Origin of the sequence: Flectobacillus longus (assembly GCF_030056705.1) — a bacterium.
Lineage (GTDB): Bacteria > Bacteroidota > Bacteroidia > Cytophagales > Spirosomataceae > Flectobacillus > Flectobacillus longus.
This window is the reverse complement of sequence record NZ_JASHIC010000037.1, coordinates 1-57,671: the sequence shown is the minus strand read 5'-3', so window position 1 is coordinate 57,671 and position 57,671 is coordinate 1. Positions and strand designations below refer to the sequence as shown.

General features: G+C 37.0%; 30 protein-coding genes and 1 pseudogene (1 of these 31 running past the window's edge). 18 read left to right on the top strand and 13 right to left on the bottom strand.

What is annotated here, in order from left to right; all coding sequences use genetic code 11:
* Both QM491_RS23055 and QM491_RS23050 read left to right on the top strand, forming a co-directional pair.
* On the top strand, window positions 1–1,322 hold the 3' portion of the coding sequence (locus tag QM491_RS23055) for a tetratricopeptide repeat-containing sensor histidine kinase (RefSeq protein ID WP_283329888.1). The gene continues 943 nt to the left of window position 1, outside the view; 1,322 of the gene's 2,265 nt are visible here — the last part of the coding sequence; its start codon lies off the left edge, out of view; its stop codon occupies window positions 1,320–1,322.
* The gene (locus QM491_RS23050; RefSeq protein ID WP_283329887.1) at window positions 1,315–2,685 is read left to right on the top strand and encodes a sigma-54-dependent transcriptional regulator; all 1,371 of its coding nucleotides are present in this window, start codon (window positions 1,315–1,317) and stop codon (window positions 2,683–2,685) included. The genes QM491_RS23055 and QM491_RS23050 overlap by 8 nt, the downstream gene beginning before the upstream one ends.
* Before the next feature lie 191 nt (window positions 2,686–2,876).
* Here the strand turns inward: QM491_RS23050 and QM491_RS23045 are convergent, their stop codons facing one another.
* Window positions 2,877–4,328 (bottom strand): sigma-54 interaction domain-containing protein, encoded by a 1,452-nt coding sequence (locus QM491_RS23045; protein WP_283329886.1) that lies wholly within the window; start codon window positions 4,326–4,328, stop codon window positions 2,877–2,879.
* Window positions 4,329–4,888: 560 nt separating this feature from the next.
* Between QM491_RS23045 and QM491_RS23040 the strand changes: the two genes are divergently transcribed.
* From QM491_RS23040 to QM491_RS23015, 6 genes are all read left to right on the top strand, one after another.
* On the top strand, window positions 4,889–5,794 hold the full coding sequence (locus QM491_RS23040) for an AraC family transcriptional regulator (RefSeq protein ID WP_283329885.1): 906 nt from the start codon (window positions 4,889–4,891) through the stop codon (window positions 5,792–5,794).
* A 192-nt stretch (window positions 5,795–5,986) separates the two neighbouring features.
* The gene (locus QM491_RS23035) at window positions 5,987–6,976 is read left to right on the top strand and encodes an efflux RND transporter periplasmic adaptor subunit (RefSeq protein WP_283329884.1); all 990 of its coding nucleotides are present in this window, start codon (window positions 5,987–5,989) and stop codon (window positions 6,974–6,976) included.
* A gap of 232 nt (window positions 6,977–7,208) precedes the next feature.
* A complete protein-coding gene (locus QM491_RS23030) occupies window positions 7,209–10,331 on the top strand; it encodes an efflux RND transporter permease subunit (protein WP_283329883.1) in 3,123 nt (1,040 codons plus the stop codon).
* 147 nt (window positions 10,332–10,478) lie between these two features.
* Complete coding sequence (locus tag QM491_RS23025) at window positions 10,479–11,756, top strand: TolC family protein (protein WP_283329882.1); 1,278 nt, start codon at window positions 10,479–10,481, stop codon at window positions 11,754–11,756.
* 4 nt (window positions 11,757–11,760) lie between these two features.
* Window positions 11,761–12,354 (top strand): TetR/AcrR family transcriptional regulator, encoded by a 594-nt coding sequence (locus tag QM491_RS23020; RefSeq protein WP_283329881.1) that lies wholly within the window; start codon window positions 11,761–11,763, stop codon window positions 12,352–12,354.
* Window positions 12,355–12,511: 157 nt separating this feature from the next.
* The gene (locus tag QM491_RS23015) at window positions 12,512–14,398 is read left to right on the top strand and encodes an LTA synthase family protein (RefSeq protein WP_283329880.1); all 1,887 of its coding nucleotides are present in this window, start codon (window positions 12,512–12,514) and stop codon (window positions 14,396–14,398) included.
* Window positions 14,399–15,089: 691 nt separating this feature from the next.
* Here QM491_RS23015 and QM491_RS23010 read toward each other — a convergent pair.
* On the bottom strand, window positions 15,090–16,055 hold the full coding sequence (locus tag QM491_RS23010; protein WP_283329879.1) for a ParB N-terminal domain-containing protein: 966 nt from the start codon (window positions 16,053–16,055) through the stop codon (window positions 15,090–15,092).
* 12 nt (window positions 16,056–16,067) lie between these two features.
* Window positions 16,068–17,009, bottom strand: coding sequence for a ParA family protein (locus QM491_RS23005; protein ID WP_283329878.1), 942 nt, complete (start codon window positions 17,007–17,009; stop codon window positions 16,068–16,070).
* An 872-nt stretch (window positions 17,010–17,881) separates the two neighbouring features.
* On the opposite strand from QM491_RS23005, the gene QM491_RS23000 reads away from it, so the two are divergent.
* The gene (locus tag QM491_RS23000) at window positions 17,882–18,904 is read left to right on the top strand and encodes a replication initiation protein (protein WP_283329877.1); all 1,023 of its coding nucleotides are present in this window, start codon (window positions 17,882–17,884) and stop codon (window positions 18,902–18,904) included.
* A gap of 294 nt (window positions 18,905–19,198) precedes the next feature.
* Here the strand turns inward: QM491_RS23000 and QM491_RS22995 are convergent, their stop codons facing one another.
* From QM491_RS22995 to QM491_RS22960, 8 genes are all read right to left on the bottom strand, one after another.
* The gene (locus QM491_RS22995; protein WP_283329876.1) at window positions 19,199–20,380 is read right to left on the bottom strand and encodes an ATP-binding protein; all 1,182 of its coding nucleotides are present in this window, start codon (window positions 20,378–20,380) and stop codon (window positions 19,199–19,201) included.
* A 56-nt stretch (window positions 20,381–20,436) separates the two neighbouring features.
* Window positions 20,437–21,972, bottom strand: coding sequence for a solute:sodium symporter family transporter (locus tag QM491_RS22990; protein WP_283329875.1), 1,536 nt, complete (start codon window positions 21,970–21,972; stop codon window positions 20,437–20,439).
* Window positions 21,973–22,006: 34 nt separating this feature from the next.
* Window positions 22,007–23,119 carry a GntR family transcriptional regulator gene (locus tag QM491_RS22985; RefSeq protein WP_283329874.1) on the bottom strand — a complete coding sequence of 371 codons (1,113 nt, stop codon included), beginning with the start codon at window positions 23,117–23,119 and terminating at the stop codon, window positions 22,007–22,009.
* The gene (locus tag QM491_RS22980) at window positions 23,106–25,307 is read right to left on the bottom strand and encodes an alpha-galactosidase (RefSeq protein ID WP_283329873.1); all 2,202 of its coding nucleotides are present in this window, start codon (window positions 25,305–25,307) and stop codon (window positions 23,106–23,108) included. Before QM491_RS22980 ends, QM491_RS22985 begins: the two co-directional genes overlap by 14 nt.
* A gap of 184 nt (window positions 25,308–25,491) precedes the next feature.
* A complete protein-coding gene (locus tag QM491_RS22975; RefSeq protein ID WP_283329872.1) occupies window positions 25,492–28,794 on the bottom strand; it encodes a VCBS repeat-containing protein in 3,303 nt (1,100 codons plus the stop codon).
* Between the two features lie 41 nt (window positions 28,795–28,835).
* Window positions 28,836–32,327 carry a VCBS repeat-containing protein gene (locus tag QM491_RS22970; protein ID WP_283329871.1) on the bottom strand — a complete coding sequence of 1,164 codons (3,492 nt, stop codon included), beginning with the start codon at window positions 32,325–32,327 and terminating at the stop codon, window positions 28,836–28,838.
* A gap of 148 nt (window positions 32,328–32,475) precedes the next feature.
* The gene (locus QM491_RS22965) at window positions 32,476–34,047 is read right to left on the bottom strand and encodes a RagB/SusD family nutrient uptake outer membrane protein (RefSeq protein WP_283329870.1); all 1,572 of its coding nucleotides are present in this window, start codon (window positions 34,045–34,047) and stop codon (window positions 32,476–32,478) included.
* Window positions 34,048–34,102: 55 nt separating this feature from the next.
* On the bottom strand, window positions 34,103–37,234 hold the full coding sequence (locus tag QM491_RS22960; RefSeq protein WP_283329869.1) for a SusC/RagA family TonB-linked outer membrane protein: 3,132 nt from the start codon (window positions 37,232–37,234) through the stop codon (window positions 34,103–34,105).
* A gap of 876 nt (window positions 37,235–38,110) precedes the next feature.
* On the opposite strand from QM491_RS22960, the gene QM491_RS22955 reads away from it, so the two are divergent.
* From QM491_RS22955 to QM491_RS22915, 9 genes are all read left to right on the top strand, one after another.
* A complete protein-coding gene (locus QM491_RS22955; protein WP_283329868.1) occupies window positions 38,111–42,187 on the top strand; it encodes a hybrid sensor histidine kinase/response regulator transcription factor in 4,077 nt (1,358 codons plus the stop codon).
* Between the two features lie 237 nt (window positions 42,188–42,424).
* Window positions 42,425–45,574: a SusC/RagA family TonB-linked outer membrane protein gene (locus tag QM491_RS22950; RefSeq protein ID WP_283329867.1), complete on the top strand. Its 3,150-nt coding sequence runs from the start codon at window positions 42,425–42,427 to the stop codon at window positions 45,572–45,574.
* Window positions 45,575–45,585: 11 nt separating this feature from the next.
* Window positions 45,586–47,397, top strand: a complete 1,812-nt coding sequence (locus QM491_RS22945; protein ID WP_283329866.1) for a RagB/SusD family nutrient uptake outer membrane protein — start codon at window positions 45,586–45,588, stop codon at window positions 47,395–47,397.
* Between the two features lie 456 nt (window positions 47,398–47,853).
* Window positions 47,854–48,981: an endo-1,4-beta-xylanase gene (locus QM491_RS22940; RefSeq protein WP_283329865.1), complete on the top strand. Its 1,128-nt coding sequence runs from the start codon at window positions 47,854–47,856 to the stop codon at window positions 48,979–48,981.
* 77 nt (window positions 48,982–49,058) lie between these two features.
* Window positions 49,059–51,518 carry a glycoside hydrolase family 95 protein gene (locus QM491_RS22935; protein WP_283329864.1) on the top strand — a complete coding sequence of 820 codons (2,460 nt, stop codon included), beginning with the start codon at window positions 49,059–49,061 and terminating at the stop codon, window positions 51,516–51,518.
* Window positions 51,519–51,543: 25 nt separating this feature from the next.
* Window positions 51,544–53,211 carry a glycoside hydrolase family 43 protein gene (locus tag QM491_RS22930; RefSeq protein ID WP_283329863.1) on the top strand — a complete coding sequence of 556 codons (1,668 nt, stop codon included), beginning with the start codon at window positions 51,544–51,546 and terminating at the stop codon, window positions 53,209–53,211.
* Window positions 53,212–53,232: 21 nt separating this feature from the next.
* A complete protein-coding gene (locus QM491_RS22925) occupies window positions 53,233–53,781 on the top strand; it encodes a hypothetical protein (RefSeq protein WP_283329862.1) in 549 nt (182 codons plus the stop codon).
* A 98-nt stretch (window positions 53,782–53,879) separates the two neighbouring features.
* On the top strand, window positions 53,880–54,758 hold the full coding sequence (locus QM491_RS22920) for an alpha/beta hydrolase (protein ID WP_283329861.1): 879 nt from the start codon (window positions 53,880–53,882) through the stop codon (window positions 54,756–54,758).
* Between the two features lie 107 nt (window positions 54,759–54,865).
* Entirely contained in the window at window positions 54,866–55,978 is a 1,113-nt protein-coding gene (locus QM491_RS22915; protein ID WP_283329860.1) for an alpha/beta hydrolase-fold protein, read from the top strand.
* A gap of 680 nt (window positions 55,979–56,658) precedes the next feature.
* On the opposite strand, the gene QM491_RS22910 is transcribed toward QM491_RS22915, so the two are convergent.
* Together QM491_RS22910 and QM491_RS22905 are read right to left on the bottom strand one after the other, a co-directional pair.
* Window positions 56,659–56,925 carry a hypothetical protein gene (locus QM491_RS22910; RefSeq protein WP_283329859.1) on the bottom strand — a complete coding sequence of 89 codons (267 nt, stop codon included), beginning with the start codon at window positions 56,923–56,925 and terminating at the stop codon, window positions 56,659–56,661.
* Between the two features lie 137 nt (window positions 56,926–57,062).
* Window positions 57,063–57,671 (bottom strand): annotated as a pseudogene (locus QM491_RS22905) (IS3 family transposase); the annotation flags it as partial.

Below are 57,671 nucleotides of genomic sequence, written 5' to 3'. Positions count from 1 at the left end.
AAGGTGCCCTAAAAGATTTAATTTTTTTCGAAAAAAAATATGCCAAAGATTTAAGTGCAGAAATGATAGGGCGGATTCCTTATCTCTATTTGAATATCTATATTGGACTTCGAGAGTTTGATAAAGCTCAACAGCATTATCAAAAGGTGTGGGATATATTTTCAACACTCACACCAGAACAGGCTTATTACAAGTTTTATCTCAATAGTATCACACGATATTTAGTCGAAACACATCAATATAAAAAGGCCTATCCACTACTTTTAGATTACGAAAAAATAGCTATTCAAGAAAAAAACTACCTTTATCTTTCTTTAGCCTATCAAAATATTTACAAAGCTGATTCTGCCTTGGGAAGGCTTCAAGAGGCAATTGAACACCTAAAACTATACAAGGTAGCTTCTGATTCTTTACTCAATATCGAAAAAGCCAAACAGCTTATCAATCTTCAGGTAAAGTTTGAAACCGAACAAAAAGATAAGAATATCCAAATTTTACAACAAAAGACAGAAATTCAGAATAGCATTATCCAAAATGAAAGAGTTTTAAAAGTCAACATTATCGCTGGAGCCGTAATTTTATTGCTCTTATTAGTAATTTCTGTTAGTCGATATAGATTAAAGCAAAAAGTCAATTTACAACTTGAGAAAAAGCAAGCTGAAATCAATCAACAAAACGATTTACTCAAAAAACTTCTGAATGAAAAAGAATGGCTTCTTAGAGAGATACATCATCGGGTTAAAAACAACTTACAAGTAGTCATTAGCCTGCTCAATGCACAATCGGCTCATCTTAATAATCAAGATGCCATAGTGGCTATCCAGAAAAGCCAGCAACGTATGCAAGCCATTTCGCTGATACATCAAAAACTGTATCAAACGGATGGGCTATCAACTATCGATATGCGGTGGTATATAGCTGAGTTGATTTCGTATGTGAAAGAGTACTCCAATTTTAAGCAAAAGATTACCATGGATTATGTCCTCGACGATGTTACTCTTGATGTTTCTCAGGCAGTTCCAGTAGGTTTAATACTCAATGAAGTGATTAATAATGCCATTAAATACGCTTTTCCTAACCAAAGTAATGGTGTGATTCGTATTTGTCTCCAACTCGATGAGCAGAACTTTGTACATTTGGGGGTACGTGACAATGGTATTGGGCTTCCAGATGATTTTTTACAACATACCTCCGAGTCATTAGGAGTCAATTTGATTTATGGTTTAGCGGAGCAAATCGACGGAAATGTTGAAATCACAAGTGATCATGGCGTGAAGGTGAAAATTGTTTTTCCTCTACATAAAGAGTTAGTGAATGTCTAAAAAAGATAAAATATTAATTGTTGAAGATGAGTTTATTGTCGCCTATGACCTTAAGCTCATGCTTACCAAAGGAGGCTATTTGGTAACTGGAATAGCATCTTCTGTAGAAAGAGCCTTACAATATATTGAAGAAAAGAAACCCGATTGGGTGCTCATTGATATTATTCTAAAAGGTAACCTGACAGGCATAGATTTGGCTCAAATACTGCATAAAAGAAATATTCCATTTCTTTTCATTTCGGCTAACACCAATCATTCAAGTCTGGAATCAGCCAAAAAAACGCAGCCGTATGGCTTTTTGGTAAAACCTTTTCGAGACAAAGATTTGTTTGTCATGCTCGATATTGCTCGCCATAGATATGGCATTGAAAGAGGTTTGATTAAGACTGAAACACAAGTAGAGCTTACCTCAGAAGTCACTGGGTTAATTGGTAAAAGTCCTTTTATAAAAGAGTTAAGCCATAAAATCCAAATAGTAGCTCCCACTCCTACCTCCGTGTTAATTTTGGGTGAAAGTGGAACGGGTAAAGAAAAAGTAGCCAAGGCTATTTACACTTTATCGCATCGCAATAAACAGCCTTTTATTACCGTCAACTGTGCTGCTTTACCCATCAATCTTATTGAATCTGAGTTATTTGGTCATGAAAAGGGAGCCTTTACAGGTGCCAACCAGCGACGTATAGGAAAATTCGAGCAAGCACATGGTGGAACGATTTTTTTGGATGAAATTGGAGAAATGCCGCTCGAAGCACAAGTAAAGCTCTTAAGAGTTTTGCAAGAAAAAGAATTTGAGCGAATAGGAAGCGATACAACCCTAAAAGTTGATATTCGAGTTATTGCAGCAACGAATCGTAATCTAGAAAAAGAAGTATCGGAGGGTCGTTTTCGACTAGACCTATATTACCGCCTCAACGTCTTTCCCTTAGAACTTTTGCCATTGCACGAACGAAAAGAAGATATTGAAGATTTGGCAAGTTATTTCCTTGAAAAATATGGACTATTGCTGGGTAAAAAAATCACCAGTTTATCTGTTTCAGCACAAGAAAAACTTCAAAGCTACGCTTGGCCAGGTAATATTAGAGAATTGGAACACTGTATCGAAAGAGCAGTCCTTATGGCAAATGATACTGAAATAAACACAATCCCAATACCAGAATTAAAGACTACACATCAGGTAGAAACTGATAAACCAAGTGCTATTTTGACAATGGAAGAGATGGAAAAAGAGCATATTATCAATACACTAAAAGCAAGTAATGGAAAAGTCTCTGGAACGGGAGGTGCCGCCGAACTATTAGGAATATCGGCTCAAACCCTTTACTCCAAGATGAAAAAACATGGTATTAAGCTGGTTTATAAGTAGTTTAAGTAAAAGTAAGTTATTAGTTAACAGTATATCAGTTAATGTGTAGCCTAGCTATATTATTAATTTATTCTTTTCTGTTACTAATAAGTTTTGCTTGAGGTATTCAAAATCAAACAAAAGTTAAAATACTAGCTCAAGACTTAGTCTTGGACTAGGTAGGAAATAATGTAATCTTATTTTGTGCTTACCTAGCCTATCTGTTTTTGGATATGCAGTTTTTTCATTTTCGACAGCAGGGTTGTCGGTGGTAAACCCAAAAGTTGGGCTGCACCTTTTTCTCCAAATACTTTTCCTTGGCAATGCTGGAGTACCTGAATAATATAACTACGTTCGATTTCTTGTAATGGTTTTACTTCAAAATGATTAGTTTCATCTTGTATAGTACTGGTATTCTGATAGATATAAGTTTTATTAATATATTTCCCTTTTGATAAAATACAGGCTCGTTCGATGACATGTTGTAATTCTCTGACATTTCCCTGCCAAGTATTTTGCATCAAACAGCTCAATACTTGTTGATTAACCCCAAGCAAATGCTTGTTGAGCGTTCTGGCAAAGTGATTTACGAAATGTTCAACCAATACAGGAATGTCTTCTACTCTTTCTCTCAAAGCAGGTATTTGGATAGGAAACACATTTAGCCTGTAGTACAAATCCTGTCGGAAAGTACCAGCTTCTATCAATTTTTCTAAGTCACAATGCGTGGCAGTAATAATCCGTACATTGGCGTTGACTGTCTTATTTCCTCCTACACGTTCAAAGGATTTTTCTTGTAAGACCCTCAGAATTTTTGCTTGAAGCTCATGTGGCATATCTCCAATCTCATCCAGAAATAACGTACCATTATTTGCTAATTCGAACTTTCCAATTTTGCGTTCTACAGCACCTGTAAATGCTCCTTTCTCATGACCAAACAACTCACTTTCAAGCAAATGAAATGGGATAGCTGCACAATTGATTTTTACAAAGGCACTATCTTTTCTATTCGATTGCTTATGAATAGCTTTGGCGACTAACTCTTTCCCAGTACCTGTTTCTCCCAAAATAATAACCGTTGAGTCTGTTGGAGCAACACGTAAAATTAAATCTCGAACCGTATTTATGCCCTCACTAATACCAATAAGTCCAAGGTTATTTTGTAATTCGTGCAAAGGAGATACGTGAGAAGGTAAATTCAATTGGTTTTTTAAGCCATAATATCCTACTTGATAAGCTACTGCCTCTGAAAACTGTAAAATTTGAGTATGGATTTCGGTCGTTAATTCACGGTTTTCTAAAGCGTGAAATCCCAACACTACCTTATAATCATGATCTAATGCCCTTTGCACAAACCATGTTTTCTCAATCATTACATATTCTTGCCAAGGCTTTTCAAACGAAAGATGCCTTTTGAGTGTAATTACCTTATCAAAAGTATATTGAGCAAAGGATTGTCTTGTTACCGAAGTTGGTAAGCCTTCAACAACTGTATTGGGAAGATTACTAAGATAACATTCTAGTTCCTCTCCTCTATATACGCAAGCACTAAAAAACTCTATTTCAAGTACATATTGAGCAAATGCTGCCATCTTATCCATAATCATTTGGGATAAAGTCTGGCTATAGCTGGTAGCCTTTGAGTGCGATAACGTAAAATTCATAAGATTAATAATGTTATAAGACAATTTAAGTCAAGAGATAAATCAGATACATAAAAGTTTTTTAATCGTTTTTTGAACGACTAAAATTCTTTCTATCAGGCGATTCTATGATTAAGGGAGAGTGGTTATGAAACTGTGTGTTATTTTTCCTTTCTTAATTATATACAAATCTACAAGATTTATAGAGAAGGTCAATAAATTCATCAATAATAAACTGAAATATAAAGCTAATTTAGGGTGATAAACATGACTTTATCTTTGTAATCGTATAGTTTAAATTTGCCCCCTTGGAACTATTCCTTAACCTTGTTTAGTTGTCAGTTTATTATCTAGATAATGGACTATATATTATAAGTAACCAAAAAGATTAAACTAAAAATTTATCTATGTCCTCATTATTGGACAATCTTGAAACTTTATCAGATAGTATCTTAACTTTTGACTCGCATTTATCAGTTTTGTTCATTGATAAAATTCATGACATACTTTGACCCTACCCTCATGGTTATGAGCAAGTTCAAATAATGGGTACACTATTAACGCATAACATCTTCTTAATTATGGCAAATAAATTAAAAGATATTCCTGTATTCAATCTCCTTGACTTTGTTCAGGAGCACTCAATTGATGTTGAGTCTTTTTCAAACGACTTCGTGGTGAAGATAGATACCGAGGTTTATGAAAACGAAAAGCTTGATTATCTCTATAGAACAGAATTTTTCTTCGTAATATTAGTGCTTCGGGGCGAGATGGTCGTCAGTATCAATAACCAAGAATATAAAGTTCATGAGCATCAACTTGTGGTAACGGCTCCAAACGACATCAAGCGCTCGTTATGTGCCTCAGAAGGTTCGATTGTGACGGGAGTTGCTTTTACACCCAACTTTTTAGCACAAATTGCTGAGTTCAAAAACCTTCCTGAGGTTTTTAATTATATTTCATACCAAGGCTCACCCCTATGGAGTCCTGAAATTACAGATTTTATGAGAATGAAAGAGGTGACAGAACAGCTATCATTTCGCTATTATGGTCAAAAGGAGCATCCTTTTGGAAAAGAAATTCTTAAAAATGTGTTCAATATCTTCCTTTACGAGCTTGGGGGCATAGCGCAAAAGTACGCACCAGTCAAAAATACAACCTTCACCAGAAAGGAACATCTTGTCATGCAATTTGTCAATATGCTTCAAAAGCGATTTAAAGAACAAAGAAATGTCCAATATTATGCCAATGAACTCAATGTTAATCCTAAATACCTGACTCAAACAGTGAAAGAAGTCTCAGGAAAGAGCGCTGGTGAACTAATCGATGATTTTGTCATTCAAGAGGCCAAATTATTATTAACCGACGCCAGCTTGAGTATTTCAGAAGTAGGAGATATTTTGCATTTCAGTGATCAATCTTTTTTTGGAAAATTTTTTAAAAGACATACAGGATTTTCACCCTCAGAATTTAGAAAAGTAGAATAATTGGTTGATTTTTCTCGTAAAAATTACTTAAAAAAAACAAAACTTACTTTTAGACCAATCTTGGAGATATTCAGACCTTTTGATTAGCCATGATTATGCGGAATTTTGTTGCATAAATTCATAACAAGTCAATAATAAATCTCTATGATCAAGCCAAGTTTGACACAGGTACTCCCATTAGCGGTGTGCACTGTGATACTATCCTCTTGTGGTAAAAAACAACCAGAGCAACAACAAACCAGAAATATAGTACGTGTAAGTGCTCAAGAGGTTCAGCAGATAAATCGTATACAAAGTTTGTCGTACACAGGAAGTATCGAGCCCGACAATACTAGTAAAATTGGTTTTGCAGTACCAGGGGTTATCAACCAAGTGGTAGCAAAGGAAGGGCAATTTGTACGTCAAGGACAGCTTTTGGCTAGTATCGATGCCACCGAATATGAAAACGCTCTGATTATTGCAAAAGCAGGTCTCGAACAAGCCGAAGATATGTATCAGCGCCTCAATGATTTGTATCAAAAAGGAAGTCTTCCTGCCAAAGATTTTATCGATATAAAAACCAAAGTTGCCCAAGCGCAGGCCAACAAAAATATCAACACCAAACATATTGCGGATAGCAAACTTCATGCGCCTATTTCAGGAATTATTACAGAGAAGCTTGTCGAAAAAGGTAGTATGGCAGCCCCAGGAGTTCCAGCTTTTAGTATTATCAAAACAGATAAAGTGTTTGCCAAAATTACAGTTCCAGAGGCTGAAATTGGTAATTTCAAACAAGGTATGACTGCCTCGGTTTTTATCCCAACACTCAATGAATCTATCAAGGGGACTATATCCATTATCAATCCTCAAGCGGATGCTATTTCAAAGACTTATATCGTTAAGATTCAATTGAATAACCCTCAAAACCGTATTCTACCTGGGATGATATCTAATGTAGAAATAAACCCGAATCGAGTGGTACCAGCCCTTTCAATTCCTGCCAATGCGGTCGTTCGAGATGCAGATGATATTACCTATGTGTACGTAATGAATGGCGAGAAAAAAGTACTTAAAAAACGTGTAACCGTTGGGTCTTTAATCGGTAGTAAAGAGGTAATCATTAAAGAAGGATTGAATAAAGACGAACGTATCGTGATAGAAGGACAAACGAAATTACATGACGGTTCAGAAGTACAATTATAGTATTTTCAACAACAATACTATTTCTTTAACCATAACAAAAACTTAATAGCTGAGCTTTTTTTATACTACTATGGGCATCTATAGTAGCTGGCTAACTATTGTCTGTGATTTTTTATATTCCTTGATACAATCTACAATTAATGATGAAATAGGTGTCTGACATAGGGTTTTTACTTTAAAAATTCAGCACTTTTGACTCAAGACACATCCCTAATTCTTTGAAAAAAGACACATGAAGAAACGAAATATTAACTTGATTGAAGCTGCTATGCGTTACAAACAGGTAACCATTGTGATAGCAAGCTTGCTCTTGCTCTTTGGGATATATTCTTTGAAGAATATGCCAAGAGCAGAAGACCCAAAAATAGAAGCTCCTGTGGCGATGGTATATGCATTTTTCCCTGGCGCCGATGAAGTGCAGATGGAAAAACAAGTTACCTCCAAGATTGAGCAATTCTTATTTTCTTTTGAGGAAGTCAACAAACAAAAAACAAAGTCGCAAACACGTGATGGACAAGTATTTATCACGGTAGAATTACATACCAGTATCAAAGACCGTAAGAAGTTTTGGGCTACGTTACAACATGGACTCAATACAACTTTGAGGGCGTCGATACCCTCTGGAGTTATTGGACCCATCGTTAATAGTAATTTTGGCGATGTAACAGCTCAAATTATTGCGGTTTCGTCCTCGACCCGAAGTTATGCCGAATTGGAGCAATATCTAGACAAAATGGAAGATGTACTTAAAACGATTCCAGAAGTATCAAAAATAAACCGTTCTGGTGGACAGCGTCAGCAGATTTATGTGACAATTGATGATAAGAAGATTCAGCAATATGGTTTTGATTTGGGGACTATTGTAAAAACTTTACAAGGTCAGAATATAACAGAGTATTCTGGCGAAGTAACGGTACAGTCCAACACGATTCCAATTTTTACACAAAGTCAATACCACACCGAGGACGAGATTGCCAATCAACTGGTTTATACGACTCCTAGTGGTGAGCAAGTGCGACTAAAAGACATTGCGTATATAGAAAGACGGTATGAAGAAGAAGCCTCTTTTATTCGAATTGGCAAAGATAAAGTCATGCTCATTTCTACAGAGATGCAACCCGGAAATAACATTGTAGATTTTGGAGAAAATGTAGATGCCAAGTTGGCAGAATTACAAAAGTCATTTCCTGATGACATCAAAATTGAGAACATTGTGAATCAGCCAGCGGTAGTTGCCGAAAGTATTGATCACTTTATGGTCGAGTTTGGAATGGCAATTGCATCGGTAATTATTGTTGTAATGCTTCTCTTACCAATTCGGATGGCAGCGGTATCTTCGGTGGCAGCCCCTATTGCGATTCTTATCACCTTTGGTTTGATGAATATGATTGGGGTTGAACTACATCAGGTATCCTTGGCAGCCCTCATTATAGTCTTGGGGATGGTAGTGGATAACGCCATTGTGGTGGTAGACAATTATATCGAAAAACTGGACGAAGGACTAACCCCATGGACAGGTGCATGGCAAGCGGCTACACAGCTCACTTTACCAATATTCACGGCTACTTTGGCGATTATTTTTGCCTTTGCGCCTTTAGCCTTTTTCATGAATGGTATTGCCAAAGACTTTATGGCATCATTGCCTATTACGGTGGCTATCGCCTTGATTACTTCTATGCTTGTAGCCTTGTTTTTAACACCTTATATGTGTTATGTATTTATCAAAAAAGGCTTAAAGCATACAATATCTGACCGACCTCCTAGAAAATCGCTGTTAGATCACTTACAGAACCTTTTCAATATTGGAGTAGAGTTTTGTTTTAGATGGCCAAAACTTACGATGTTTTCAGCCCTCGGAGCGGTATTACTCGCTTTTGTGATTGCTGGAAAAGTAGATCAAGAGTTTTTCCCAACCAGTGAAAGAAATCAATTTAATATCGAAATATGGATGCCCGATGGTACTGCCTTAAATGAAACAGATAAAAAGGTTTCAGAAGTTGAGGCCATTCTCAAAAAGGATAAACGAGTATTGAGTATCGCAAGCTTTGTGGGCACAAGCTCTCCAAGATTCCAAACCTCTTATGCGCCAGAAATTCCTCGAAGAAACTTTGCTCAGTTATTTATTACGACTGCAAGTAATCAGGCCACAGACGAAATCGTAAAGGAGTATCGTCCCAAATTTGAAGGTTTTATAAAAGATGGTTATGTGCGTTTTCGTCAGCTAAGTTTCCAAGAGGGCTCTCCTATTGCGATTAGAATTATTGGGAATGACATCAAAGACCAAAAACGTGTTGCTGAGCAAATTGAGTCTATTTTACAAAAAGCCAAAGGTACAAACTGGGTCAGAAATGATTATGAAAATGATTATTTAGGAATTAGTCTAAAAATCAACGAAGATGCTGCTTCTCGCTTAGGAGTGCCACATCAGGTTATTACCCAAACCCTTGGCGCAGGACTAAAAGGATACGCAGTATCTCAATTGTGGGAAGGTGATAAACCTGTTGATATTTTCCTAAGATATGCCGAAGACAATCGTAAAGATATCAACGCCCTAGGAGATTTGCATTTAAGTACCATTTATGGGAAAAAAGTAGCATTAAGAGAAGTAGCGGAACTATCGCCCTCATGGCATACGGGTGTGATTGCCCATCGTAATGGCTTGAAAACCTTGACTGTACTTGCAGAAGCACAAAATGGCATAAGAGCCTCAGTGATTTTGAAAGAAGTACAACCACAAATTGAAAAGCTTTATTTACCTCAGGGGATTAGCATACAATATGGCGGTGATGCCGAATCAAATGGAGAAAATACTCCAGGCATGCTAACCGCTTTATCAGTCAGTTTGATTTTGATTTTTGCGACCTTATTATTTCAGTTCAAGAGTTTTGGAAAAACCATGATTATTCTTGCCACGTTCCCTCTGAGTTTGTTAGGAGCATTTTTAGGATTGTATCTAACCAATAACCCAATCGGAATGACGGCATTTATGGGGGTGATTAGTCTCATTGGTATCGTAGTGCGAAATGGTATAATCCTCGTAGATTATGCCGACGAACTTGTTTTGGAGCATAAATACAGCATCAAAGCGGCGGCATTGGCTTCGGCCAAAAGAAGAATGCGCCCTATATTCTTGACATCGGCAGCGGCAGCCGTAGGCGTTATTCCGATGATAGTAGGAAAATCTCCACTTTGGGCACCTTTGGGTAGTGTATTAGCATTTGGTTTAATTATCTCCATGATACTTACCCTATTTGTGGTACCTGTGCTATACTACAGTTTTGTAAAACCAATTCCAGCGCCAGATGATGAAGTTGACGCGACCGTAGAAATACAGTACAAGCCCGAACATTCATAAGAATATCATTCTGAAATCATTCATTTCTAGTGATTTACCATAAAATCTTTCGTGCACATACGCTACAAGCTTATACGTAATACACTGTAGCGTATGTGTCGATACAATCCTAGAGCTGACGTTCCAACCATAAAACCGATGAAATTCATGCATACATTTTGCCGAGTACTATTCATAATGGTACTAATCGGAAAGGTATTTCCTAATAACGCTCAAACGCCCACCTACGCACTAGAGCAGTGTAGGCAAATGGCTTTGACTCAAAATAAAAAAATTAAAGCCGCTCAGTTCCAAATTGAAGCGACAAGAGTAGCTCGTGATGCTTCGAAGCTTAATGATAAACCCAATATCGATGCTTCGGTAATGGCGATACACGCAGGTAAACCTCTTAATCAATTACTTCCAAGCGTTTTGGGGAGTGGGTCGGTTATGGTGGCACAGCCTATTTACACAGGTGGGCAAATTAAGCTTGGCGTTGAAGCAAATACTAAAGCTCTTGAAATTTCGCAAGGACAAAAGGCAATTACTGAGGCAGAACTTTTAGTTTCGGTAGAAAGTGCCTATTGGCAAATCGTGCAGGTAAAAGAAAAAATTGTATTAGCACAGAAATACAAAGAAATGCTTTTACAGTTACAAAAAGAGCTTAAAAATGCCGTAGATGCAGGTTTGACCTATAAAAATGATTTACTAAGAGTAGAAGTCAATCTGAATGAAGCAGATTTGAACATCACAAAAGCTCAAGATGGACTCATATTAGCCAAACTAAACTTGGCGCAGATTATTGGACAATCCAACCAAATAGACTTCCATATCGCTGATGAGGTAAATACCTTCAACGTTGAATTACTTTCTCCAAAAGTAACCAATGCAGAAGAGTTAAGACCCGAAATTCAGGTCTTAAACAAGGTCATGGAACTTGAGCATATCAAAACTTCCTTGATCAAAGCCGAACATAAACCTCAATTGAGTTTTGTCTTCTCAGGGTTTGCGTCTGTAGGTAATAAGATTAACTTTTCAAATGGTGATAGTTTCCTTGGTTCCTATCTGGGGTTACTCAATTTCTCTGTTCCTATTTATGATTGGGGCAAAAATGCTCAGAAAGTAAAGGAGCAAGAGCTAAAAATCCAAGCGAAGAAATGGGAACTCGAAGAAAGTAAAGAGTTGATTAATCTACAGGTGCAGAGTGCGTGGATTCAACTGAACCAAACCCTCAAGAAAATAGATTTATCAAATTTATCCATCAAACAATCTGAGGAAAACCTAAGATTGGCCAACGACCGCTACAAAGCAGGAACCATCACAGGAAAAGATGTGCTAGAAGCTCAAGTGATTTGGCAACAGGCTTATACTAGCCATATCGATGCAAAAGTTGAATACAAAGTGAGTTTGGCAAATTATAAAAGAGCCATCGGCGAAATCAAGTAAGCGTATGAGAGGCAAACAAATTTCTATTCTGGAAACAGCGCAATCTATGTTTGCTAAACGTGGTATCAAAGCTGTGACAATGGACGAACTTACCAATGAGTGCGGTATCTCAAAGAAAACCTTGTACTTATACTTCCCTTCCAAACATAATTTGGTGGTAAAAGTCATGGAGTCTTTACTGACAAAGATTGAGCAGTCGTTTAGGATATTCCCTCGGGTAACACCAAGCGCCATTATTGAACTACAAAGGTTTTTTGAAGAAATACAAAAGTGCTTTACCAAATTGACCTCATTGTTTTTAAAGGATTCGAGGACATACTATTTAGAAGCACATCAAAAGCTAACAAGTTTTTTGGATAGGAAACTTTTACATTATGTCTCACAAAATATTGAAAGAGGCAAATCTGAGTTGCTATACCGTCAAGAGCTAGATGCTACCGCTTCGGCCGAACTATATGTTTGGATGTTCAAAAATATTCTCAATGATGGTCTTTTTCAGGAAGAGCACGCTCGAATAGATTTTATTAAAGGATTAAATAATTTTTTCCTCAAGGGACTTCTCAATACCGTTGGGCAAAAAATGGATCTTTCTAAATAGAACAAGTTTTTCCATAATTTTTTGATTATCAAATGCTAGTAGTGGACAGAAGTCTTTCCGTTGAGGGACTTCTGTTTTGTGCTTCATAAAAGCTACCACTATTCTCTGGACTCAAGGTTAAAAATCTCGAATATCAAACAAAACTTTCATCAAATTAATGAAACTTCTCTACTTTCAGTTTTCACTTTTAGGAAGACGCATTTTGTGGCTTATGCTATTTTACAGTATCGTTAGATTACTGTTTTTCCTTTTTAATAGCCATTCTTTCCAAAATGCCTCAAACGATCAAATTATTGATTCCTTTTTGTTGGGACTCAGGTTCGATTTATCTGCCATTTGTATCATTAATATACTTTATGTACTTGGCTCATTTATGCTATCTCCTAGTCATTGGGAAAGTCTACGCTATCAAAAATGGTTACAAAACCTATTCGTGATTCCTAATTTAGCTTTTTTGAGTTTGGGAGTCATAGATTTAGAATATTATAAATTCATAGGTCGAAGAACCAACTTTGAAATCAATAGCATTATGGGCGATGTCGTAAATCAAGCCCATAATCTACTCGGAAAGTATTGGTATTTAGCATTAATTATGCTTTGTCTATCATGGATTTTCATAAAGTTTTTACCCAAACCTTCAAAAAAGCTTCAGTTCACTAATACCATTCCTTGGTATCCCTTCAATGTTTTTATGGCACTTTTTATGGCTGCACTTTTTGTTCTAGGCTTTAGAGGTGGATTTCAGGAAAAACCCTTAAGAACTAATCAAGCTTTCTCGCAGAATAGTCATCAATTAGGCAATCTAGTATTGAATACGCCCTTTACCTTTCTTACCACGATAGATGCACAAGGGACAAACGCTGTACAATATTTACCTAACCAACAGATGTATTCCTTGATTCAAACCAAAGGTCAATCATCTGATATACAACACCATGTCCCACAAAACATTATGATAATTATTGTGGAAAGTTTGAGCGCTGAATATATGGGAATCTATAATCAATATACAGGCTATACACCTTTTTTGGACTCCTTGAGTAAAGCTGGAGTTTGTATGAAAAACCATTTTGCCAACGGACGTGAATCTATCGACGCCGTACCTGCTGTCGTAGCCAGTATGCCCAAACTAATGGACGAACCTTATATTACCTCCAAATATCAGGCAAATAACATATCTGGTTTGGCAAGTATTTTAAAGTCTTTTGGATACTCTTCTGCCTTTTTTCATGGTGCAAGAAATGGTTCGATGGGTTTTGAAGGTTTTTCTCAGATTGCGGGTTTTCAGCAATATTATGGATTAAATGAATATCCCAATAAAAAAGATTTTGATGGAAATTGGGGGATTTTTGATGAACCGTTTTTGCAATTCTGTGCTAAAAAAACTACTGAGCAACAACAACCTTTTGTCAATACGATTTTCACATTGAGCTCACACTCACCTTATACAATTCCAGCAAAATATCTGGGACGTTTTAGAAAAGGGCCTTTAGAAATTCATGAGAGTATTGGATACGCAGATTATGCGCTTCGCCAGTTTTTTGAAAATAGTAAGCATACTCCTTGGTTCAAAAATACCCTATTTATCATTACAGGAGACCACACCCAACAAAACTCTGAGTCTAAATATGATAATGAAATGGGCGCATATAGAGTTCCTCTCATTCTTTTTCATGGATCTCAGCGTATGAACATATTGCTAAAAAAGAAAATCTTGACTCATAAGATTACGCAACATGCAGATATTGTTCCCTCCATTTTAGATTTTCTTGGTAAGAACAATCATAAGCTCAATTACTTTGGAGAGTCAATCTTCAACTTTTCACAAGGTGGAACGGCTTTATTGTATAGTGAAGGAAGATTTAGAATGGTTTCCCAGTCGAAATATATCGTATTTGATGGCGAAAAATTTAGAGGAGATACAGTCAATTTAGAAAAGAATGTAATAATAAAAAACAACATTCCTATTGCTACTAAACTTAAAAATAGGCTACTAGCATTCATTCAATATCATCATAACGGACTAATTGAAAATAAACTTTAATAGTTGGACTACCTATATCATTTTAAAATAATGAAGTCATTTTGACTTTTGTGGAGTTATGAAAAAATAAAAAAGGTTGCTTGTTTTGCGAACCATAACAAGCAACCTTTTTTATGTACTATGTACTCAGTAAAAATATCATAGAATCAGAAATAATTAGTTATTTACCCAAAAGAAAACGAGGTTTTAAATCTCAATATCCTCTTAGTGAGACTGGTAACCATACTAAGGGATTCAATGGCATTTATTACCTGCTGAAAGCTTATTTAGCACTCATATCCTTCACTACAAAACTGTTTTCGGGCATTGTTGTCGTTGGTGTAAGGAAGGGATTTAGATACCTTTTGAAGAGCTTACCTCGATGTTAGAGGATGCTATTATTTCTGTTGATGGGCTATTTTTGAATACTGACGAAGAACGGTTCGGTTCGCTGTTGCGATTTGACGCAGAAAAATTATACCAATTATGTCGTCAAAAACTAATAATCGTCAATAGTGTTCCTTTTATTAGGAGTAATATTGACGATTATTAGCCTCGCATAATGGACGAAGAACTTTTCAAAGAGAGATATTCTAACGCATGAATAGATAGTTATAGGTCTTTGTTAAATCGATTCGATACAAGGCTTTCAAGTTGGATAGGGCTTAACTTTATCGCTTTTATTATCATCGCTATAACTATTATCTTGTTACTATGTTAAACTGCTGATAGATTGTTTGATGCGCTCGATCTCAGTAATAAGAGCATCGCACTCCTCTGCTGTTGTCAAATAAGATTTCAATACTCCAAGCACTTTATCTTTTGATTGCTTTTCTTTTTTCTCTGGTTTTATCACTGTTGAACTTACCAGTTGATTTACTTTTTCTTGGGCTAGATTTGAATCCTTAGTTTTTCCAACTTCAATAATATCCGCTTTATTAAGATTGGATTTACCTTGTAGTACTTCGTTTTTAATGTTGTTTGGTAGCATCTCCAAGCCTTTAGCAAAATCTGCATCTCTACGGATGGTCTTTTCGCCAACATTAAATTCTTTGGCTAATTGCTCTGATAATTTCTCTTTTTTCCCGTGGTGGTCAAAGTGACCACTTCGGTTTTCAGAATCTAAATTGCCGTCGCGGTCACTTTGACCACCACGGTTATTTACTTCATTTTCTTGTGATTTAAACTTGCCTGATTTATCTCTAGTCAACTCCTGATTCTCTCGTTCTTGTTTAAGTGCCAGATACTTCATTCCTCTCAGATAGGCCATTTGCTCAACTGATAGGTTACGACGACCTAGTTGATGATCAATCATAAAGTCCTGTGCTTGCTCGAAAGTTGGAATTTCAATCAAGTTTACCCTAAAATCTAATCCAAACTTTTGGCATATCTCATGGCGATTATGCCCATCAATAAGTACATAGCAAACCTCATCGGGATTTGGCGCTTCAGGATTAATAGCTGATTGTTTGGTTTCCCACACAATCAACGGGTCTTTACAGCCAAAAGCTAAAATATTTTGTTCTAGTTGTGTTCTTTCATCAGGAGCCAAAGGTGGAATAAACTTTTTGAGTTTTTCCAAAACTATTAATTCCTTCTTTATTTTTTCGTCTTGAGAGTACATAGATTTAGGCAAATCGGCCTTCATCATAGCACTCATAAAGTTATTTTTTGCCATTTCAATCTACTATTAAAGTGTCATAAATTCTTTAGCCAAATCCATATATTGATTAGCCACAGTTGACTTGGGGGCATAAGAAAATAAATCTTTTTGTGCTACTTGTGACTGTTGAATGATTGTTGCTCTTTCGATGGAAGCATTAAACACAGGAATATGCTTGTATTGCTCCTTCACAAAAGTCATCATCTGTTTGTGTACTAATGTATTGGATACCATAGTAAAAAGGATTCCTTTCACCACCAAAGTATTATTGACATGCTGTCTAATTTCGTAAATTCTATTAAAAAGATTTTCGACACCATAAAACGCATAAGCTTCTGGCTGCAATGGTACAATACACATATCAGATGCTACCAATGCGTTTGTAGTAAAAATATTAAGAGCAGGAGGGCAGTCTATCAAAATAAAATCGAATTGTTCACTTATTTGACTAAGTTTATTACGCAGCCTTTTCTCATTTCCAATAGAATTGACTAAATCGGTTTCACGATAAGCCATTTTAATATTGGACGGTGACAAATAGAAATTTTGATCTATTTCAATGATTGGCATATCTACATTATCTAATATGGCATCAATCACCTGAATATCAGGCGTGTACTCACCAAAGCATTGAGAGGTATTACCTTGCGAATCAAAGTCTACAAGTAACACTTTAAATCCAGATATAGCTAATGCCTTTCCTAAATTGATAGTCGTAGTTGTTTTTCCTACACCACCTTTGTGATTTACAACAGAGATAACTTTTGCTTTGGAAAAAAGTTCGTCTGCATAACCATACTCTCTCAGGATGGGCTCTAAGAGACTACAATGTTTTTCGTTTAAAGTTACCGCTCCTTGCAAAGCTTTGTAAAGCGTCTTTTTGGGTAAGGACGCATCTTTCTCTAATTGCGATAAGTTTAAGGCTGGCTTTTGCCTTATAAATTTGAGGATTTTGTCAGGAGATATCATAGGAAAAACGTTTAAACAAAATAAGATAAAAATATATCCAATATGAAATATATTTGGATATATTTTTATCTTAAACGAAACTTTTCAATCTTTGAATTCAAGTTTGAGTCACATGTAAAATCTCCTGTGTAATTGCTCAAACCCTTATAGATAAACTATATTTCCAAAAAAGTCGCCTTATCAATTCTAATTTTTCATTAAAACGACTTTTTTAGAAATATGAAAATGAGTATTATTTAGCCTGAAAATCTAATATAAATACCTGTATATTAGATAGTTATAAAATACATTAAGATACTTAAAATCTTATAAGGCGACTTTTTTGGAAATTTATTCCATCTCATTAATAAGAGCATTTGAAATTATATATCTGATTATCAGTACATTACATTAAAAATATATCTAATGCGACTTTTGGGGAAATCAATATGTATGATTATTTATTTCCCAATATTAGTATTTCATAACAGCACAATCATTCTTTTTGAGCTCAAAAAAGCCGTAAGGCGACTTTTTTGGAAGCGCCGAGTAAAAAATTTATATCAAAAACATTTAAACTCAATGATATACATTTTAAAGCGACTTTTTTGGAAAAAATTCCCTTTACTAAATACATAATAGTCAATAGAAGAATTGTAGTGTATTTTGGATAAAAAATAGATGAAAACTATTATTTTTAGTAATCTTTTCTTGATTTATATATTTATCATATTTATTTGATTGATTTAGGAGCTTGTAACTTGCTGTAAATCAATATTTTACAAGCCGTAAGGCGACTTTTTTGGAAGCTAAGGCGACTTTTTTGGAAATTTTAAACCTCGTAAGGCGACTTTTTTGGAAGCTAAGGCGACTTTTTTGGAAATTTTGAGCTTATGAAAAAAATTGGAATAAACATAGAATCTATCGAGGAAAAATACCTCGAACATCCCTATACACCTAACCGTAAAGACAACTACTTACCTAATCAAATGGTGATTAGCAATACTCAGTTTACAAGGGTAGAGCAAAGGCTATTTGAATACTTTATTAATCAAATAAATTACAATACGATTAATATCAATCATGGTGTGTCTGTAAAGATACCAATAACAACTGTGCGTGAAACGATTAAACCAGAGCAAATTCTGGCTGTAACTAAGTCGATGGCTCAAAAAGTAATGACTTTTTTCGATTTGTCTAACGCTAATCATATTGAATATGAGCATATACCCTTATTCTCAAGCATTAGTTATAACAAGAATAATTCGGGCATGTTAGAGTTTAGGTCTAATGCGCAATTATCTCCCTATCTAGCTAGTTTAGGAAGCCAGTACACACGTTATGATTTTCAAACTATTTTGGAATTTAAGTCTATCTATTCAACCCTCATGTACAAGCTTATTAAGTTACATTTGGGACAAAACAGAACAACATTCGTATATAGCATACAGGAGTTACGAAAGCTGTTACAAGTAGAAGCAAACAAATATCAAAACCTCAATGATTTTAAGCGAAAAGTACTTGAGCCAGCCAAGAAGGAATTAAAAGAAACGAATGGTGTACCAATAGAATTTGAGTATGAAAACTTTGGAAACAAGCAACGCAATGTCACACATATTCAATTTAGGATAATTACGGCGCTTGAACTAAGCAAAATTGATAAACAAGATTTTCTAGAAGCTATCCAAATAAATCCCAGAGCTGTGTATGAAAAAGTAGAAGAAATCATAGATACAAAATATAACATTAAGCCTGCTCATAAGGAAAAGATATTGGAGGATAGCCTGCTTATTGATAAATTTATTTCCTTACATATAGAATTTGAAAATGGATTACATACAAATGTCAAGAATCAAACTGCCTATATTTTGGCTTGTTTAGATTTAGTGAAGAAAAAAGACACTCGTAAAAAATAAAAATTCATCAAGATTGAGCTAAATGAGTCATTCCTAATTTAGTGATTTTCAATTGAGTGAATGAGTGATTATTCTAAAATTTGTATTCTAGTTATAGAAATGCTATGCTTTGCGTCTAAAGAGATGTTATGTTGAAATATAGTATTAAAAAATGCGTTCGAAAAAATCATTTCGAACGCATTTTTTAATAAACAGTACAATCGTTCACCTTGTGAATCCCAATAAGCATAAACAAGAGGTCTCTATTTTAAATTATTCCAAAATTCGGGATAACTCATGTTTTCAGTTTTATTCTTATTTCCCTTCACTCAACTCTTTCATAAGGTTACTGAGTGGGGTAGCAATCACACCATCAGCAAAAGGAAACTGTTCTTTTCCTGGATATACTACATAGCGTTTGGTAGCTTTGATATCTTCACATCCTAAATAAAAACCCTTAGAAACTTTAGGAGCACTCGAACGTTTTACCTCAATAGCATATCGCTCTTGGCTAGTCAGCTCTACCACCAAATCTATTTCAGCACCAGCCGATGTTCTATAAAACCAGAAAGTAGCCCCCTGAGGTAAACATGAAATGATATTTTCTATTACGAATCCCTCCCAGCTTGGTCCTACAACTGGATGACTCAGCAAGTCTTCTAAGGAATTAAGATTTAGTAATGCGTGTGTCAATCCACTATCTCTAATATATACCTTTGGTGTTTTTACTAATCGCTTACCTACGTTTCCCGACCAAGGGTAAATAGTCCTGACAAGAAAAAGATCCTCAAGCAGTTCTATATAACGCTTAACTGTTGGAATTGTGATTCCCAAACTTGCCCCTAGTTGTGCTGTGTTAAGTTGACTACCTTGTGTATGCGCGAGCATAGTCCACAATCTTCGTAAAGATATGGCAGGTATTCTACTACCAAATTGAGGAACATCTCTTTCTAAATAGGTAACAATAAAATTTTGCCTCCATCTAAAACTCCCTGCATCATTTTTGGCAAGAAAGCTATCTGGAAATCCCCCTCTGAGCCAAAGCGATTCAATACTAGAGAAACTTGAATCTTCAATTTCTAGGACATTGAAACCTGAAAGTTCTTGATAGGCAATTCTTCCTGCCAAAGACTCTGAAGATTGTTTTAATAATTCGAGCGATGCCGAACCTAAAATTAAGAATTGGCAAGTTCTGAACCCAGCCCTACGGCGACGGTCTATTACCCCACGTAACACAGCAAATAATTCGGGCGTACGCTGGATTTCGTCAAGAATAATAAGTTTTCCCTTATGCAATTCAAAATATGCCTCCGAATCAGAAAGCTTGGCTTGATCCGCTAAACTTTCTAAATCTAAATAAATAGCTTCAGGCATTAGTATGTTTGCAATCTCCTCTGCTAAAGTTGTTTTGCCAACCTGACGAGGGCCTAAAATACTTACAGCTGGGAATTCTTCTAACAATTCTATGATTTCTAATTGGCTTTTTCTCTTAATCATCCTTGTAATTATATATGCAAACTTTATATTTACAAGGATAAATTTAACAATAAATTCTAAAAAAACAAAGGAGAGAAAAAGGCATATAATAAGACCGACAAAGCCAAGAGTATTCCATAGAACCAATAACGAGGCGCCCACCCCTTTGATTTTTTTACATAACTTGTTTCTATGATGATTTGGGTATTGGGATACCACCGACTAAGCAATAGCATAAGCCCGCTAGTGATAACAAACAAAATGGCCAATATATGCAAGAAATGTATAGGAATTTCGATAACAAACTGTGTAATAAGATAAGTAGATATAAAAAAGAAAAGTCCTACTTTGGCAGCTAAAGTACTTACTTTTTTACTGACAAAACCCATAAATAAAATGGTAAAAATGGGTACATTGAATGCACCACCCACTTTTTGTAAATATAAATAGAAGCCTCCTTGGGCAAAATAAATGAAGGGCGCTATAATCATACAAAAACTCCCAACGCCTATCTGAAAATATCGAGAATATTGTTGAATCTGTTTGCTGCTTAGATTATGCCCTCGTTTTTCGGATAGAGGACGGTAAATGTTCAAGAAAAACAGAGCGCTTGTGCTCGACAGTCCTGCGTTGAAGCTCGTAATACTGGCACCAATGATAACAAAAGCAGTAATACCCACCAAAAAAGGAGGAAGAACATCGGCTACCATTCTTGGAAATACTTCGGCCGAATGACCAAGGTGAGGATACAAATAAACGGCTATGAGCCCTGGCACATTGAGCATGAGAGGCGACAATATTTTGCCAAATGCTGTAAGTATGATTCCTTTTTGGCTTTCAACAAGGTTTTGTGCAGAAATCATTCGTTGGACAATAAACTGCTCTACACCCCAGTAATTAAGATTTACAAGCATCATACCTGTAAAGAGTGTACTTATTGGAATAGCATCTTGGCTGTTGCCAATGGCATTGAGGTGCGTATTTTGAGCATTGAAAACTAATTTAAAGCCTTCTGTTAAACTACCATTACCAATTTGCTTAAAGCCATAATAAGGCAACGATAATCCTACTATCAACAAGCAAAGGCCTACTACAATGTCAGAAATGGCAATTTTTTCGATTCCACCCCAAAGCGAAATCACCAATGATAAGCTGCCTATTAATACACTCAGTAGGGCAATGGTTTGGAAAGAACTTAAATAAAGTAATTCGGAAATATGAAAAATACCTTGAAAAACAGTGGCACTCGCATACAAAATAGGAGGCATCATGTTGAGAAGATAAGCCAACAGATACACCACAGATACCCACAGCTTCATACTTTTATCAAAGCGTATTTCAAGAAAGTCGGGGGTGGTGATAATTCCTTTTTGATAATAATAGGGTATCACAAATTCTGCGACGATTAACATAGCAAAAACAGACGTAATGCCCCATGCCATTACTGACATATTGTTGATATACACCGATTCGTTTTCGCCAATAAACTGGATGCCATTGAGGTTTGTAAGAAAAAGCAAACATCCAACTAACCCAAAGTTCAACCTTCTTTTACCTAAAAATAAAGACTCGCTAACCTTAGTTTGCTGGTCTTTTATTGAATTACTACTCATAGCAACTTTGAGCTCGAATATCTATTTGATAATACTAAAGACTATTTCTAATCTTTAAAATAGTTGGAATAGTTTCTTTGATTTTCTCTGAATTAACGACAAAATCGGCGGCTTTTTGAGCTAATAAGGCAAAATCAGCAGAATATGTAGTAATACCATCACAAACGATTTCTTTTATCAAATCATCGTTGTGCGAGATTATACCAACATCTTTTCCAATTGTCAGACCTTTTTCTTTACAGTCTTTTATAAGTGTCCACAGTTCTATATTTTGGAGCGTAAAATAGGCTTTGCCTTTTTCTACTGAACCCGATATGTATTCGGTACGGATAGAGCCTTTCATTTTAAAATCTTTTAAATATTTTTTGAAAGATTTAACAATTTCGATAGGCGTACTTGATGCTACATGATGAAAAAATATCAACTCGTCATATCGCTGAATACGGTCGTTCAAATCTGCAAATGCACGATAGGTTGTTTGTTCAAACTCTTGTGTAATATGGCTAAAATCACCGTCGATAGGCTCGTAACGGTCAATCATCAGCAATTTATTGATAGGAAGCAATCGTAAAATCTCTCTAGTTTTGGGGTGTGGAATAGGCGTAATAATGTACATGCTATATTTCCCCAAAATTGATTGAATAATATTTTCGAAATTCTCTATTTTGTTATGGTGAAAAAATGTATCAAAATGTATTTCAGCAGGTAAATGGGCTCTGAAGTATTTCAAAAAAACTTCTTGTAATGAGCCATGATTAAACAATACCAATGCCACTTGGGTGGGTCGATTTACATCATTCGTAGAAACATAATATCCCATTCTATTTTTTGACTCTACAATGCCTCTGCTCACTAGCTCACGATAAGCCTTAGCTACGGTTTCACGCGCCACGCCGAGTTCTTTTATCATACTGTTGACAGAAGGAAGCATATCGTTTTTTGATACCACTTTGTCGTCAATAGCATTGATGATTCCTTGTACTAATTGCTGGTGTTTAGAATAGCCAGGGATGCCTTCTAGTTCTAATATTTTATCGTAAATTTCTTTCATTGTAGTATTCTCCAAATCCAAATATACAAGATTTGGAGAATAAATACGGTCTTGGGGCAGACTATCCTGCCCCAAACATGAATTACTTAACTTCATTAATCGTAAGAATTACACTCGTTCGTTTGTCGTTTACTTCTGGATTATAACCTACAGTCATCAAAAAGTCACCGCTCAATATCAGCGAACTATTGAGGGTAGATGGAGTATTGGCATATAAGTTAATTTCTTCAATTTTATATCGTTTGTTTGGGTTCAAACCTTTCAATTGAATCGCTCTTGGTGTGGCTGTCAGCTCAAAACGATTACTTACGAGATAGTTAAACATGATGGCTTTCGATTGATTTTCATCAACATACATCAGTGATGCTATGTCATTTTTGTAGGGGTCTACTAATCTATATTGTTCGCCTTGCCAAATAATATTTTTGAGCTTGTTATAGTTTTCAATAGCAAGTTGACCAAATACCAAATCATCTTTGCTCAAATGTTCTACCACAATATCAAAACCTAGTTTGCCCATCATGGCTACGTCTGTACGAAATTTGAGAGGTTGTTTGCCCCAGTCGGTTACGTGGTTACAAGTAGCCACCGCAGGAAAATAATGAGAATAATTCCACTGAATAAAAATTCGCTCAAGAGGTTCGGTATTATCACTTGGCCAAAACTCGGTAAAATATTTGAGTGCTTCATAGTCTACTCGACCGCCACCACCTGAGCAAAGCATCATTGGAATTTTAGGATATTTAACTCTAATTCGCTCCAAAACGCTATATAAACCTTTGATATACTCGACATAGAATTTACCTTGCGACTCGCCTCTTGCTTGAAGATAGGCAGAGTGGGCATTGAAAGTAACAGCATTACAATCCCATTTGATGAAGGCTAGCCCTGGGTTTTTCGTAAATAACTTATCTACTACGCCAAATACATAATCTTGAACTTGGGGATTAGATAAATCTAATACGAGCTGGTTTCTGAAATAATGTTCAGGACGTTGAGGTTGTTTTACCACCCAATCAGGATGTTTTTCGTATAACTCGCTGCGTGGATTAACCATTTCTGGTTCGAGCCAAATACCAAACTTTATTCCTGTTTTTTGAGCTTCTTTTACTAGATAACCTAAACCATCAGGTAATTTCTTGCGATTTTCTTCCCAATCGCCAAGCCCTGCAGTATCGTCATTGCGTGGGTATTTGTTGGCAAACCAGCCATCATCTAGCAAAAATAAATCTACTCCTAGCTTTTTCCCATCTTTAAATAAGTTGGTTATTTTTTGTTGGTCAAAATCAAAATAAGTCGCTTCCCAGTTATTGAGTAAGGTAAGGCGCTCGCCTGTTCCATCCAAAATTCTGTACTTTCTGGCCCAACGATGTAGGTTACGACTTGCAAAGCCTTTACCTTGATGCGACAGAGTATAAATGAAAGAAGGTGTTTTGAATACTGTATTACTAGCCAAAGGATAGGCAGAAGCATGTGGATTAATGCCTGCAATAACGCGTAAGTTATGGTAAGAATCTACTTCAAAATCTATTTTAAAATTACCAGACCATCCCAATGTTCCTAACAATATATCGCCTTGGTCTTCTTCTGATGGTTTGTTGAAGGAAAGCATAAAAGTAGGAGGCTCATACAGATTGGTACGAGTACCCAGTTTAGAGTCAATTACCTTTATACCACCCGTCAAGGCTGTTTCTTCGGGGCGCATTTCACGTCCCCAAGCGCCTAGATAATGCGTTAAATAAAACTTCTGTGCATTAAGATACAGGTTTGCTGAGGCATATTTTTGAAGCGTAATAGGAGCTTTTTCTGTATTTTTTATTTCAGTCCATTGCTCAATTACATCTTCTTGAAAATAGGCTTTCAAAAAGATTTTGACTTCAGTTTGATATACAGGGTCTTTGAGCAAAATGGTTGTGAGAGTTACATCTTCGTTTTCTTTTAGCGTATTAATGCTTTGATAAATCAAGTCTGTCGAGGCATTACCGTCTGCATGAACAATGTTGAGGGCTGGTTCGAGCATATTCCAGCTTCCACTTGGTGTATAAATAGAATTATAAATACCTGTGTTTACATCTCTTTGGTTGTTTTGAGTTTCAATCAGAGCTAATTCCTCTTTGTTTTTGAGGCGTTTTCCAAAGTAAATAGTACGAAGATGATTTTGGGCATCTGTCTGAAATACAAGTGTATTAGACTGTGTTTCTACGGTGAGTGTGGTGGGTTGTTGTGCCCAAGTTGCTGAACTAATGAAGACCAGACAAACCCATAGTATTGAATTACGAATCATAGTATATAACCTAATTTTAAGTTGAACGTTTGAATATTTTGTAGGAAAAATCAAAATATATCCCCCCGAAAATCAGGGGGACTATCACCATTTTTCCATTTATATAAATTGGGAAAAGATTCCCTTATATTCGTAAGTAGTTGGTTTCAGACAATAATCTGATTGTGATACCTCAATAGTTTGCCTATGGTTTATGTCGGGGGACTCTAATGGTATTACGTTTTTGCTTTATGGCAAAAGCCTGTAAATTACTATTGTTGTTTGCCACGAGATATACATTTTGTGAGGCTACTTGCATTTTGACCAATGCTTTTACATCTTGATTTGCCTCAAAATGTGTTTTGGAACTTGTGAGGGATTGAAAAGTAAATTTTCCTTGATTCAATAAAACTAGTCCGCTCATGGCGTCATATCGTCCTGTTGAAGCTTCGGTTGCATAAGAATTTCCTGCTAAGATGACATCGAGTAAACCATCGTTGTTTAAATCTTCTACTTCGATACCATAAATAGGAGCAAATTGCGCCTCAATAGGCATAGAGTACCTCCTAAACTGTCCTTTTCCTATATTTTCAAAAAATGAAGATTCCATACATTCGGCCTTGAGGGTGAGGGCGTCGTCGAGTTCTCTTTTCAGAAAACTTTCCTGAAAACTAGCCTTTGCGTATTTCTCAAAGTTGTCAAAACGAGATTTCATGGCAGGAATTTGAATCATGAGTTCATCACGATTATGGAAAATATATTCTTTGCCTTGTACAAAATGACTTATGATTGGGTCGATAAGTCCATTTTTGTCAAAATCTTTCCCATGAATCGTCAAAGGCTCTTTTTCGGTGGCTTTATATCTGGAATTAAGCCCTAAATTGCCTGCGATGAAATCCAAGTCGCCATCGCCATCCATGTCTGCCACCTTGAGGCTATTCCACCATCCCGAAGAATGAGGCACTTGGAATGGCTGAGCAACAAGTTTTCCCTTATGATTATAAAAAATAGTCAGTGGCATAAACTCTCCCACAAGCACAAGGTCTTCCCAAGTATCTTGGTTAATATCTACCCACAAAGCCGAACTTACCATGCCAATATGGGATAGGGTAGGGGCACTATGGTCTTTAAACACAAGATTTCCTTTATTTTCCAGTAAATAGGATTTCGGGGGAAGTGGATATTCTCCAGCTTTGATACGTCCCCCAACAAACAAATCTATGTCTCCATCATGGTCAAAATCACACGGACTTACACATGAACCACTACTTTGTGTATTAGGAAGTGTTTTGGGAGAGATAGCAAATAATCCTTTTCCATTGTTGATATACAGTCGATCTTGGTGATTGGGGCTACCCTCGGGCGTTTCGCCCCCGCCCGACACTACGTACAAGTCGAGGTCTTTGTCGCCATCGGCATCAAAAAAAGCAACGCCCATATCTTCAGATTCAAGGTTTTTGGGGATGGTGTTTGCCACAAAATGTCCATCAGATTTCTGGATAAATAACTTTCCCAAACTTCCTTTGGCAGCACCGACATAAAAATCATCTAATCTATCGCCATTGACATCGCCAACAGCTATGCTTGGTCCAGACCTTGAGTGCATTTGTGGCAATAGTGCCTGTGTTTTGAAATCGACAAATAGATTTTCTTGGTGTTTATAGTCCAAGTGTAATGATTGGGCTATGTCCGAAAATTCAATAGTTGAACGCTTATTATCAGAATGATAGCGTAACGTATTTTGCTTTATATAATTGATAGATAGGGTGGTATCAATTTTAGTCGTCTTGATTTTCTGAATATTTCCATCAGTCCATTCTATCATGAGACTATCAATTTTGGGATTATTCCCTAAGCCAAAATGCAGTACGGGCTCGACTGACGACTCATAACCTCGATATGGATTTAACTCCAAAAATTGTACTTTACCGTTTTGATAAAGCCATACTTTGTTACCAATTCCTTGAATATTAGGCTTATTCCCTACGAATTTGAGGCGGATAAAATGTTGTTTTTTCTTTTCTGAAATATTGTTTTTATAGAGTTGGGCTTTTTGATTAAAACGATTGATGACCATTTCCAAATCGCCATCATTATCTAAATCCACATAGCAAGCACCGTTAGAAAATCCTTTTTCTTTGATACCCCAGTCATCTGAACGTTTTTGAAAGGCAAAGTTTTTACCCAAATTCTCAAACACATAATCTTGTAAGGGAACACTTTCGAGTTGATGGATTGCTTTGAGTTTAGTTTTGAGCTTGTATTCGGCACTCCCCATAGGCGACAACTGCGCTGCCTGATAATTGATATAGTCAAGATTGCCAAGGTCGCGGTAAAAGCCATTGGTTACCATCAAATCTTTATCACCATCGTTGTCGTAATCGGCCCAGAGGGCGCTCCAACTCCAATCGGTGCTGCTAACGCCCGACAAAAATGCAATTTCGCTAAAGCTTCCATTGCCGTTGTTGAGTTGTAAAGTATTGCGCGTATAGGCAGGCAGGTAACCTTTTTCGAGTGAGAGTTGAAATTTGTCAAAGTTGGCCGACGGAATCAACATTTTTTTTCGATAATTATCCTCTGGAAGCATATCCAATACAAAAATATCGGCGAGGGCGTCGTTGTTGAAATCGGCAATATCGTTGCCCATCGAAGCAAAACTGGTATGCTTTAGGTATTCTGACGCTCTATCGGTAAACGTTCCATTTTTGTTATTGATATACAAAATATCACTCGTCAAAAAATCATTTGAAATGTATATATCTGGCCAGCCGTCAGCATTGACATCACTTATTGAGGAGCCTAAACTATAGCCTTCTACAAGGATGCCTGCCTGTAGAGATACATCTGTAAAAGTGTTATTTCCGTTATTGCGATAAAGAATATCTGTACCTTCAGACTCTCCATTTACTTTTCGAGGCTTAAGGCTGTTGACGCCTGTAACCATTTCATCGGCTGGATTGGTAATCAGAAATAAGTCCAAATCTCCATCTTTGTCATAGTCAAAAAAGTTAGATGCCATGGTCAAGCGTTCATCAGCGATGCCATAACTTTTCGCTTTTTCGGTAAATGTACCATCTTGATTGTTGATATAAAGCAAGTTGGCTGTACTTCCAAAGTTCTTATTACCAGATACATTAACATATATGTCTAGCCAACCATCCTGGTTGATGTCAACCATAGATACGCCTGTTTGCCAGCGATTTGAAACTAATCCTGCTTTTTGGGTAATATCCTCAAACTGTAAATTTCCTTTGTTGAGATAAAGACGTCCGCTTTGCTGATTTCCTGCAAAAAACAAATCAGTCAAGCCATCATTATTGACGTCTCCAGCGGCAACTCCTGCACCTGTATAGATATTCATGTAGCTCAAGACATTGACCTTTTCGTCTTCGGTTACTTGATTGATAAAATCAATACCTGTTTCGCTACTCGACAACGCTTCGAAAACAGTATCTTGGTTTTTACAACCCAGTATAAAGAGCAAATATATCCAAACTATTTTTTTCATGATTTACAAAGTATATTGAACACTATTAACAAAATAGCTTTCTAAAGTAAAGTTGACACTTTTCTTGTAAGTATTTGATTTTTAAATAGTTCAATGCTTTTAATAGATTTGCTAAACCATAAGGTTCGAGAGCTTTGGGATAAATAGCTATTGCCCCAATAAAACTCTTGACGATATTTTTTGCCCTGTAAATCTGTGATAATAGCAAAGGTCTCATTGGGTGATATTTCTATACCAGTTTGTTTGATTTTTGAGTGAATAAAATACGGAGTTTGTTTATTTCTACTAATCATCCAAACAGGTTGTTCATTGGCTAATTTGATAGTAATCAGAGCTTTACTGTCACCTTTTATATCAGCCGAATGTCTATCTATTTTAAATTGTCCTTTGCCATTTCCTAACAACAAGACACCGCCCATAGCATCGTATCTGCCTGTTTGAACTTCGGTCGCAAAGGAGTTACCCACCGCCAAAACGTCCAGATGACCATCAGCATTGAAATCACCTGTTTGCATCCCATAGATTGGTGCAAACTGAGCTTCAAGAGGCAGTTCGTGCATCATGAAACCTTCTTTTCCTTTATTTTCGAGATACACACTTTCAAAGTGATAGGCTTGTAGTACAAGGGCATCTTCCAATTCATCTTTTCTAAAAGACTCTTTAAAAGGAACTTCGGCATAAGAAGTATAATCTTTGAAACGAGCTCGCATAGCCGTGATTTGCTTGTTGAGGTCGTCACGGGCATGTATCATTTGCTCTTCACCATCCTTGAAATGCGTCATAATAGGATCCATGAGACCGTTTTTGTCAAAGTCCTTTCCATACACTGTCACGGGCTCATGCTTGCTTGCATGATATTGCGTGTTTTTTCCTAGGTTACCTACTAAGTAATCTATATCGCCATCGTGGTCAAAATCCCCAGCCGTAAGGCTATTCCACCAGCCATTTGTTTTTTCTAGGCTTGGAACATCGCTTTTGACAAGCTTTCCATGCTGATTGGTAAAAAGTGTGATAGGCATATACTCGCCCACCAATATCAAATCTGGCCAAGTATCGTTGTTATAGTCTGTCCAAAGCGCCGAGGTAACCATTCCAATTCTTTGAAGACCGTTGACCGACGTAGTAATATCTGTAAATTTGATTTGTGTATTTTTACTATCGTTTCGTAATAAATAGCTACGAGGTATTTTGGGATATTCACCAGGGCACACTCTCCCTGCCACAAACAAATCCATATCACCATCATGGTCAAAATCACTGGCAATCACACTCGAAACACTACTATTTACAGAAGGTAATGAAGTTGTATTTTTAGCAAAATTTCCTTTTCCATCATTAATCCAAAGTTGGGAATGATAAATAGCATCGCCTTCATGTTGTGGACGAACACCTCCTGACGAAACCCACAAATCTAAGTCATGGTCTCCATCGGCGTCAAAGAAAATACTACCCATATTGTCAGCCAGATTGGTTTCAGGCATGGGTTTTACCATAAATTTTCCATTAGTCTGCTGAAGATAAATAGATGCTTTGCTTTCGGCGGCAGCTCCAACAAAAACATCTTCAAGATGGTCACCATTGACATCACCTACTGCCAACGCTGGTCCTGCTTGAGAATGCAGGTGGGGCAAAAGTGCCTGAGTCTTGAAATCAACAAAATTGTCTTCGATATGTAAATTGTTGATTCCTAGATTATCTTGTTTTTCAAAAAGCAAATTTTGGTGCTGAGCAATGCTGACAGATTCATGATTTGCATTTTTATATTGTAAGGTGAGTAGTTGTTTCGTTTTGGGATTTTGAATGATTTGGCTTTTGCCATCGGGCCACAAAACTTTCAGGCTATCTACTTTTTCAGCAGATAAACCAAAATGCAAAAATGACTCTACCGTAGATAAATACCCCCTTACAGGAGAAAAGTATTGGTATTGTAGTTGACCTTTTTGCCATACCCAAACCTTGCACCCAAAACCATCTTTGTTGGGTTTTGAGCCTTCAAATTTGATTCGTAACCAGTTATGCTCTGGTTTGATTTTATTGGTTTGATTTTCAAATATTTTCGATGTTTGGTCCAAATTATTTACTACCAAATCTAAATCCCCATCATTGTCGAGGTCGCCGTAGGCTGTGCCGTTTGAGAAGGTTTCGGCAGTAAGCCCCCATTGTTTTGAAACATCCTCGAATTGAAGGTTTCCCTTATTTTTGAATACGTAATTATGAAGCTGAATACCAGGAAATTTGCTCAATTCACGCAAACGGTCTTGACGATTTGCTTCGGGCGTACCCATAAACAAAGTAGTTTTTCCGTAAATAATAAAGTCGAGATTGGTGACATCCTGTCGGTAGCCATTGGCAATAAAAAGGTCTTTGAGTCCATCGTTATCATAATCGGCAAATAATGGCGACCAGCTCCATTCGGTAGCGTGCACGCCCGATAAAGCCCCTATTTCACTAAACGAAAGATTTCCGTCAAGGTCGGTACCATTGTTGAGCTGAAGGGTGTTTCTAACATATTGGGGCTCATATCCTAAGCGAATATTTTGCTCAAATTCGTCATATCGATTGCCCATCATAGTAAGTTTCCAGCGTTTGTTGTCTGGCGGAAGCATATCCACAACGGCAATATCTTCTAGTCCATCGTTATTAAAATCAGCCACATCATTGCCCATACCGTTGTAAGTAGTATGACGTAATGATTCGTGTGCTTGATTGACGAAGCCCAGATGTTTGCCATTTTTATGGGTATTAATATAAACTAAATCATTGGTTAAGAAGTCATTAGACACATAAATATCTGGCCAATTATCTTGATTTAGGTCACATACAGAAATGCCTAAGCCAAACCCTTCGATCGTAATACCTTCTTCTTTTGAAACATCTGTAAAACGGATAATCCCATTTTCTTGCGCACCATCATTGCGATAGAGCTTGTCGGTAGAAGCAGCTTTTCCTTGAGTTTCTTTGGGTCTGGCATTATTTCTATTATAATTGACAAAAGCATTTCGAAGCAAATACATATCCAAATCGCCATCCTTATCATAATCCAGAAAAGCGGCTTGGATGTCATAGCCATCATCGGCTAGGTTCATTTGTGTGGCTACTTCGCTAAAAGTATTGTCTTTATTATTAATAAAAAAAAGGTTTTTCATCGCCGAAGCTGGCGTTTTACGATTGCCTCCTTTGCAGATATAGATATCCTTATACCCATCTTGGTTTATATCTACTACCGATACACCGTAGGTCCATCCACTAGTTGCTACCGCTGCTTTTTGTGTAATATCCTCAAACTGCATATTGCCTTTATTGAGGTAAAGTTTTCCCGAAACCATATTACCCGTAAAGTAGATGTCCTGCAAACCGTCGTTATTGATGTCGATAAGTGCAACGCCTGCCCCATTAAACATGTATTCAAATTCCAATACAGTAAGAGAATCGTTGTAAGTCAGTTGATTTACAAAGTCGATACCTGTTTTATCGGCTGATAATTCTTTAAAAACGGTTTGGTTATCCATCAGTTGGCATGATAATGTACTCATTATCAAAACAATGTAGATAGATATTTTTTTGATACAACTTTGCATAAAACAGCGTTAGTAAAAAATGATTAATAGGCAGGCTTTGTTTTGGGCAAAGCCTGCCACTAATTTTTAGAGATTTTTCAATCTCAATACCAATTATAAAGTATTAATAACCAGCATTTTGCTTCAACAATCCGTTGCTACGGCTAATTTCAGACTGAGGAAAAGGAAATACATTGTATCTATCGTTCCATTTTGAACCGAATACCTCTGCCCCAATTCCCCAGCGTGTAATGTCAAACCAACGGTGTGGCTCAAATGCCATTTCTACACGTTTTTCGTGACGAAGCGCTTTGCGAGCATCTGTAATTTTGGTTGCTCCCAAACCTACACGAGCTCGTACTTCACTGTTGATTACGGCAAGACCTTCAGCCGTGCGACCATCTTCAATTAATGCCTCTGAATACAATAGGAGCATTTCGGCATAACGGAAATAACGTTCATTATTGAAGCCAGCCTGACCGTTTGGTGCGTATGCTGCGGCAACAGCATTGCGCTTCCCAAAGTATTTACGAACACCATAACCCGTTGAAGACCAAGAAGAGCTAAATGGCGTAGTACCTTCGCCTTTATTGTAATATAAGTCTCCAGCTTTGTAAATAGTAGCTTCGAGACGTGGATCACCAGGCTCAAACTCATCTACGAGATTTTGAGTTGGCACATACCAACCAAGTCCACCACCAGGAGCACCAGCGTCGCCACTAGCATCCCAATACCAAACACGACCAGTTCCTTGAGAAGCTTTGAAGGCTTCAGAGTGCGTATCGTCAAATACCCAAAGGTTGTCATCTGAGTATGGACCGCCATATTGTACTTCAAAAATTGATTCAGAGCCATTTTCTTTCAAGAAATCGAAAGCATCTTCGTAGTTATCAATTTTATTGGCATTGCTATTATAAAGTTTGTAAGCGCCATTTTTTCTTACATCTTCAAAAGCTGTAATAGCTGCTTTCCAATCTTTTTTCCAAACATTCACTTTTCCTTCAAAGGCACGAGCAGTCCATTTGCTTGCACGACCTAGGTTAGAGGCATCCCAAGAGGCAGGTAATCCTGCATAAGCATCTTGGAAATCCTTTAGGATAGCTGCGTACAATTGGTCTTTGGTAGCGTTAGGGCTCGCCAAATTATTGATGTCCTTTTTCACCTCTGTGACCAAAGGAGGCGTTCCCCACATTTGTAACGCCAAGAAATGGAAGAAGCCACGCAAAAATTTAGCTTCAGCCACTACACGAGTCTTTTGTTCGGCAGTCAACTGATTTGGGTTATTGGATGCTTCTATTACGAGATTGGCACGCAAAATTCCTTCGTAAATCTGTGTGTATGCTGCTGCAAAGGGAACATCAGCAGCACGGAAAAATAAATTATCTAAATCGCGAGCTTTGTTCAAATCTCCTTGATTGCTAGCCTTACCGTTGATAGTAACATCGTCGGTTGTTGCTAAGGTAATTCCCCAAAACTCACCACGTTCATTAAGCGTTTCGGTACTAGTACCCCATAAATCCTGAATAGAAGAATAAGAGGAGAAAATAGCACCGTCAAAGTCGGCAGGAGTTTTGTAAAAAGTGGTTGTTGTAACCTTGTCGAGTGGTTGTAAGTCGAGATTGTTACAAGCCTGAACGATAGCAATCGATGCAAGACAAGTAAGAATTGCTCCTCGGATTATATGATTTCTTTTCATTGTTAATCAATACTTTAGTTGAATGAGATAATGTTTTGGGACAATAAATCGCTCATTAAAATGAGAACTGCCATCCAAACTGCATAATAGTTGGTTGTGGCGAACCACCCGAATCAACGCCATTGGCTAATGGAAATTCACCTTTTTGAAAACTTGCTCCACGAGTTACTTCTGGGTCATAGCCTTTGTATTTGGTAAAGGTCATCAGGTTTTGAATACCAATGTAAATTCTTGAACTAGAGATGTATTCTCCCGAAACTTTCTTCAAGAACGATGCTGGAATAGCGTAGCCGATTTGGATATTTTTTAATCTCATATAAGCTCCACTTTCTATCCATCTGTCCGAAAAACGAGTATTGTTGTTGGGGTCTGAAGCAGTGGCTCTTGGCATGGTAGTACTTGTGCCAGCACCTGTCCAACGTCCTAATACTGAGGCTGATTGGTTATCGCCAGTTCTCATACTTTCTAACGACGCACGAGCTGCGTTATAAATACTCATACCTCCAACGCCTTGAAACAAAATCGAAACATCAAAGCCTTTGTACGAACCTCCCAAGTTGATACCATAAAAATAGGTTGGGATTGAACTACCGATTTTAGTTTTATCGTTTGCATCAATTTTACCATCACCATTTACGTCTACAAAGCGAATATCTCCTGGCTGACGACCTGCTGAGTTGGCATCTACTGTTTTGTCGGCATCTACTTCTGCTTGCGTCTGATAGATACCATTGGTTTTGTAGCCAAAGAAATAAGCCAAAGATTCACCCTCGGTAGTGCGGTGGGTTTGGTCGCCACCTGTTCCTGTGATAACTTCAGGAATACCTCCTAACGAAGTCACTTTGTTGTTTACCGTAGTGATATTTCCACCGATGTTATATTTGAAATCGCCTATTTGGTTTTGATAATTTACACCTAATTCAATACCTGAGTTTTTGATTTCACCCAAATTGGCATCGGCTGGTAAGAAATAACCCGATGTCATTGGAATAGGTTGGCTCAACAATAAGTCTTTGGTAACTTTCAAATAGTAGTCTGCCGTAATGTTCAAACGACGATTGAACAAACTTACGTCTGCACCAATATCCGATTGCGTACTAACTTCCCATTTAAGGTTTGGATTAGCAAAAATTGTTGGTGCTGGTGCTAATACTACGCCCTGACCTGCTCCAATAACATAAAAAATCGTTGATGACATTGTAGGTAAATAGGCAAAATTGTTACCCGTAAATTGGTTACCTGATTGTCCCCAACTCAAACGAAGTTTTAGGTCATTGATAGTATTGTTATTGTTCAAGAAATCCTCTTCACTTAATCTCCAACCTGCCGACAATGAAGGGAAGATACCCGTTCTATTATCTGGTGAAAAACGAGATGTTTGGTCACGACGCACGTTAAATGTTAAGAGATATTTGTCATTGTAAGAATAGAAAACACGTCCTAACATTCCTCTTAAAGCCCAGTGATCAGCTTCGTTTGCTGCTGCTACTGTTTGTGCTTTTGAGGCCATTCTGATATCAGAATTAGCTAATCCACGACCTTGAACACGTATTTTGTCATATCTAAATGATGTTTCTTCATAACCTACCAATATAGAGAAATCATGTTTGCCTATTTTTTTACGATAATTCAAGGTATTAGCAAAGTTGGTTGTCTGTTCGATAGGTCTTTCTTGTACTAACAAAGAAGAACGTGGCGTTCCTGCTGTACCATAGTTTTGAGCAGAAGCCTCTTGAAAGAAGAATCCATCTCCAACGTTATAGTCGATACCGCCCGAAACCTTCAATTTCAATCCTTCAATTGGCTCAAATTCACCATACACGTTTGCTAATACTTTTCTGCTTTTTACACGTGTTTCGTTGTAACGGGTATCTGTAGCCCACATATAGTTAGCACCTGAAGCACCGTCTCCACGCGTAGAGGCATTGGAAGGAGTGTAACCAAAAGGGTCTGTAGAATCAAAGGGTTGATAATATGGGGCATTTTTCATACTATTAAATGCCGCAAAATTACCTCCTTCAGATTGTACTAATCTGTCTGTTGAACTAATGAGTAAAGATTCACCAAACTTGAAATATTTACCTGCTTTAGCATCTACATTTGCTTTGAGGGAAATACGCTCAAAGCCTTGCGAACGTTCTACTCCACCTTGACCATGATAACCTGCTCCAATACTAAAGTTGAGGTTTTTTGTTCCACCCGTAACCGTTAAGTTATGGTTGCGAACAATAGCCGTTTGGAACATATTATCCTGCCAATTATAAAAAGGTTTACTTGAAAAACTAGAAAAATCACGTCCTAATTCCTTTTGAAGAGAGACATATTGTGACACATCTAATACATCGATACGGCGATTTTGAGCAATAGACTGAGCCGCCACATAACCATCATAAGTCAATGTTGTACGTCCTTCTTTCCCTCTTTTTGTGGTTACAATCACCACACCATTAGCGGCACGAGCACCATAAATAGCAGCGGCCGAAGCATCTTTTAGGACATCTATCGACTCAATATCGCTAGGGTTGATACCTGCCAAGGGGTTTGACTCTGTGTACGAAGCAGTATTTACCGAAATATTTGAGGTTTGTACAATGGGTACACCATCGATTACCCACAAAGGTTGGTTGTTTCCTGTACTACCGACCCCCCTTATACGTACGTCGATTGGCGCACCTGGATCGCCACTACGGTTGGCAATATGCACCCCCGAAATACGACCACTCAAGGCTTGGTCTGGACTAGTATTAGGACGATTGGCAATGTCCTTTGAGGTGATACTACTTACAGCACCTGTTAAATCTACTTTACGTTGTGTACCATAACCTACCACAACTACCTCGTCTAACGATTGTACATCGGGTACTAATTGCACATTGATTGTAGAACGACCTTGTAGCGAAATCTCTTGCGTAACATAACCTGTAAACGAGAAGACTAATACAGCTTTGTCGTCAGTAACTCCTAAATTAAACTGACCATTCGAATCTGTACTAGTACCACGAGATGAACCTTTGATTTTAACATTGACACCTGGCAGGCCATTACCGTTCTCATCGGTAACTTTCCCTGAGATTTTTTGCTCCGCTGCCATGATTCGATTCGCAGCAAAAGTACTAGAGTTCTGGAGGATACTACCACCCAAGACTCCCAGCACCAAAAGCAACTTTAATGTAAATTTTGCTTTCATAACGATTGTTTTGTAAAATGAGTTTGTATAAATCTATTCGTAGGAATAGCCATTTTTCATAGTTCAGGTACGTTTCTTTCTCTTAGGCACATAGCATTCCTCTCTTGTTTTTGGATAAAAACAACGACCCGAATTTTGTATTTAGTAGGATTTAGGATAAGGCATCAAGAAAACTTTAGCCAGTAAAATCAAACATAAAAGTTTTTCATTAATCCTTTTTAAAGTTGATGCAACACATATTATCTATCTATCTCAAAAAAATAACTATACTATACTATTCTATACTATTATTATTTACAAAGATTAGCGATTTATATTACTTATTCAAGACTTTCATTAAAAAAAATATAGGTTTTATACAAAAAGCCTTAAAATGCGACATAAAGGGCTTTTCGGGAATAAATAAATACTTTTTAATAAATTTTATTAAAATATTTATGCTTAAATATGCTAATTATCATTGTACACAGGTGTTAATCTTGCAAAAAAACGCAATACAATAATATTTTAAACAAGAAGCTTTTTCAATTTTAAGTAGAACAGAATAGAACAGAAATGCCTAAATAAGGCAAAACATTATTAACGAAAAAATTGCTAATATCTAGGAATCCTTCATACAGATTAGACAGTAAGTGTGTAGAAAATAGAACAGAATTTCCAAAATCTACCTCAAAGAATCAACCATTGGGCTCAATCCTAGAAGTCGCAACGTCAAATTTTGACAAAAATCGTATTGGTTTCGATTCAAGTCTTATCCTATCTTCATCGCTCAATGTCTAGCAATTCCATACAAAATCCACATAATTATAGTAGAATAACCAGATTAATTTCTTTTGATTCTAGCAATCGAGATTTTGTAAAATACCCTCTTGAACTATGAAAAGGATTATTGTTATTATTTTTCTTATACTCTGCTATAAAGGCTGGGCTCAGCATTCGATTTATAATTTTACGTCATATACTACAAAAAATGGTTTAGCTTCCAATACAACTTATGCGATTCATAAAGACCGCGATGGATTTATGTGGTTTGGTACAGATGATGGTTTAACGAAGTTTGATGGTCAAAATTTTAAGGTATTTCGTCATAAAGATTCAGATCCTACTAGTATTGGGAGAGGTTCTGTGGCAGCATTGGCAGAAGATAGCAATGGCAATTTGTGGGTGGGTATTTCAACAACCTTGTCATTGTATGATCGCAATCATAATAGATTTATCAATATAGATTTTACACCTTACGGTTGGATTCGAAGTTTGTGCTCTGACAGTCGGGGAAATTTGTGGATTGGAACTTACACAGGATTATATTATTTGAATTCCAAAACTAAGCAGATTACTGCTTACCGAAAAAACGAAAAAGATGCGAACGCCCTTGCCTCTGAAGTAATTTTATGCTTGTTCGAGGATTCAAAAAAACGTATCTGGGTTGGAACCAACGCAGGTTTGTATAGATTAAAGGAAGACCGAAAGGGATTTATAAGATTTGAGCAAAACCCTCTCAAACCCTATAGTATTTCGAGTAACATAATTCGTTCTATCGCAGAGTCTTCGAATGGCGAATTTTGGTTTGGTACTGATAACGGCTTAAATCTCCTACAAGAAGACGAATATTTTTTAAAATTTCAGTATCAAGAAAATAACCCTAATACACTCAGTAATAACAAAATCTATAAAATCACTTTTGATAAAGATGGTATGCTATGGGTAGGTACCGACGATGGCGCCAATGTTTTTGACACCCATACCAAAAAAGCATTTAGAATCATCAATACTACCTCAAAGAATCAGAATTATCAAATTGATTTTATAGGTCATTCAGTTCGAGAAATTTACATAGACCCTAATGGACTTTACTGGTTGAGTACTTTACAGGGGGGAATTAATAAGTACGATGCTAATTTGGCTTTTTTTAATCACAAATCGTATAATCCTTTCGATGCACGGGGTTTGAGTGCAAGATCAGTTACGTCATTTGCTGAAATGCATAATGGCAAAATCTATATTGGTACTGATGGAGGTGGGCTCAATCTCTATGATAAAAAATCAGGACTTATTGAACATAATCTATTCAACAAATTAGTACCTAGCAAAATTATTGGAGCCCTTGAGGTACTTGGTAACAAACTGGTAGTAGGAACCTATGGAGATGGATTATATATTTTAGATACCGATAAAAATCAAGTTAAGTATATCAAAATCAAAAAAAATGAAGCTACTGATGTTCCTATTAACTGTCTGAAAGCCGATAAACAAGGTAATATTTGGATCGGAACAAACGGTGAAGGAGTATTTATTTATCAGACCACAACGGGGAAATTAAATTCATTAAAAGACATCTATCATCCTTCTTCTAAAATTTATAATCTTTTGACCAACGGCTACACAACCGCCCTAGAAGAAGATGCTCAAGGTAATATTTGGATTGGAACTAATGGTGCTGGCTGTGCCATCTATAATCCCAAAAACCATATCATAGAAGTACTAAATCATTCAACAAGTAATTTGGTTCTTGATAGAATCCTTAGTATTTATTGTGATAAACAAGGTAAAGTTTGGATGGGAGTATTTGGAGTAGGCTTATGTACATTTGATTTTCAGAAAAGAAAGTTTATACAATATGGTGAAGCCCAGCTATTATCTAATGATTTGGTTTACAAAATCTTAGAAGACGAAGAAAATAATCTTTGGGTAAGTACCAACCAAGGAATAAGTAAATTTGACCCTCGCAAAAAGACCTTTAAAAATTATAATTATCACAATGGTGTCCAACAAAGCACTTTCAACATTGGAGCAGGTATCAAAACTCAGTCTGGAGAAGTCTATTTTGGAGGGCTCGACGGATTTAATTACTTCAGACCATCGGCCTTGAATGTTAACAATAAAACCCCAAAACTGATTTTGACCGATCTGAAGATAGGTAACAAAAGTATAATTCCTGCCGAAAATGCTGAAATTGACAAATCCATCGCAATTGCGGATAAAATTACGTTGAGTTACAAACAAAATTTTTCACTCGATTTTGTAGCACTCAATTATACATCTCCTCAGGAAAGCCAGTATTCTTATATGCTTGAGGGTTTTGATAAAGAATGGAACAAGGCTGGTTCGGTCACAAATGCGGTATATACAAACCTAGACCCTGGCAAGTACCAATTTAGATTAAAGGCACAAAGTGAAGACGGCTCATGGCAAACTCCTGAAAGAGTTGTTGAAGTGAACGTGTTGCCACCACTTTGGAAAACCCCTATTGCTTATTTTATCTATTTTTACCTTGTATTTTTTACTTTATGGTATCTGCGCAACAGAGGAATCAAAAAGTTGAAAAGCGAGTTTGAACGAGAGAAAGAACGTACTGAAAGTGAAAGAAAAATTGAGCTTGAAAAGCTGAAAATCAAGTTTTTGACAAATTTGAGCCATGAACTCAAAACGCCTCTTACTCTTGTGCTAAATCCTGTTGAGAGTTTGTTAAATAATGAAAAAAGTGATAAGAAAATACAAACCCTTAATCTCGTCAACCGCAACGCAAAACGCTTGTTAAATTTGGTGAATCAACTGCTAGATTTTAGAAGCATTGAGGATAAAGAGCTAAAGCTACATCTCACTCAAGGTGATTTGATAGAGGTTGCCAAGGATATTTTTGAGTCTTTTAAATATTTATCTGAAGCCAAACATATTCAATTCGATTTTGAATGTGCTGTTCAAACATTTCATTGTGCCTTTGATAAAGATAAAGTAGAGCGAATTTTATTGAATCTACTTTCCAATGCCATAAAGTTTACCAAAGCACATGGAAGTGTATATTTTCATATCGAAACTCCTGAGGACAAATCAGGTATCAAATTAATTGTAGGCGATACAGGCTCTGGTTTTTCTACAGATATGTACGAAAAGATTTTTGATAGGTTTTTTCAGATACCGACAGACGATGCTACTTTAAATCAAGGAAGTGGTATTGGACTCTCTATCACCAAGGAGTTTATCAAACTACATGGAGGGAGTATTTCAGTAGAAAGCGAAGAGGGGATGGGAAGTATCTTCACGGTATTTTTACCACTAAAAGAACAACAGAATTATGTAGTAACCCCAAATTTACTAACATCAGAATCTTATAAGATTTTGGAGGATAACACTACATTAGAGGCTCAAGAAACTATCGTAGAAATAACCGAAAAGCCTGTGATTTTGGTAATTGACGACAATGAAGATATTCGGTATTATTTAAGAGAAAACCTAGCTAGTAAATACAAAATAGTCGAAGCAGCAGATGGTAAGCAAGGATGGCAGAAAGCCCTATCAGCTCATCCTATGCTCATTATAAGTGACGTAAATATGCCAAATATGGATGGTTTGTCACTATTGGATAAAATAAGAAATGACAACCGTACAAAACATATTCCTGTAATTCTGCTAACGGTTTTATCCGAAGAAAAACAGCAAGTCAAAGGGTTGTCTTTTGGCGCAAATGACTATTTGATAAAACCATTTAGCTTTAATCTACTAGATATAAAAATCGGGAACTTACTCAAAACCAATCAAACCTTTAAAGAAACCTATAGCAAACAAATCAATGTTCAAATTCCTGAACTTGAAGTGGAATCACAAGACGAAAAGTTTTTGTTAGAAGTAGCACGTCATATTGAGGAGAATATCCTACAAACTAATTTAACAGTAGAGGATGTCAGTAAAATGATGAACATGAGTAGAAGTACTTTTTACAACAAAATTTTAGCCCTAACTGGAGAAACTCCCGTTGAATATATCAGGTCTATGCGCTTGAAAAAAGCGGCTTATTTATTAGAAAAAAGTGATTTAAAAATTGCAGATATTAGTTTTGAAGTTGGCTTCTCAAATACCAATTATTTTGCGCGAGCATTCCGAAATAAATACCAGATGACACCAACAGATTATATCAAACTAAAACGAAATAAAACTGTGCTAGCAATGGCGGATTAGTCTTTTTTACTACTTGGAAAAAGGACAGAAACCATGATTGTCCCAAGCCCGAATATTAGTGCTTTGTTTACATAGCGCTAATATTCGGGCTTTTTTGTTAACAAAAAACATTTCGTACAAAAATCAAGCAAAATGTGCTAATCCAATTTTCGGACATAAACTTACTTTACACCGTCAAAAGACACACCTCTTCTCAAGAGGATAATATTCTATCTTAAAACAATCATATTTTACTCTATGAAAAGAAATAATTACCTTATTATTCAGTGGCAAAGTTTTCCGTTGATGAAATTGTGTTTAATGATGTTTGCGATTCTTTTAAGCTATACTATTCAGGCACAAAATATCAAAGGAAAAATATCAGCTGAAGACGGAAAACCAGTAGCAGGAGCTACCATAAAAGTAAAAGGAAGTAATGTCGGAACGGTAGCAAACAATGATGGAGAATATAGCCTGTCTAACGTAGCCAAAAACACGGTTCTTGTTGTTTCAAGTATTGGTTATTTACCTGCCGAAATCAATATTGGTACTAGAACATTTGTAGAGATTGTACTAAATGCCGATACCCGTGAACTTGGAGAGGTAATTGTAGTGGGGTATGGTACTCAAAAGAAAAGAGATATTACTGGAGCAGTGGTTTCTGTATCTGAGAAAACCCTCAAAGAAGTACCTGCGCCCAACTTGCTTAATTCATTAAAAGGTAGAGCGGCTGGGGTATCAATTGTGAGCAATGGCTCTACGCCGGGTAGTCAGGCATCGATTCGTGTTCGTGGTAACCGTTCATTAACAACGGGTAGTGGTGATGGACTTGATGGTCCATTAGTAGTGGTAGATGGAATCCCATTTGGAGGATTAAACGATATTAACCCCGATGATATTTCGAATATTGAAATTTTGAAAGACGCTTCAGCAACGGCCATTTATGGCTCACGTGGAGCAGGTGGCGTAATCTTAGTAACTACCAAAAGAGGTAAAGTTGGAAAGCCAATATTTAGTTATGACGGATATCACGGAGTAACAAGTATGATGGGTAAATACAACGTAATGAATGGCGAGCAGTATGCCAAATTCAAAGACTTGTCAGCAGCGTATAACACACAAGGAGCAGGTACAACAGCATATCCTTTAACAGAGGAAGAAAAGGCAAATTTGGCTGCTGGGGTATCTACCGATTGGCAGAGCTTATTATACAAGCCTGGCTTCAATACTAGCCATCAGCTTGGCCTACAAGGAGGCGTTGAAAATACGCAGTATGGTATGGGTATCGGTTATTTTAATGAAACAGGTATTATGCCAAATCAAAATTTTGACCGTATGACGATTCGTGCAACAATAGACCAAAAAATAGGAAAGCATGTAAAAATCGGCTTAAATACCATCAATACCTTGACACACCGTAACGACCCAGCGGGTGGTGGTATACCAACAGAGCTTGTTCGTCTTTCGCCTTTGGTGTTGCCGTATAATGCTGATGGTTCAGTAAATTTAAACCCTAAAAAAGGAACGATTGAATCTCAGGCAGTGAGCCCATTAACACTTATCTCTCGCGGAGCAGATATCCTTTCTAACGAGCGTTCATTAAGAACTTTCAATAGCTTATATGCAGAAGTAAACATTTTAGATGGACTTAAATATCGCTTTAATGCTGGTTTGAACTTTAGTCAATCGCATTTCAATGGTTATGCTCCACCAAATACCTTTGTCAATACAGGAACTGATCAAAGTGTATCAAGTGCCGATATTAGAAATACAGAGTATTGGGATGTGAACTTCCAAAATTTATTATACTATGATAAAGTATTTGCTCAAAAACACAAAGTTAGTTTGACAGCTTTATATGAAATCACTAAAAATCATAGTTTAGGTTCAAACTTTAATGTAAAAGGAGTACCTGCGGATTATATCAAAACAGCCAACTTCGCTTTAGCGTCTGGAACGATCACTGCCAATGCTTCTAGTGGAAACTTTTTCTCGGAAACTGGTTTGGTATCTTACATGGCACGTTTGAATTATACATTCAACAATAAATATACGATGACTGCTACATTCCGTAGAGATGGGTCGTCAACATTATCGCCAGGTAATCAATACTTTAACTATCCTGCAATTGGCTTTAGCTGGAATATTATTGATGAACCTTTTATGCAAAAACTTCCTACAGTTTCAAACCTGAAATTGAGAGGGGGATGGGGTATTTCAGGAAACCGTAACGTAGATCCTTATGCGACTTTAGGTGCACTTTCGGCAGGTTATTATAACTTCGGTACTACTACAGCGGGTCAAGCTCTTGCGTATACAGTAACTAGTTTGCCAGCAAGTAATTTGGGATGGCAGTCTACAGCACAATGGGATTTTGGTTTAGAAATCGGTTTGTTTAACAACCGTGTTACTGGTTCATTTGATGTGTACAAACAAAGTACGAAAGACATTTTGCTTTCAGTAAACCTCCCTCAAAGTAATGGTGCAGGTTCGGCGCTCAAAAACCTTGGAAAAACAGAGGGCAGTGGTTTTGAATCATCTGTAACAATTGATGTAATCAGAAGTAAAAGCGGATTTAACTGGAGTACAGATTTAACTTACTTCTTTAACCGTGAAAAAATCACTCAGCTAACAACACCTACTGAGTTAGACAATAAAGGTAACTATTGGTTTGTTGGACAGCCACTTACAGTTATTTATGATTATAACAAAATTGGTATTTGGCAACAGTCAGATAAAGACAATGGTACTTTAGCAAAGCAAACATCACCTGTACAGGTACCTGGTGAAATCCGAGTAGAAGATGTTGATGGTAATGGCAAAATTGATGCAAATGACCGTAAAGTTATCGGAAACTTCCAACCTGCTTGGGAAGGAGGCTTTACCAATAGAGTGAGTTACAAAAACTTCGATTTGTCGATTGTGACTTATGCTCGTATGGGTATGAAAGTATTAGTACCTTATTTAGCAGGAACATCTGGTGGTGGTTCAGGATTTGGCTTCCTCAACCAAGGTCGCTCTAACCAATTAATGATGGATTACTGGACAACCGACAACCCAACTAATGCGTTCCCAAGACCAAATGCTGGTGGTGGTGTAAGAGATTTTACTTCTACAACACAGTATCAAGATGGTTCATTTATCAAAGTACGAAGCATCAACGTAGGATATACACTTCCTTCAAAAATGCTAGGCAAATTAGGCTTTAGTTCTGCTCGCGTGTACATCAATGCAACAAACCCGCTTATTCTTTATTCGCCTCTAGTAAGAGACAAACTGGCTATTGACCCTGAAGGAAACGGTTATGGTAACACCATCCAAGGAGGTAATTTCAACCGCGTGATTAGTGTAAACCTTAATAACCCTCCTGTACGTCAGTTCACTTTAGGTGTTAATCTCAAATTTTAATAATCGGAAAAATGAAAAAAATAAAAATATCAATACTTGCTTGTACTCTATTTTTAAGTTTTGGTTGTGAAAATATACTAGAAGAAAAACCTCAATCGCAGATTGTGCCTTCCTATTTCAATAGCCCCGCAGGTGTATTGGGGGGTATTGCAGGTGTTTACAACGAAATCCGAAACCAATGGGGTACAGAAGGCTTCTCTTCCGAAATGCAAGCAGGAACAGACGAGTTTGTACAAGGAGCTAGTAGCGGTGGCGGCCCTATACATACCTTTAATGGTTTGAATGGTACAAACTTTGGTTCGGCATGGGGAACAGCCTTTACTTGTGTGAATACCATCAACGGGGTATTAAAGTTTGGTCAGAGTATTGACCTTCCTGAAGCTACCAAAAAGCAATATTTGGCACAAGCAAAATTCTTGCGTGCTTTCTGGTATTTCTATCTGGTTCAAACTTGGGGCGATGTACCTTTACATACAGAGTTTATTACAGTACCTTCTCAAGCAGCTAAAAGAGACCCTGCGTTGGAAGTTTACAAACTTATAATCAAAGACTTGACAGAGGCTGCTGCTGATTTGCCAGATAAGCCAACAGCTCCTTTCTTGGGTAAAGCAGCCACAAAACCTGTTGCACAATTTTTCTTAGCCAAAGCTTATCTAACTCGTGGCTGGTTGACGAATTCACAAACAGATTATGCTGAAGCAGCAAGAATATCGAGTGATATTATTGCCAACAAGGCAAATTATGGATTGGACTTATGGCAAGATTTTGGCGATGCTTTTGTACCTGCCAATGACTACGGAAAAGAAACTATGTTTGTAAGTGACCACTCAAACGATGCAAAATTTGGCTACTACTCTGTAGGCGGCGGTGCTAGTGGTGGCGGTGGACAAAACCTAACGCCTTGGTTTACTAACTGGAACTACCCAAATAACAGTGGGGTCAATTCAACCGTAAATGCTAGTGGGGTATTAGTAAACTCAGGTACTTCATTGATGGTACGTGATTCATATTATGGTCGTCCTTACCAACGTCTTCGTCCAAATAGTGTAAAACAAACCTCTAGTGAAGTAGCTGGCAAAAATTATTTCCTTGACCAAGCTTTTGTGAAAAGAGACATAGATTCAAGATTTGCAAATACTTTCTACACAGTGTATATCGCAAATCAATCTATTACAAACACAGCTACGTCAGCCAACAACAAAAGAGGTATTACTTACACCACTCAGGTTGGGGTAGATACTGCTGTTTGGCTACCTGATTTTGAAGTGGCAGGGGCACCACAATTTTATGGAACAAGACCATTCAAAGGGCTCATTATTCCACCAAGTCTCTGGAAATCAGACGTATATCCAGCTATTAAAAAACACATGGATCCTAGTCGTGGTAGTAATTTCAATGACCCTTCTACTCGTCCTGTAGTAATTACACGATTTGCTGAGGTATATCTTATCGGTGCTGAAGCATATCTTCAGGCAGGAGACAAAGCTAAGGCTGCCGAGTTGTTGAATGTACTTCGTCAAAGAGCAGCTTATCGCAAAACAAATACGCCAGCACAAAATACAGCCGCTGCTGCTGCGATGTTGATTAAAGAATCTGACGTAACAATTGATTTCATTTTGGACGAAAGAAGCCGTGAGCTATTCGGAGAATGGATGAGATACCAAGATTTGGTTCGTACAAAATCTTTGGTAAGACGTATCAAGCTATGGAACAATGAGGCTAGTCCTTATGTAAAAGACTTCCATGTACTCAGACCTATTCCTCAGTCCGAAATTGACCGTACTGTAGAAGGACCTCCATTTACTCAGAACCCAGGATACTAATAAGTAATGAAGTGGGAGTGTTGAGTTTTGAGAAATTAAATATCTGATAGACAGGTATTAACCCAAAAAACTCTTCACTCTTTGCTTTATATTAATGATTTTAGGCTATAAGCTCTGAGTAATGGGCAAAATGTTTGAGAAAAACCTGTTTAACTTTTAGCTCATTGTATAAAGCCCATAGTGGGTAAAACTGAGCATAATCAGTATGTAAATCTCTGATAATTAAATTTTTACAGTCATAATTTACAATCCTTAATTCTGCATAAGAAAAGATAAAAGCCTTATAACTTTTTAAGTTTTTCTATACAGGAGTTTTTGAAAGAGCAACCAATACGTTTGTTTGAACATTGGTTGTTCTTTTTTAATTATTTGTGCTATATAATTTTTATGTATTAGTCTACTTTCACGGTGTAAAAAAGTAAAATAATCTCTCAATTTTCATTAAAAACTTACAGCATGAATTATTACAAAATATCATTCTCCTTATCTCGCATATTTTTATTGAGTGCATTTACATTTACCATCAATTTATCTTTTGCACAGAAAACAGCTATTTCTTTGAAATCAGCTTATCAAGATGATTTTTTAATTGGTACAGCCTTGGGAACAGAGCATATTCTGGAAAAAAATGAAAAAGCCAATGCCTTAATTAAGAGAGAATTCAATGCGATTACTCCTGAAAATATCATGAAGGCTCAGGTTATTCATCCTGCGCCCAATCGGTATAATTTTACACTAGCAGATAAATACGTAGAATATGGGCAAAAAAATCAAATGTATGTGGTTGGGCATACACTTGTTTGGCATTCTCAACTACCACCATTTGTTTTTAAGATTAGTAATCCTGACTCTTTACGTATATTTATGACCGAACATATCAATACCGTAGCAGGACGATATGCGGGCAAAATCAATAGCTGGGATGTAGTCAATGAGGCCCTAAACGAGGATGGCTCCCTTCGCAAATCTGTATTTCTGAATAAATTAGGAGAAGGATATATCAAAGAAGCCTTTCTTTTGGCAGCCAAAGCAGACCCCAAAGCCGCATTATACTACAATGATTATAACATAGAACAGCCTGCCAAAAGAAAGGGAGCTATAGAGCTTATCAAAAAATTACAGGCGAGTGGCGTCAAAATTGATGGAGTTGGAATACAAGGACATTGGAGTATCAATACCCTCAATTTAAAGGATATCGAAGATTCTATCCTAGAATTTTCTGCACTGGGTATCAAAATAGCCTTTACAGAATTGGATCTGACAGTTTTACCTAATCCTTGGGATTTGCAAGGAGCGGATGTAAATCAGCGGTTTGAAGAAAAACCAGAGATGAACCCCTACAAGGACGCTTTGCCCGATTCGGTACAAACAGTTTTAGCTAATCGGTACACTGACCTTTTCAAGCTTTTTCTAAAACATAAAGATAAAATCAGTAGAATAACCTTTTGGGGCGTAGACGACAATCACTCATGGTTGAATGGCTTTCCTATTCGAAACCGAACTAATTATCCTTTGTTATTTGATAGATTGTTAGAACCTAAAAAAGCCTATCAGGCAGTCTTAAATCTCAAAATAGCAAAATAAGGCAAACAAGGATAGAAGTTCACTGATTTTGAAGTATTTAGTCATAGATAAATACTTCAAACAATCTCAAAATAATTATGAAAAGAATTTATATAGCCTTTTTACTATTGATGTCTAACATTGGTTTTTCTCAAGAAAAATCAACGCTAACATTATGGTACAAACAGCCTTCAGGAAATACTTGGGAAAATGCCTTGCCCATTGGAAATGGTTTTTTGGGAGCAATGGTCTATGGCAATGTTGCAAAAGAAACGATACAGCTCAATGAACATACCGTTTGGAGTGGTAGTCCCAATCGCAATGATAATCCTGATGCTTTAGCTGCCTTACCAATAGTCAGAAAATTGATTTTTGAAGGAAAATACAAGGAAGCAGAAAAGCTGACCAATCAGTCGATTGTTACCAAAAAATCGCATGGACAAATGTTTCAGCCTGTGGGCAATTTGCATTTGACGTTTGAGGGACATCAACAATTTACTAATTATCGTCGTGAACTAGATATTGAAAAAGCGGTAGCCACTACAACTTACTCAGTGGGAGGGGTGACCTACACTCGTGAATCCTTCGTCTCTTTTCCTGATAGAGTGATTGTAGTAAGATTAACAGCCGATAAGGCGAATAGTCTTTCATTTACAACTACATATTCGTCGCCCCATGCTAAGAAAAGTGTTGCTACTACACCTAGCAAAGAGCTTACCTTAGCTGCTACAACAACAGACCATGAAGGAATAAAAGGCTTAGTTCGGCTTAAAGGAATTACTAAAGTAAAGATTGATGGCGGTGTAATGAATACCACAGATACGTCGATTGTCGTAAAAAATGCCAATACTGCTACTATTTTTATTTCGATTGCCACCAATTTCAACAAATATGATGATATCAGTGGCGATGAAAATAAAAGGGCTTCTGAATACTTGAATAAAGCTTTTTCAAAAACTTATCCAGAGATTTTAAAAGGACATATTTCTGCTTATCAACGTTATTTTAATCGAGTAAAATTAGATTTGGGTACAACTGATGCGGTAAAATTGCCAACCGACGAGCGTTTGAAAAATTTTAATAAAAACTATGACCCACATTTTGTTACGCTATATTACCAGTACGGGAGATATTTGTTGATTTCTTCTTCACAACCTGGCGGACAACCAGCTAATTTACAAGGTATTTGGAACAATAAATTGTACCCTGCTTGGGATAGTAAGTACACTATCAATATCAATACAGAAATGAATTATTGGCCTGCCGAAAAAACCAATCTTTCAGAATTGCATGAACCATTACTCAAATTGATAAAAGAATTGTCGGAAACAGGCAAAGAAACCGCCAAAGTCATGTATGGTGCTCGTGGCTGGATGGCTCACCATAATACCGATATTTGGCGAATCAACGGTCCTGTTGATGGAGCATTTTGGGGTGTTTGGAATGCTGGTGGTGGCTGGCTCAGTCAGCACCTTTGGGAACATTATTTGTACAATGGCGATAAAAAATACTTAGCTTCGGTATATCCAATTTTGAAAGGAGCCGCGACTTTTTATGTTGATTTTTTGGTAGAACATCCCAAATACCACTGGTTGGTGGTAGCTCCTGCAAACTCGCCTGAAAACGCTCCTGCTGCACACGAAGGCTCTTCCATCGATGCAGGTACAACGATGGATAATCAAATTGTATATGATGTATTTAGCACAACTATCAGAGCTGCCGAAGCACTTGGCAATGATCTTGCCTTTGTAGATTCCCTCAAACAAATACGTAGTAAATTAGCTCCCATGCACATTGGCAAGCACAACCAATTACAAGAGTGGCTCGACGACGTAGACGACCCCAACGACCATCATCGCCATATTTCTCATTTGTATGGCTTGTTTCCTTCTAATCAAATATCGGCTTACCGAACACCAGAGCTATTTGCGGCTGCCCAAAATACATTAATTCAACGTAGTGATGTTTCGACAGGATGGAGCATGGGCTGGAAAGTAAACTGGTGGGCAAAAATGCAAAATGGGAATCATGCCTATAAATTAATTCAAAATCAGCTCACACCATTGGGCGTAAATACCGAAGGAGGTGGAACTTATAACAACTTATTCGATGCACATCCACCATTTCAGATTGATGGTAATTTTGGTTGTACTTCGGGCATTACCGAAATGTTGATGCAAAGTGCCGAAGATGTCATACATTTATTGCCAGCGCTACCAGATGTTTGGACTGAAGGCTCTATTCGTGGACTACGTGCCAAAGGCGGTTTCGAAATCGTAGAAATGCAATGGAAAAATGCAAGATTGGTCAAATTGATAATCAAGTCTAATCTAGGTGGAAACTTACGTTTACGATTACCAAACGCCTTAAAGTTAAGTTCAGGGCTTACATTGAAAAAAGCTTTGGGGGAAAATTCTAATTCGTTTTATCAAATGGAGGAGATACCCAAGCCCATCATTGCCGAGCAATCTAGTATTCAAGCACTTGAATTAAAGAAAACAGAACTTTTTGACGTAGCAACACAAAAAGGCAAAGTTTATACTTTTTTAGTAAAATAAATTTTAGCATACATATTTTATAGACATGAAAATAAAAGCATTCATTTTAGTACTTACTTATTTGTTCTCAGTTGGTGTTTCAAAAGCACAGAAAACTACTTTAGTAAATCCCATTCTGACAGGTTTTTATCCTGACCCAAGTATCGTGAAAGTAGGGTCAGATTATTATTCTGTTCATTCTACTTTCTCCTATTTCCCAGGTTTGCCCATCATGCACAGCCGTGATTTAAAAAATTGGAAACAAATAGGAAATGTCATCAACCGTCCGTCCCAAATGGATTTCATGGGCGAGCGTATGAGTCGTGGGCTTTTTGCACCTGCTATTACTTATTACAAAGGCATTTACTACGTTACTTGTACCGATATTGACCATGATGGCAACTTTGTAGTGACCGCCACCAACCCTGCTGGGCCTTATAGCAATCCCATAAAATTGCCAGAAGTAAGAGGCATCGACCCATCCATTTATTTTGACGAAGCAACCGACAAAGCCTATATCGTTTACAATAGCGATGCTCCTGACAACAAACCGCTCTATTCAGGTCATAGAACCATCAGAATGTATGAGTTTGATTACAAAAACTTGAAAGTGGTAGGCGAGCAAAAGCTATTAGTGAATGGTGGTGTAGATATTTCCAAAAAGCCCGTTTGGATAGAAGGTCCGCACGTTATGAAACGCAATGATTGGTATATTTTGTATTGTGCAGAAGGTGGAACCTCGGTCAATCACTCACAAGTCGCATTGCGTAGCAAAGATATTTGGGGACCGTATGTACCCTTTGAAGGAAATCCTGTACTAACGCAAAGAGAACTACCAGCCGACCGCCCCAATCCAATTACCTCGGCAGGACACGCTCAATTTATAGAAGGACCAGATGGAAACTGGTATTCGATATTCTTGGCAGTCCGTCCTTACGAAGGCGATTATTACAATACAGGTCGTGAAATGTTTATTGCTCCGCTCACTTGGGTAAACGATTGGCCGATGATTGAACATGGCGAAAAAGCCATCGAATACAAATACGAAACCAATATTAAAGAAGTAAAACAAAAAGATGCTTTGCCTCAAAATGGCAATTTTTCTTATACGATGAAATTCGATAAAGGGCTTGACCTTTCGATGATGCACTTGCGAACAGTTGATAGCAGTTCGTTCAAAACATCTAAAAATGGATTGACATTAAAATTGAAACCTGAAACTATTTCAGAACTCGGAAATCCTTCATTTGTAGGCAAACGCCAGCAACATTTAACCAGTTTGGCAGAAACAGAACTTGTTTTTTCTCCAAAATCTGAAAAAGAAAAGGCTGGTTTGGTGATTTATCAAGACGAAAGTCATTATTACTTTTTAGCAAAATCTATTAAAGACGGTAAAACTCAAGTAGAATTATATAAAAGTGTTCACCGCAAAAAAGACGTCGAATTGATTAATACGCTACCTGTTGGCAATGGGAAATTAGTACTGAAAATAGCTACCAAAGGAGATAAATGTGATTTTGCTATCTCAGAAAATGGTAAAGACTTCAAAGCACTAGCCGAAAATCAAGATGGCAAACACCTTTCTACCAAATTTTCAGGAGGCTTTGTAGGCTGTGTATATGCAATGTATGCAACTTCTCATGGCGAAAAATCAGATAATAACGCCACATTTAAGTATTTGAAATACGAAGGTAACGATTCTGTACTGAAATAAAGAATACAAAACTATCTGATAATGATAAAGATATTTTCATTCCTCATCCAATTGATACTTAGTCAAAATACTTACGATCGTGGTTCTTGGGCGAGCTGTATTTCAGTACAACCAGACACCGTAAATAGCTATAAAAGCACCAGTAATAGCTATAAAAACATAAGCCGAATTGGTTTAAATGAGTTTATGGATATGGACTTTAGACTTATCGGATATTTTCCCAAAAAAGAACAGTGGAATCAGATTTCTGAGCAAATCAAGAATATTCCGATAGATTCTTTAAGGTATGTAGATTCTTTAGATGTTAGCCAATTGGGAGATAGTTTGTATGTGAAGGTTTATACGCAAAATTATGCCTATCAGAGTAAGAATGTATATACCATTGCCAAAGACGCAAAAAACTTGACAGATTCATTGAAGATTTATAATATTTATATTGACTTAGTAATGAAAGATTTCATACATGATTCGGAAACTTTTCGGACTAAGGATTATACGCTAAACTATGTCTATAAAGAAAACATAGATAAAATCGACAGGAGGATTATATTCCATAAAATTTACCATTGATTCCCTGCTGGTTTTAGTAATTAGTACGATTTCTATTTATTGAATAATTTTTATAAAATATTGTAAATCAGCCAAATGAAAAAACATTTTATACAAAAATGAAAGAGAAGATTCTTGTTATTGCCCTTTTTATCAGCAGCTATGCAGTGAATGCTCAGCAAATTATACCTTTATATGATAGCGCAGTTCCAAATGCTAAAGCTACAAGCAGAAAAGAAATTAATGAAAATGGGGTGTACAGGGATGTAATTACCCCTACGCTAGAATATATCAAACCCGAAAAGCCAAACGGTACTTCGGTCATTGTAATTGCAGGGGGTGGATATGGTGTAATTGTTTATAATGGAGAAGGCTTGAATACCGCCAAAGCATTGGCAGAAAAAGGCATATCTGCATTTGTGTTGAAATACAGATTACCCAACGATGATATCATGATTGATAAAAAAATTGGGGCTTTACAAGATGCTCAGCAAGCCATCAAGATTGTACGTGAAAATGCTGATAAATTTGGGATTGATAAAAACAAAATAGGCATCATGGGCTTTTCGGCAGGAGGGCACTTGGCAAGTACTGCCGCTACGCATTTTGAAAAATCGTATATCGAAAATCCTAAAGGAACTAGCCTTCGACCAGATTTTCAGATATTGGTCTATCCCGTCATTACTATGAAAGAAGGGCTTACACACATAGGCTCACGTGATAATTTGATTGGAAAAAATCCCTCTATGACGGATATTGAGGCATTTTCGAACGAATTACAAATCAAAGCCAATACGCCACCTACTTATCTTACCCATACCGCCGACGATAAACTTGTCGATGTTGATAACAGTATTTCCTATTTCGAAAACCTTCGAAAAAATAAAGTTGAGGTCGAAATGCACATTTACCCCAAAGGCGATCACGGATTTATTTTCAGACATAAAGGCTGGATGGAACCTCTTTTTGATTGGTTAAAGCGTAATAATTGGCTATAATAAATCTAGTATTTTGGCGCACAAATCACACATATACACCTGTTTATCAAAAATTTAAACCTATTATATTCCGAATATTCTTTTTCAAAATAAACCTAAAATTAACAATGAAAAGTAAAGTTTTATTTCTTTTACTCAGCGTATCAACCTGTGGTATTACTTTCGCTCAAAATCAGCAAAGTGCTATTATTGAGGACTTTAAGCCATCTCCACTCAACCAGCCACAACAGGAATATCCGATGGTAAATTCGCAAGGCTATGCCCGTTTCAAAATTATTGCCCCTGCTGCTGATAGCGTTCGGGTAAGCTTAGGACTTGGTGGCAGAGGTGGTACAAAATTAGAAAAAGTCAATGATGGCAGTTGGATGGGAACAACCGAAGGACCAATGGATGAAGGTTTTCATTATTATAATGTAAAAATCGACGGAGGAAAATTTAATGACCCTGGCGCTATGAATTACTACGGCTCAATCCGTTGGGAAAGTGGTATCGAAATTCCGGCCCATGACCAAGATTTTTATGCCCTCAAAAACGTACCACATGGACATGTACAACAAGTATTGTTTCCATCGTCAAGTACCAATACTTCTCGCAGAGCCTTTGTTTACACGCCACCCGGCTACGAAATTAGCAAAGACAAATACCCAGTACTGTATTTACAACATGGCTGGGGCGAAGACGAAACCGCTTGGATGAACCAAGGTCATGCCAATTTAATTATGGATAACCTGATTGCAGAAGGAAAAATCAAGCCTTTCATCATTGTTAATACCTATGGAATGACCAATGAAGTAAAATTTGGAAAAATAAGAGAATTTAAAATAGAGCCTTTCCAAACGGTATTGATAGATGAATTGATACCTTACGTAGATACTCATTTCAGAACCATTGCTAAACAATCGCACCGTGCTATGGCTGGGCTAAGTATGGGCGGTATGGAAACAAAAACTATTACCTTGAATAAGCCAGAAGTATTTTCGTATTATGCACTTTTGAGTGGCGGTACTTACGCACCAACCGACATCAAAGATAAATCGAAAGTGAAACTTATTTTCTTGAGTTGCGGTAGCAGAGAAAGACCAGAGGGCGTAAATAGTGCAGTGACCGCCTTGAAGGAAGCCAATCTTAATGCGGTTTCATATATTTCCGAAAAAACAGGTCATGAATTCCAAACATGGCGCAGAAGTTTACGTGAATTAGCACCATTGTTGTTTAAATAAAACATTCTATATTATTTTGATTTAGGCATCGTCTACTATGTTATTTAATAGTAGACGATGCCTATTCTTGTCTATACCTATTTATTCTATATGATAGGCAAACAATGCTTACACACTATCTTAAAACCCTCCATTTCGGGTACAATCAAGTAGCAACAAATAATTTAAACTTATACAAATAAATAATATTAATAATACTTGTACCTTTTATTAAAGTCTATTTTAAGAATTAATATTAAGTAAAAGGTATAAATCGGGCTATTTTATCATAGTGTAATGTCTTACACTTCATTTTTGTTCTTTTGTGAAAATTGATGAATTATAAGAAAAAAATATAGATATAACGTCAGAATGGTACTTCCACAAAAAAAAAGGTTAAGACTTTGGAAGAACGATTTCAATTTTACGCTCTTCAATATTTCGTCTGATTGGTAAAAACGCTATCTGAGAAGCTGGCGAGTATAGCTTTGCTACCGATCTTTCTATGGTATTCGTTGTTATGTTATTAATAGCAAAACCCTTTATGTCGTATTTAGGCTAAAGTAATCCTATTTTTTTAAGATTAAATATGAATGTGCCTCAAGGTTCACAGAAGTACCCAAACTTACTTTTTCTCCACTAAGTGCGTTTTGCCAATTCAATTTGTATTGGTTAAACCTAATGGTAATTCATTCAATATCTTAGCATTTCGAACATTTACTAAAATGAGTACTTCTTCTGTGCCATATTTCTTTATTAAACACAACTACATCTTTAGCATTAAAAGCCTCAAGTCTTCCTCTTTTGATGGCATTGCTACTATTTCTAAATGCCATCAAACTTTTATATTCTGCCAAGATTGTTGGATTCATCGACCAGTCAATTTTAGTGATATTGTTACTAAAAAATGGAATTTTTCCTGCATAACCAATTTCTTGTCCATTATAAATAAGCGGTACACCTCCCATTGTTGTCGGCTTCCCATTTTTAGTACAGTTTAAAAATATACATAATCAGTCTGCTTTGATTATGTTTTTAACCCTTCTTGGGCTTCGTTCCGCTACGCTACACTCAGCCCAAGAAGGGTGTTTTGTTTTTTCATTCTATAATCTACTGGGCTCATACCACCTAAAGAGACATGTGGGCGAACGAAATTATAATCCCTTAGCCATAGATCTGTTTCTTGGCGAACTTCCTCCAAAGAATCAAACACATAAGCATCTAATACATGTCTGCGGTAAGTTTGGTTGAATCGCTCAATGTAGGCATTTTGCGTTGGTTTCCCTGGTTGAATGTAGTGAAATACAATGTCATTCATCTGACTCCATTCTTGCGCTAGTTTTGCTACAAATTCTGGTCCATTATCCATTCGAATCTTAGTGGGCTTGCCATATTTGTTCACCAAATGGCGAAGAATATAAATCACCCTACTACTCTTAAGCGAGTAGTCTGTCTCTATGAAAAGTACTTCTCGATTGTAATCATCTATCACGTTAAAGCTTCGGAATGAACGCCCATTACTCAAAACATCACTCATGAAATCTATGCTCCAAGTTTGAGTAAAGCTCTGGGGAACTTCTAAGGGCTCTTTTACCCTAGCCACAAGACGTTTTTTAGCCTTTCTACGAATAGAAAGTCCCATCTGAACATACACCCGATGCACTCGCTTATGATTGAAATGATGACCCGCATTGCGCATACGGTAGTAAAACTT

Excerpts from the sequence above, each read along its gene's own strand:
- QM491_RS23050 (WP_283329887.1), top strand. The coding sequence starts at position 1,315 with ATGTCTAAAAAAGATAAAATATTAATTGTTGAAGATGAGTTTATTGTC.
- QM491_RS23045 (WP_283329886.1), bottom strand. The coding sequence starts at position 4,328 with ATGAATTTTACGTTATCGCACTCAAAGGCTACCAGCTATAGCCAGACT.
- QM491_RS23040 (WP_283329885.1), top strand. The coding sequence starts at position 4,889 with ATGGCAAATAAATTAAAAGATATTCCTGTATTCAATCTCCTTGACTTT.
- QM491_RS23030 (WP_283329883.1), top strand. The coding sequence starts at position 7,209 with ATGAAGAAACGAAATATTAACTTGATTGAAGCTGCTATGCGTTACAAA.
- QM491_RS23025 (WP_283329882.1), top strand. The coding sequence starts at position 10,479 with ATGCATACATTTTGCCGAGTACTATTCATAATGGTACTAATCGGAAAG.
- QM491_RS23020 (WP_283329881.1), top strand. The coding sequence starts at position 11,761 with ATGAGAGGCAAACAAATTTCTATTCTGGAAACAGCGCAATCTATGTTT.
- QM491_RS23015 (WP_283329880.1), top strand. The coding sequence starts at position 12,512 with ATGAAACTTCTCTACTTTCAGTTTTCACTTTTAGGAAGACGCATTTTG.
- QM491_RS23010 (WP_283329879.1), bottom strand. The coding sequence starts at position 16,055 with ATGGCAAAAAATAACTTTATGAGTGCTATGATGAAGGCCGATTTGCCT.
- QM491_RS23005 (WP_283329878.1), bottom strand. The coding sequence starts at position 17,009 with ATGATATCTCCTGACAAAATCCTCAAATTTATAAGGCAAAAGCCAGCC.
- QM491_RS23000 (WP_283329877.1), top strand. The coding sequence starts at position 17,882 with ATGAAAAAAATTGGAATAAACATAGAATCTATCGAGGAAAAATACCTC.
- QM491_RS22995 (WP_283329876.1), bottom strand. The coding sequence starts at position 20,380 with ATGATTAAGAGAAAAAGCCAATTAGAAATCATAGAATTGTTAGAAGAA.
- QM491_RS22990 (WP_283329875.1), bottom strand. The coding sequence starts at position 21,972 with ATGAGTAGTAATTCAATAAAAGACCAGCAAACTAAGGTTAGCGAGTCT.
- QM491_RS22985 (WP_283329874.1), bottom strand. The coding sequence starts at position 23,119 with ATGAAGTTAAGTAATTCATGTTTGGGGCAGGATAGTCTGCCCCAAGAC.
- QM491_RS22980 (WP_283329873.1), bottom strand. The coding sequence starts at position 25,307 with ATGATTCGTAATTCAATACTATGGGTTTGTCTGGTCTTCATTAGTTCA.
- QM491_RS22975 (WP_283329872.1), bottom strand. The coding sequence starts at position 28,794 with ATGAAAAAAATAGTTTGGATATATTTGCTCTTTATACTGGGTTGTAAA.
- QM491_RS22970 (WP_283329871.1), bottom strand. The coding sequence starts at position 32,327 with ATGAGTACATTATCATGCCAACTGATGGATAACCAAACCGTTTTTAAA.
- QM491_RS22965 (WP_283329870.1), bottom strand. The coding sequence starts at position 34,047 with ATGAAAAGAAATCATATAATCCGAGGAGCAATTCTTACTTGTCTTGCA.
- QM491_RS22960 (WP_283329869.1), bottom strand. The coding sequence starts at position 37,234 with ATGAAAGCAAAATTTACATTAAAGTTGCTTTTGGTGCTGGGAGTCTTG.
- QM491_RS22955 (WP_283329868.1), top strand. The coding sequence starts at position 38,111 with ATGAAAAGGATTATTGTTATTATTTTTCTTATACTCTGCTATAAAGGC.
- QM491_RS22950 (WP_283329867.1), top strand. The coding sequence starts at position 42,425 with ATGAAAAGAAATAATTACCTTATTATTCAGTGGCAAAGTTTTCCGTTG.
- QM491_RS22945 (WP_283329866.1), top strand. The coding sequence starts at position 45,586 with ATGAAAAAAATAAAAATATCAATACTTGCTTGTACTCTATTTTTAAGT.
- QM491_RS22940 (WP_283329865.1), top strand. The coding sequence starts at position 47,854 with ATGAATTATTACAAAATATCATTCTCCTTATCTCGCATATTTTTATTG.
- QM491_RS22935 (WP_283329864.1), top strand. The coding sequence starts at position 49,059 with ATGAAAAGAATTTATATAGCCTTTTTACTATTGATGTCTAACATTGGT.
- QM491_RS22930 (WP_283329863.1), top strand. The coding sequence starts at position 51,544 with ATGAAAATAAAAGCATTCATTTTAGTACTTACTTATTTGTTCTCAGTT.
- QM491_RS22925 (WP_283329862.1), top strand. The coding sequence starts at position 53,233 with ATGATAAAGATATTTTCATTCCTCATCCAATTGATACTTAGTCAAAAT.
- QM491_RS22920 (WP_283329861.1), top strand. The coding sequence starts at position 53,880 with ATGAAAGAGAAGATTCTTGTTATTGCCCTTTTTATCAGCAGCTATGCA.
- QM491_RS22915 (WP_283329860.1), top strand. The coding sequence starts at position 54,866 with ATGAAAAGTAAAGTTTTATTTCTTTTACTCAGCGTATCAACCTGTGGT.
- QM491_RS22910 (WP_283329859.1), bottom strand. The coding sequence starts at position 56,925 with ATGGGAGGTGTACCGCTTATTTATAATGGACAAGAAATTGGTTATGCA.